Here is a 56,454-nt window from a genome sequence, read left to right as displayed (position 1 = left end):
GACGGTGGCGCTGCGAGCCGGCTGACCGGGTGTCGGTGCCGGCTCAACGTCAGGGGCCGCCGCCTGCTCGCTCGTTCGAGTGAACGTCGGCGCCCGTCCGGGACGCTCCGCTCGATCGGCGTCGCCGTCTTGCAGGCTGGGCACCGAGTCCCGACCTCCTGAGGTGGTGTCCGGTGCCCCGTCCGCTGCTCCTGCTGGCGCTCGTCCCCGTCGTGCTGCTTGCCTGCTGGCTGGCCCACGGTGCGCTGAGCCGCTGGCGCGGCGAGCGGGCCGCCCGCACCTATGAGCTGACCACCGACCCGCGGCCGATGGTGCTGCGGCTGGTCGGCGCCGCCTGCTGCGGGATGTGCGCCACCGGGCTCGCGGTGGCCGCCGTGCTGGGTGGGCACCCGGGGGCCCGCGGCGGCGCGCGGCAGGTCGGCGTCGAGGCGGCGGCCGATGCGCGGGCGGTGCGGGCGGCTCCGCCGGCCGAGCGGCCCGCGCCGTCGGCGGTGCTGCTGCCGTCGCCGGCGCCGCCACCGGCCGTGCCGTCGCCGAGCGCGGTGCGGTTCGAGAGTGTCGCCCACCCCGCCGAGGGCGAGCTGCTGCAGGCCGCCCTGCCCGGTGCCGACGGGCGGCCGCGGGCGGTGCGGGTCTGGCTGCCGCCGCACTACGCCGACGATCCGTCAGCCCGGCTGCCGGTGCTGGTGCTGCACGCCGCCGGGCCGGGCAGGACGGCGGACGCCGAGTTGCCGGACGTCTTCGACGGTCTGGCCTCCGCGATCAAGCTGGGGCGTGCGCACCCGTTCATCGCCGTGGCGCCCGCCGCGCCGACCGGCACCGAGCACCCCTGCGACCTGGTCGCCGCCGCCCCGCAGGCGGTGGCCGACGACACCGCGATCCGCACCGCCGTCGCGACGGCCTTCCGCACCCTGCCGCCCGGTCCGCAGGGCTGGGTCACCCTCGGGGTGGACGGCGGCGCGCCCTGCGCCGTCGCGGCCGGCCTCACCCGCCCGGACCTGTACGGGGCGGCGGCCGCCGTCTCGGGCCGGTACGACGCGGCCGCGCTGGCCCAGGCGGCCGCTGACGCCCCGTCGGGCCCCGCGCCCCGGCTGCTGCTGGCCGCCGCCAAGACGGACGCGGACGGCCTGGCCTCGGCGCACAAGCTCGGGGACGCGCTGCGCGGGGGCAAGGGGCAGGCGGCGCGGGCGGTGGTGAAGGTCTCCGACGTGGTCCAGGACTACACGCCGGAACGGGCGCGGTTGCGGCTGGTCCGGGCCGCCGCGCAGTTCCTGATGGACACGCTGGTCCATCCGGCGGGTTGACCCCCGCCGGTGGGCCGGGCCGTGCGCCCTTCTCCGGTTACGCTCAGCAGCAGCCGCCCGCCCGGTCGCCCTGGACCGGGCCGGCCATCGAGGGGAGAACTCCGTATGAGCCCTGGTCAGCCAGCCGCCCGGCCCGCCGCCGCGCTCCACAGAGCCCTCGCACTGGCCGCCGCGGGGCTGCTGCTGGCGGGGTGCACCGGTGGCCACCGGCCCGGGGCGGCAGGGGCCCCCTCGTCAGCCTCGGACGGCCGTGCGTCCACCGCCACCGGCCCGGCCGGGGCGCCCGCCGCAGTGACCCCGCTGCAGCCGCTGCCCGCCGCGATCCCCGCCGAGCTGGCCTCGTACTACGCCCAGCAGCTCAGCTGGCAACCCTGCGACCAGACCTTCGAGTGCACCAGCTTCAAGGTGCCGCTGGACTACGACCACCCGGCGGGCGGCGACCTGACGCTGACCGCCGTGCGCCGTCCGGCCGACGGCGCGGGCGGCGCGCGGCGGCTCGGCTCGCTGCTGCTCAACCCGGGCGGCCCCGGCGGCTCGGCGGTGGAGTACGTCGAGTCGGTGGCCGCCGGCTACCAGCCGGCCGTACGCGCCGCCTACGACCTGGTCGGCCTGGACCCGCGCGGGGTCGGCCGGAGCAGTCCGATCAGCTGTCTGAGCGGTGATCGGATGGACGCCTACACCGCCGTCGACAGCACCCCCGGGAACCAGGCCGGGATCGACCAGCTGGTCGCCGCCGACCAGGAGTTCGCGGCCGGCTGCCGGCAGCACGCGGGCGCCCTGCTCGGCCACGTCAGCACCGTCGAGGCGGCCCGCGACATGGACGTGCTGCGCGCGCTGGTCGGGGACCCCGAGCTCAACTACGTCGGCAAGTCCTACGGCACCATGCTCGGCGCGACCTACGCCGGGCTCTTCCCGTCCCGGGTCGGGCGACTGGTGCTGGACGGCGCGATGGACCCCTCACTGGACTCGCTGGCCGGCAACCGCACCCAGGCAGGCGGCTTCGAGACGGCCTGGAACTCCTTCGTCAAGGACTGCGACACCCGCCCGGACTGCCCCGTCGGCCAGACCGCGCAGCAGGCCGGGCAGCAGCTCGACGCGCTCCTCACCGGGCTGGACGCCAAGCCGCTGGCGGGCGACGGCACTCGGAAGCTGACCGAAGCCCAGGCGGTGACCGGGGTGATCGAGGCGATGTACGCCGACTTCCTCTGGCCCGAGCTGCGCGATGCGCTGGCGGCCGCCAAGAACGGTGACGGCGGTCCGCTGCTGCGGCTCTCCGACTCGTACTACGAACGCACCGCGGACGGCGGCTACCCCAACCTGATGTTCGCCAACATGGCGGTCAACTGCCTGGACCTGCCACCCGCCTTCACCTCTCCGGCGGACGTCCAGCGCGCGGTGCCGGACTTCGAACAGGCCTCGCCGCACTTCGGGCGGGACATGGCCTGGATGGCGCTGGCCTGCGCCTACTGGCCGGTCAAGGCGACCGGCGCGCCGCACACCGTCCGGGCGGCCGGCGCCGCGCCGATCGTGGTGGTCGGCACCACCCGTGACCCGGCCACACCGTACGGGTGGGCGCAGTCGCTGGCCGGCCAGTTGGAGTCGGGGCGGCTGGTGACCTACGACGGCGACGGGCACACCGCGTACGGGCGGGGCAGCGACTGCGTGGACTCGGCCGTCAACCACTACCTGCTGGAGGGGAAGCCGCCGGCCCAGGGGCTGCGCTGCGCGAAGTGAGGTGTGGGTCGCGCCCGGTGCGGCCGGTACGATGACCAGCTCGCATCTACCCGGTTGCCGGAAGGACCCGCAGTGCTGGGAGTCACCGACCTTGCCACCTACACGCTCGGGGCGCTGATCATCGTCCTGCTGCCCGGCCCCAACTCGCTCTACGTCCTGTCGGTGGCCGCCCGCAAGGGCATCCGCACCGGCTACCGGGCCGCCGCCGGCGTCTTCCTCGGCGACTTCACCCTGATCACCCTCACCTCACTGGGCGCTGCCTCGCTGCTCAAGGCTAACCCCGACGCCTTCGCGGTGGTGAAGTTCGGCGGCGCGGCCTACCTGCTCTGGATCGGCCTCGGCATGCTCCGCGCCGCCCGCGCCCTCTGGCTCGAACGCCGGGCCGCCGACACAGCGGAGCCGGCACCGCAGGCCGCCGCCGCCGCAGGCGAGCGCCCGTTCCGCCGTGCGCTGGTGATAAGCCTGCTCAACCCCAAGGCGATCCTCTTCCTGCTCTCCTTCTTCACCCAGTTCGTCGACCCCCACTACGGCACGCCGGCCCTCTCCTTCATCCTGCTCGGCGGCATCCTGCAGGCGATGAGCTTCGTCTACCTCTCCACCCTGATCTTCACCGGCACCCGCCTGGCCGCCGGCTTCCGCCGCCGCCGACGCCTCTCCGCCGGCCTCACCAGCGCCGTCGCCCTCCTCTTCGCGGGCTTCGCCGCCAAGCTCGCCGCTTCCTCCGCCTGACCCCGCGCTCGAACCAGGTTCGGATCACCCCTCGGACCTGTGTAGACTGGCCCGCGTTGCTGATGCGGACCTGCTTCTCGCGGGTGCTGGACGGCAGCGGTGCCGCCTTAGCTCAGTTGGCCAGAGCAACGCACTCGTAATGCGTAGGTCATGGGTTCGAATCCCATAGGCGGCTCACCTGAAGGCCAGGTCACATACCCTGTGACCTGGCCTTTTGCATGAACTCTGTCAAGTTGGCGGGGTGGGCGACGGGGCTCTCGCGGCCAAATCCCGCGATGTGTGCCCAGTGTGTGCCCGAGGCCCCCGGAAGTGGTCCGCGGAGGCTCCAGGGACCGGACTACTGTCGGTTACTCCTGGGCCTCTGAGTCAGTCTCCGGGCGGCAGGGTCGCTGTTCACCCCTGCAACGGCGTGGGACTACCAGTAGCCGTTCGCGCTCCCTGCCCCCTCAGGAGAGGCCCGCGACCTCCCGTCGATTCGGGCCATCGTCACCGACCTGGCCTCCCGGGACCCGCCGTCGCTGGGGTCCGCCACCCCGCTGCCGCTACGGAAGTCACGATGTCTGGCGGTCAGAGACACATAGGGGGCGTCTGAGGGCGTCCCGTCTGCAAACGCTGACGGGCACAGTGCCCGACAGCGGCCCGCTGCGGGGTCAACCCCCACGGCTGATGTCCGTCTTTGGCGTTCGGCCTTCAGCGGGCGCGCGCCGGACCTAAGTTGGTGGGAATGGACGTGCAGAGCTTGTGGTGGCGGGCGGGACGACTGGCGTACGAGATGCCGCAGGCCGGATGGCTAGAGATGAGGTGGCACGACGCGGTGCGCCGGGCGGCCACCGTGCTGGAGCCGGCCGCCACCCCGGAGGGGTACAGCGCCGGGCCGTGGAACTTCGCGCTGCCGACCGTGGCGCTGGTCATCTACACCGCTCAGTGGCCGGACACCGTAGCCAGTGCCAAAGACGTGCCAATCGAGTGGATCGTGGAGCGGGTCCGGGACCGGGAGAACTTGGAGAGCACCGTGCGGGCGGGGCTGGCGCGGTGGGACCACCAGGGCGACGGCGACCGGATCGGCAGCCTGTTCGTCTGGCTGACCCAGGATCAGGAGCCGACCTCGAAGTATGCGGACCTGCCTGCCCTGGAGAACCTGGCCGGCGGGACGCTGCTGCACGCGGGCGCGGAGTGGGCGGACCGCATGCTGACCCCTCTGCAGCGCGGCACCGCTGCGGCCTGAGAGCCCCTTCCGTCACAACGAGAGGACCAGTGTTGACGACCGCGGATGACCGCCCGGATCCGGTTCGAGATCGAGAAGCGGGCCCACCGCTCTGGCATGCAGGCGACCGAGAGGGAGGACCGGATCAAGGGGATCGGCTTCCCCAGCTCGTCGAACGGCCTGTCCCCGTTCAACGTCCACCACGCCGTTCACGCGCAGGCGCTCGACGCCTTGTGGGGCCGCACCAAGCAGTACGTCACCACGGGCTCCGAGTATCCGCTCATCCTCGGTGCGGACCGGCTGCCGGACGACCCGAACCCCGAAAGCGCGCTCCAGGCTCTGGTGGACCACGTGAGCCCGCCAGAGCTCACCGGCGAGGGCACGACGGTCGGCCCGATGGCCGCCATGTTCGCCAAGATCGAGACGGACGCCTACGAGACCTGGAATCGCCAGTGCCGGGAGATCCTGGAGCCCCGCAACGGCTGACTCAGGCCACAAGGTCGAGGTCGAGCGTGACCACCGCCGCGGCGTGGTCGCTCGACCCGTCCTCGACCGGCTCGAGGAAGTCCTGCGTGCCGGACACCCCTGACCAGCCCAGCACGGCGGCGGGCCGTGCCGACGCTGTGGCGCCACCCCGGGTTCCGGGCGTACGCGTCGTCGCAGTCGATCGCCCGTTGCCTGATCACTCAGGATCATGCCAGCGACCAAGGGTGCCGACTTGCCAGCCCCTTCGAGTGGACGGGCTAGCCGCCACGCTGGGGCGACTCAGCGATTGTGAAAGGGGCTCCGGGCCTGGAGATCACTCAACCAGCGCCGGGCCGCTTGGACCCCGTGTTTGTTGCCAGTCTCCCGGAAGGCCGTGGCGGCCTGCTCGAAGCAGGTGACGGCCTGCCCGATCTGCCGCAACTCCCCGTACGTCACGGCAAGGTTCATCAACGTCTCGCCCTCTCCATGGCGGTCTCCGCTAAAGCGTTGAACTTGCAGTGCCTGCTGATACAAGCCAAGCGATTGCGAGAGCCGACCCGCGCTCGCATGGGCATTGGCGAGGTTCTTCAATACGTTGCCTTCTTGGCGCACGTCTCGGAATTCTCGGCAAATATTCAGGCTCTGCTGAAAGTGCGATGCTGCAGCCTCATATTTTTGGAGGTCAAAGTAGGCGCGCCCGAGAGAATTATGGGTCACGCCTTCTCCGGTGCGATCCCCAAGCTTCTTGCAGATTCGCAGATCTTCGCGCAGGAGATCAATTCCTCTCCCGAGGTCTCCTAGATCGACGAGCATGGTCCCCATGTTGTGGAGAACGCGCCCCTGGCCGCTGATATCTCCTGACTTCCGGTGTAGGGCAAGCGATTTCTCAAAGTATTGCGCTGCCTCGTCGAAGCGTCCGGCCTCCACGAGTGAGGATCCTGCTGAACTAAGGATCGCTGCTTCGCTTGGGTGACCCCCGGCCTCAATCACCAGTCGAAGAGCTTCCTGATGAAAGGAAAAAGCCCGTGCCGGCTGGCGGGCGGCGTCATAGAACCTGCCGAGGCCAGATCGCACCTCGGCCTCTAGTTGCGGTTCTCCGAGCCTGCGGGAAGCCTTGAGGGCGATCTCGAGAACATAGATCCAATCCCCAAGGTGGCAATTTTGTGCGAAATGCCTCTCGAGTCGCAACGCAATGGCAATTGCGATGAGATCCAATTTCGTGTAGTGGGCGTAATGTACCGCCGACAGCAGGGTGGAGTATTCGTCATCTAGCCAGTCGCGGGCCTCGCCTGGCGATAGGAAGCGCTCACTGACTGCCTCGTCTGCTGTCCGATTCAGTTGGCCATCGGCTTCCTCGGTGACCTCGAGAAGGTGGAGCAGGACTCTGTAAAGAGCGTCTGACGATTCCACATTGTTGGCATCCTCGTCCGCCTTCTCCTCCGCGTACAGTCGAATGAGGTCGTGCATCATCCACCGCTCTTGGGTGCTGCTTAGCAGCAGGTGCGCGCTCATGAGCGTGCGGATGAGTGATCGCGTTACTGATGGGGAAGCCTCAAGGAGCACGCCGGCGGTTTCCATGGAGAAATCCGGCCCGGGGGCCAATGCAAGGAGCCTGTAGGCGCGGGCCTCTTCCGTCGAGAGTCGCCGATATGAGAGCATGAAAGCGGCCCTTACAGCCAGCGGATTTCCCAGTACGTCGATGTCATTATGCTGCAAGCCGCCGAGGCGGCTTCTTGTGTCTTTCAGCTCGTCAACCAGGCTGGCAAGCGGGCGCTTGGGTTCGATTTTCAGCAAGGCTGCAACAATCTGCAGGGCAAGCGGCAACCCGCCGCACAGGGCCGCAAGCTGATTGGCATCTTCCGGGGAATCGGTGACCCGTTGGTCATCGGGTCGAGCGACGCGCAGGGCTTGATCGAGCAGTTCCGCCGCGTTGGGCTCCGACAGCTCATCGAGCTCGATCTGGCGGCCAGGTAGCGATGCGAGAACATGCCGAGTGGTGACAATGATTCGGTGTCGAGAGGAAGAAGGAATGAGGGGAAGGACCTGGCTGGCAGCTGAGACGCTGTCCAGGATTAGGAGAAACTGGCGCTCCTGGCGTCCCAAGTAAGCTGCGTGGGTCCGCCAAAGATCCAATACATCGGTGCCTGCGAGCGGAATATCCGTCTCCGGCACACCGAGATAACGCAGCAATTGCTTTGCTGCGTTCTCGGCTTTCAAGTCGCTGTCGTTGCTGCTGTAGCCACGCATATCAAGGAACAGTACGCCGCCGGAGAACAAGCCGAGGTCTCGCGCTCGATAAGCTGCCTCGATGGCCAGGGTAGTCTTTCCGGCTCCTCCCATGCCGGAGACCGCCGTCACTATTGCAGGCTGCGGCTTCTCTTGCTCAGGATCTAGCTCGCTCAGCAGATCAGCCAAGCAGTCATCCCGCCCAACGAGCCCGACAGGCCGCGGGGGCAAGGTTTCCACGGTGCGCAGCTCTCGGTGGCTGACCTCAGGACTCACGCGGTCCTTGGACGGTCGGCCGCCCCGCTGCGCGCTCCGCTCGTCCCGTGCCGCATGGAGAAGTTGCAGCCACGCTCCCTCCGGCACGTGCTGGTGTCCGCGAGCCGCCGCTTGCTTACCCAGATAGGTGACGAGCAGAGCGAAGTACTTCTCTTTGGGGCCAGGGGCAGGAACGTGCCCGGCGTTGAGCCAGGTGCTGATGGTGGAGTCAGAGATCTTGATCGGCGGGGCCTGCGTGGCGGCAAGCCGCACGAGCTGACCCAACGTGGGCTCGCCAGCGTTCTTGTACAGGCGCTTCAGCTCGGTACTGAAACGTTCGACAGCCCCACCCACGGCCACGCCCTCCCGCCCTGCTTCCAGTCCGACGGTCCCCTGGAAGACGTCCAATCGCTCTGCTGACCAGCGTACTTGTACCTCCACAGACAGACCTGTGATCGCTGGAAACCCCCTGGGCGGCGGACAACTGGGCCAACGCCCGCTGGACCTATCCGCTGGGCACACGATCCAGGAGGCACCCGTGAATCGCCCAGTTCAGAAGCGCCCTACTCACCCCAAGCGGCCGAGGGAGATGCGCACCTTCGCCGACCCCCGACTCGAGGGGCCGGGCGATCGCCGTCAGCAGCTCATCGATGTCGCGCTCAAGGGTGTCTGTGCCGGCCTGGCGCGCGCCGCGCTTGAAGAGACTTGGCGGTGGATTTCCCAGTAGCAGTCCGAAGCCGGCCCACCGAGAGGTGACGGTGTGCCACGTATCAGGAAATGGGCTACTGGCCAACGAAGTTGACCGTGCTCCATGGCCACGAGTGCAACTCGTGGCCATGGAGCACGGCAACCGGGACTCCCAAGCCGAAGCCGATATCCGCCGGCCCCTGACAAGGGGCCAGCGGGGGCGAGGATCGTCGCGCCGAGACCAGCCTCAGTCGGTTCGAGGCCGATCACGAGGCTGGTCTCGACACAGGCGAGACTGCTCAGAGGCCGATCCAGGGTGCGAGCGAGTCCCAGGCCATACCGCACAGCCGCTGGGAGCGCTCGCGTACGAACTCCACGCTCCAGTCCTCCTCGTGCTGTGCGAGGGCTGCAACCAGAGGAAGGTAGCGTGCTCGGCGGATGATGGCCTCGGCCCCTTCGCCGATTTCGATGCCTTCGTGGGCGGCCTGCGCGAGCGTCTTCTCCGCCTCCTCGACGGTCGTCGCGGAGAGAGCCTGGAACATCAGCCGCTTGATCGGCCACGAGCGCTGGTGCGCGGAGGAGTTCTCGACCCTGGGAAGCAGCGTCAGGTTCCCGAGCACGTGGACGGTGCTCTGCTCCTCATAGAGCTTTCCCTCCCACCCGCTCGCGCCGGAGCCCTTCGGGGCCACATGCTCGATCGTGGAGAACGCCTCGTCATGCCAGCGCTCGAGGTTCAGGGTGCTCAGGACACCCTGCCTGCCGAGCGTGACCAGACCGGGCCGCTCCTTGTCGGGTGTCGAGTCGTTGGAGGCCGCGAGGAGCAGGAGTTTGGTGAGCTGGCGAGAGCTCGTGTAGACGGGGATCTCGGCCGCGCGCGCCACCCAGCGGTCCTTCTCGCCGAGCCCCTCCTCCTGGAGCTGCTGGCGGAGGTAGCTCAGCATCTCCTCAATAGGGGGAACCTCGGTGAGCTGCCGGCCGAACCGCATGAACCTCAGCCCACCTTCGTCGATGGCCGGGGCGCCCATGAGCTTTCGATAAACGTTGTCGATCCCGTTGGTGCTGCCGAAAGCTCCTCGCCAGAGGCCGTAGAACGCGCCGCAGGCTCGGACAGCTGTGAGGAACTGACAGGCCCGCTCATCAATGTTGTCCTGAGCCAGCCGGTGCGAAGCGTAGTACCGGGCGAGCGGCGCTACCACGATGTCGTGCTTGGCCTCGCGAAGCACCTGGGCGCACAACGCAGCCTGCTTTCGCAGCGCGTCGTCTGTGCACTCCGGAAGCTTTTCAGGTTGAGCCCACGGGCCGGAGACGAACTTGGTGACCTGGGCCAGCGCTTGCAGGAAGACGCGCCGCTCTGCCTGGCCGGCCTCCTTGTCGAACGCGGTGCGCAGGTAATGACGCTGCTCACTGAGGCGCTTGCTCAGCCGGGTTCCGTCGTTGAGCAGCGCGAACGGGATAAGGATGTTGTCTGTTGCCGTCTGGCGCTTGTCCGCGGATGACGCGCCCTGCGCGTCGAGGTACTTCTCGATGGTGTCAAAGTGGTTGTACGACTCTGACCCGTGCCATTCCTTGAGAGGCTCGTTCTTGATGGCCTTGGGCTTGAACGTCTCGATCGCCGTGAGCGGCTGCCCGGTGGTGTTCAGGGCCTCAAACATGTCGAAGCCGTAGTCTTCGTGCTTGGACGTTACGACCGCCACGGTCACCCGGTTGAGCAGGTAGTTGGCGAAGACGATCAGTCGGAGAAGCGCCCCGATGCGGTCTTCTTCTCGGGCCGCGTCGATCACGAAGTCGGGGAAGGGGCTGTTGAACAGCGCCTCCTGGAGGACTTTGGACTCCACCATGGCCTGCGCGGAGGGAAGATCGGCCTCATCCTCCCGAGCCTGCCGCGACAGCGAGACGGCCTGGCGCAGCGTCCGGCGGATGAAGGCGCGCGTGAGCTCGAGGTGCTTGTGCGCCTGGGCGTTGGCGTCCTCGGCCTCGCCCTCGACGAAGGGGATGTGCTTGTAGTCCTGCGAGCCGATTTCGTCGCGTCGATACTTCCCGTACTGGTGCAGGTAGTACCCGATCGGGGACTCGTACTGCGCTTCGCCCTTATTGCGGGACCACACGTCGTGGAACGAGCGGATCATGCGGGGATAGAAGCGGAAGTCGCCCTCCCCATATCGCATGTCCTCCTCGAAGGTGTCGGTGAGACGGACTGTCACATCGACTGCCTGATTGAAGCACCAGTCTCGGGCTTCGCCCCCGTTCTTGGGGAGTCGGTTCGCTCGAACGCTGATCTCTTCGTGCAGGACAGTAGTCAGCAGGAGGAGGGTGGTCATTCGCTGCTGGCCGTCGATGATGCTCATGACCTTTGCGGGCACCATCGGTCGGTGGATCGGATCCACCGTGCTGTACTGGAGGTCGCGCAGTGCGATTACGGAGCCGATGAAGCAGATCGACTCCGGGAACTTGGTGATCTGCTCCACACCGTGGGCGACGTCCGCGATGAGGCGCTTGACCTTGTTTGACTCCCAGCTGTACGCGCGCTGGTACGGCGGGATATAAAGTCCCTGGCCGGTTTCGCTGAGGTACTGTGCCACTGTGTAAGGGGCAGCGTCGAAGATCTCGCGGGTTTCCAAATGAAGCTCCCGTGCGTTTACGCGGTTCCGTTTGCCGTTTCAGGCTCTCTCCGCGCGGTAGTCGCGGCTCTTGGGTTCCTTGGGCGAGCGCGGGCAGCCTGCGGCCCGGCGACGCTGGAACACTTCACAATCGCTGCGGTTCTTGCCAGCCCCCTCGCCCTGCGCCTCCGTGTAGAGGCACCCCTCCGCGCAACGCTCCCCCTGCGCACGCCCGACCCTGACCGTCGCGACCCGCTGCAACATGAGGACCACGACTAGCGATCAAGCCTAGACCGAGCCACTGACACGCGGGGGCCCGTCGCGGAAATCCGCGTTCGAAGCCGGGCGTATCGGGCCTCGGCCCGGGTGTGACTCAGCCGCTCGGTGACCGATCCCGATGGTGTCTGGTGGGTGCATGGCGCGGGGCGGGGTCGGCACGGGTTTGGTGAGCCTGCTCCGACTGTCTCCGCAGTTGGATAGGATCTCAGTGCACTCCTGGTGGAACTGATCAGTCCGTCGAGGAGAGCCGCCAGGAGTGAGAGTCGGAGCGAATCAGATCAAGAGGGGGCAAAACATGGCAGAGGCCCGTGCTGCGGAGGTCGACATCGTCTACCTCGACTACAACGCCACGGCACCACTGCGCCCCGAGGCCCTCGACGCAACACTGGCTGCTCTCAACAGCGTTGGCAATGCTTCAAGCATGCACCACTTGGGACGTGACGCTGCCGCCAGAGTCGACGCTGCCCGCCGTCAGCTCGCCGGCCTGCTCAACTGCTCAACCGGGGAGATCATCTTTACCTCCGGGGCAACCGAGGCGAACAACCTTGCCCTGCGTGCGGCGTACGCGCGCAGCGGTGCGCTGGTGACCACCGCCGTGGAACACCCCGCGATCCTCGAAACAGCCCGCGCTGTCACCGAGGGGGAGCCAGACTCGCTCGTCCTGTTGCCGGTCGACGGCGACGGAGCTGTGGACCTGGAGCCGCTCGACGGGATCTTTCGCGAGCGGCAGGTGGCCCTGGTGTCGGTCATGCTCGCCAATAACGAGACCGGGGTGCTGACCGATCTGACGCCCATCGTCAAGGCTGCTCACGAGGCCGGTGCCCTGGTCCACACCGACGCCACACAGTACGTCGGGCGGCTGCCCGTGGACCTGGACGTGCTGGATGTGGATCTACTGTCCCTGTCGGCCCACAAGTTTGGTGGCCCGCAGGGCGTCGGAGCACTATTCCTCCGGCGCGGCACCAGCCTGCCGCACCGGCCTCTGCTGGTCGGAGGCGGGCACGAACGCGGGTGGCGAGCGGGCACGCTCAACGTGGCCGGCATCGCCGGGCTCGGCGCGGCAGCGGAGGCCGCCGGCCTCAAACTGCAGTCAGAATCCGCCCGGGTATCCGATCTTCGAAATGCGCTGGAGGTCGGCCTAACCGCTCGGGTGCCGGGCTGTCGCATCAACGGCGCTGGCGCACCCCGCCTGCCGGGAGTGACCAGCATCACCTTCCCGGGCATGCCAGCTGACGCGGTTCTCGCCGCCATGCCGTATGTGGCCGCCTCCGACGGCAGCGCATGCTCGTCGGGAGCCCCGACCCCGAGCCATGTGCTCCTCGCGATGGGCCGCACCCGTGACGACGCGGACTCCACTGTGCGGTTCTCCCTGGGCTACGACACCACAAGGCGGGACATCGAGCGCGGCGTCGATGCCGCTGCAGAGGCGGTCGCGCAGGTCCGATCCGTGCTGGCCGCTACTGCGGAGCCGTGACCGGCGTTACTCCCGGATAGCCCTGCTTTCCTCTGAACTACTTGACCACTGAGAGGCACCCCCCGAATGTCAGACAGCCGGCTCGCTGAAGCCGTCGAGCTCCACTTCAACCGCCACGAGACCTTCGCTCCGCGGTTCGGCTGGATGCATAAGGCATACATGCAGGTCAAGGAATATCCGGACATCTTCTACCGCGAGGATGCGCCGGTCCTGCTCGGTGTTGGTAAGAACATGGTCAACGCCATGCGCTACTGGTCGAAGGCGTTCAAGCTGACTCAGGAGCACGCCCACAGCGACCCCTCGCGGAAAGCCCGCCTGGCCGCGCCCACTTGGCGGGCACGGTGGTTGCTCGACGAGAACGGGGCCGACCCCTACCTCGAGGACACCGGCAGCCTGTGGCTCCTCCACTGGTGGCTGCTCTCAGCCGAACCGAACTCCAAGTGCCAGGCGCCGAGCTGGTACGTAATGTTCAACCTGGCGCCGCGCTCCCGCGTCACCGACGCGGAGATGCAGAGCGTCATCACGCGCTACGTCCACGAGAACTTCGAGGAGAAGCACTGGCGGGCCGCAGAGTCCGTCAACCGCGATGTGGACTGCCTCGTCAAGATGTACGCCTCGGACCAGGAGTTCAACCCGCTGTCCCCGGGCAGTTTCGAGGACCTGCTCATGTCTCCGTTCCGCGAGCTCGGCCTGCTGGAGGGGCAGGGAAAGGGCAAGCAGAAGACCTGGCGCTTCACCAGCGGCGCCCGCTCGAACCTGCCGGCGGCAGTCCTGGCCTACGCCTGCCTTGACTACGCCTCACGGCTGTCCCCGAACGCCGGCTCGATCTCTCTCGCCCGGCTCGCGGCCGAGGAAGGATCCCCGGGCAGTGCGTTCCGCATGCGGGAACCAGAACTGACCAAGGCCATCGAGTCCCTCGTCGGCAACCATCCCGACCTGCAGATCGTCGAGGCACTCGGCCAGCGCAGCCTCGCCTACACCAAGCCGCCGAGCTCACTGGCCTGGGACGTGCTCGATGAGTATTACGGGCGCGTTCGGGAGCGCAAGGACTTCCCCACTCCTGATCAGTGGATCGAGATGTACCCGGGACTTGCCAGCACTCCGGCGAACAGCCCGGACAAGAAGTCCTCCCAGCAGGCTGAGGAGCTGGTATTCGGCGAGGAGAACGCCTAATCATGACGACGAAGAACAAGCAGGGTTCCCGCCAGACCGCCACGGGCGTCCAGCTCCCCGAAGGCATCGCCCTGGTCGGCTCGGAACTGCGGTCCACCAACCTTGAGCGCGACGTTCGCGAACGCCACCTGAACTCGCCCTATGTTGGAGCCCGCGCCCAGGACGTCCTCGAACGTGTCACCCACGCCGTGGGCGACCTCGGACGCACGCGCGCCTGGTCATTCACCGGCCCCTACGGCTCCGGCAAGTCCACCCTTTCCAACCTCTTCGACGCCTTCCTCGGGCACGACAAGGCGCGCCGCGCCGAGGCCGAAGCGGCAGTCGCGGCGACCAGCCCGGGCTACGCCACACGGCTGGCCCGCGTACGGGACCAGCTCACCGAGACAGGTTTCCTTGGCGCGGTCGCCACCGCACGCCGTGAGCCCCTCGCGGCAACCGTCCACCGCGCCCTGCAGACCGCCGTCGAGCGGAGGTGGAAGAAGCGGCCTCCGAAAGCCGTCGCCCAGGCCCTCGCCGTGTGCGCCGAGCGCGAGGTGCCGACCGCGCAGAGCCTGCTGGACGCCTTCACCGTGCTGTGCGAAGCAGCCCCCGTCTTGCTGATCCTCGACGAGTTCGGCAAGACGCTCGAGTACCTCGCTGCGGCTGGCGATAACGGCGACGCCGACAGCGACGTCTTCCTTCTTCAGATGCTGGCCGAGAAGGGCGCCGGCCGCTCGGGCCTGCCCCTGTTCATCTTCACCCTGCAGCACCTGGCCTTCACCGACTACGCGGCGCGCTCCAGCAGTGTCCAGACCCAGGAATGGGCCAAGATCCAGGGCCGCTTCGAGGACATCACCTTCGCGCCGAACCTCGGCGACGCTGTCCACCTGATGCAACGCCGCCTCGACCTGACCGCCGTCGCGGAGCCCGGCCGTGTGCTCATCGAGGCGCAGGCCAAGGCCGCCGCAAAGGCGTGGAAGGAGGGCCACGCGCTCAACGCCGTCGTCGACATCTCCGCCGAGATGTTCGCTGGCCTCTACCCACTCCACCCGCTCACTGCCGTCGCAGCCCCGCTCCTCGCCTCACAGATCGGACAGCACGACCGCAGCCTCACCGGCTTCCTCGCCAGTGACGAACCGAACACCGTCCGCCGGACCCTGGAGGCGTTCTCCTCCGACGCACCTGAGCGCGCCTCCACAGTGCGCTTGCCGCAGCTGTACGACTACTTCTTCGCCTCCGGTCGCACCACCATCCTCGCCTCGTCCAACGCCAGCCGCTGGCTCGAGGTCGACATGCGGCTCAGCGAGGCCCACGGGCTGCCCACCGAGGACCAGGAACTCCTCAAGATCATCGGCATCCTGAACCTCATCGACGCCGACGGCCTCCTGCGCGCCACGCCAGCCATGATCCAGTTCGCGCTGCATGACCCGCTCGACGCCGAAGACGCTGAGCGCTTCGCCGCCCTTGAGGAGCGACTGAACAACCTCGTCGAGGGCGGCTTCGTCGTCCACCGTGCTTACAGCAACGAGTACCGCGTCTGGCAGGGAACCGACGTTGACATCGACGCTCGGGTTCGCGAAGTCGCTACCCGGATCCGGCCTGCCGACGTCGTCGACTACTTCAGCAAACACCTCGGCACCGTCCTGCCCGCCGCGGTGGTGGCCGGCAAGCACAGCCAGCAGACGGGCATGCTGCGCTACCTCGTCACCGCGGTCAGCCACGAAGGCGAGAAGATCGACGGCCCTGAGATCGTCAAGGACGCCGCGGACGGTCTCATCGTCTACCACCTCGGCACCCACGACACCCGACCCGTCGTCAACTCCCCTCTGCCTGTGCTGATTGGCACCACCGAGCAGCCCGACAAGATCCTGCAGGCCGGCATCGACCTCGTGGCTCTCGAAGAACTCCTCGACGACGACACCATCGACCACGTCGCCACCCGCGAGATCGCCGAACGGGCGGCCGAGATCGCTCAGAAGATCGGCGCACAGCTGGACGAAGCCTTCAGCCCCCGCAGCCCGCAGTCGACTTGGCGCCTATGGCATGAGGCCACCGAGACCAGCAGCGAGCCCAACGCGGTTATCGAAGCCCGCAGCTATGCCAGTCTCGCCTCCCAGGCATGCGAGCGTGTCTACCCGCACACCCCGCACATTCGCAACGAGATGGCCGGCCGCCACCAGCTCACCAGCAACGGCGCGCGCGCTCGCCGCGAGGTGCTCACCGCGATGATCCAGAAGTCGGGTGTTTACCTTCTTGGATTCGATCCGGACCTCTACTCCGCCGAGCGCGCGATGTACCACGGGGTCGTCGAGTTCCTCGGTCTCCACCGCGTCGCAGGGGAGAGCGGCAGCGGTGCCGACGCCGACAGCATCCTCACCCACGGCATCTCCCGGCCCAGCGCCGATGTGAACGCCGAGGTCATGGCCGTCTGGGAGGCCCTCGAGGAAGCGCTGACCAAGGCCACCGCGCCCACCCCGATCGTGGACATCTACGGGCAGCTCATGGCGCCGCCGTACGGCGTCAAGGCGGGCGTTGTCCCGATCCTGGTGGTCACCGCGCTGATCCTGCGTGGCGAGGACATCGCTCTGTTCGAGGAAGGCAGCTACTGCCAGCGGCTGACACCGGAGATCATCGAGCGGCTCAACGTCAACCCGGACCGCTTCATGGTCAAGGCTGCACCCGTCGGCCGCGGCCAGCGCCGTCTTGTGGTGGAGGGCCTCGCTAAAGCCCTGAACGTTGCCACGCCGCGCTCGCGCTCGGCACGCAACCCCGTGCTCCTGGCCGTGACACGGATGCTCCTGGGCCGCGTCATGGACCTGGATGAATACGCGAAGAAGACAAAGCGTCTCAGCAAGCCGACGCTGAAGCTTCGCGACGTCCTGGAGAACGCGACCGACCCCGACAGGCTGATCTTCGACTCCCTGCCCGAGGCCATCGGTATCCTGCCTATCCTGCCGGACACGTCCAAGGACGAGCAGGCAGGCAAGGCGTACGTAGCGAGCCTGATCGCCAGCCTGGATGAACTCTCCGGTGCCAGCGCAGCTCTGCGCCAGGAGGTCGTGGCCACGATCGCCAAGGAGTTCCGACTGCCCGTTGAGCTCAACGAGCTGCGATCGGGCCTGGCCGAACGACTTCGAGGGTTCGCCACTGCACCGCTCGAGCTCAGCCTGCAGGGGTTTGTCTCCCGGGTCTTGAACGAGAGTCTGCCGGACGAGGACTGGCTCGACCCGATCACCATTTGCCTCGTGAACAAGAACCTCAAGGACTGGACGGACAAGGACGCCGAGACCTTCCCGGCCAAGGTCAAGGAGGTAGCCCGCGCTCTCGAGCGGGTCAGCCACCTCTACGAGGCGCACGACGTGCCGGCCACCGATCAGCAGCCGGCCGCGCCGCGCCGAATCGAGACCCGCCTGCTGACGCTCACCACCCCCCAAGGCACAGAGGAACGAACCCTCATCCACGTGCCGAAGCAATCCCGCAAGGCCGCCGACGACCTTGTTGTCAGTGTCATCAGGCAGGCTGAAGAGGCGCTCGGCCCCGACGGCGCCCGCATCCTGCTCGCCGCCCTCGCCGAGCGTCTGGCCGCGGCTGGCACCGACACGGCCCCCGAGACGAAGGAGAAGCTGTGAGCGACACCACCGGCTCCGGAACCAAGACACGCCATGTTCTCGGCCTGTCCGGAGGCAAAGACTCCTCCGCCCTCGCCATCCACATGCGTGACCGGGTACCGGACATGGAGTACTTCTTCTGCGACACCGGTGCCGAGCTGCCGGAGACATATGAGTATCTCAACCGCCTCGAAGCCGCAGTCGGCAAGCCCATCGTCCGACTGAATGCCACCCGCGACTTCGACCACTGGCTCGAGGTCTACCAGGGCACCCTCCCCAGCCCCCAGATGCGCTGGTGCACCAAAAACCTAAAGATCAAGCCGCTGGAGGAGTGGGTCGGCGATGACGAAGTCATCTCGTACGTCGCCATCCGGGCAGACGAGAACCGCCTCGGCTACGTCAGCACCAAGCCCAACATCACCGCGGTGTTCCCCTTCCGTGAGGACGGCATCGACCGCCCCGGGGTCGACCGCATCCTCGACGAAGCTGGTATCGGCCTGCCGGCCTACTACGAGTGGCGCACCCGGTCCGGCTGCTACTTCTGCTTCTTCCAGCGCAAGCACGAGTGGGTCGGCCTCAAAGACCGCCACCCCGAGCTGTTCGAGAAGGCCATAGCGTACGAGGAAAAGGTCAACTTCCGGCACACCGCTATGCAGGGCCGGGAGTACACCTGGTCGCAGGGCGAGTCCCTGCACGAGCTGATCGAGCGTCGGGACGAGATCGAAGCCAAGCACCAGGGCGCGCTCGAGCGGGCCGCCAAGCGCATCAAGCCGAACCGGCCGCTCTTGGAGATCCTCGCGGACGCGCACGACGAGGACGACGACGAGGCAGGTTGCGCCGTGTGCCACCTCTGAACTGGCGGCTTGGATCCCCGTGCTGACGGCTACGAGCCGTCAGCACGGGGCTCTTCCGTACGCACTGACGCCGTACTCGTGGGTTTAGTCTCTGGGCGCTACGTCGGCGAGGCCCAGCACGACGGGACGGTGAACGCTATCGTTTAGGAACCCTGCCACTGATCAGGGCTCGTTCTACCGTCGATCCGTGGAGAAGCGCAGGTCATGGCCAGGAAGATGCCGTACCTGGTCGGTCATACCGAGATCGCGAGCCTCTTTGGTGTCGAGCGGCAGACGTCGCAGAAGTGGCGAACCGACGGGGTCCTTGGCGAGCCCGACCTCATCGCGTCCGGCAACCCGTACTGGCTCCTTGACACGGTGCTTCGGCTGGACGGGTACAACGGGCGGGAAATCACCGCGGAACGGCTCGCGCTTTACAAGGAGGCCACCCCCGGGGGCTACTGCCTGGAAGACCCGGCGGACCTGCCAGCCATCGTAGGCAGCAAGGAAGCAGCTCTGATCCTGGGCACCAACGAGGCTGCCATCGCGCGGTGGCGCCATCGGAAGAGGATTGCGGACGCTGATCTGAGGTTGTCAGGATCACCACTGTGGCTCATCGAGACCCTCGTGGCCGACGCGGAGGCCCGGAACCGGCCAGTGATCACAGAGGAGGTCGAAAGGCTTCGCACTGGCCAACGAGCAACTCAAAAGCCGCGAGGACGTAAGGCATCGGCCCCCGATCCCGCCACCTCATCAAATAGCTGACCAACGTGGCCGTACGAAGTACGCGTCATGTCATACACCAGCCGGAGTCGCACAGCCCGTCAGCATCATCTGTCGAAGCTGGCGCATCGGGCAGAGTTATCGCCTCGGCGAGTGGGCGACCATAGCGGGTGAGGTAGACAGGATCGCGGCCGAGGTCAGACCGCCGGCGGTTGACCATTGCCTCGATCGCGACGGACTGGGCGAACAGCTCGGGCTCCGCAACACGCTGGTGTCTCCACGCCGCGACCGTTCGGAACGGACAGAAGAAGCAGGAGCTCTTGGGCGGCACCGGCAGCCCCGCCTCCTCGATCAACCGGACGCAGTCCGTGCGGCGCAGTCCGAGATCTAGCAGCGGATAGTCGATCAACTCATGCGGCTCACTTCGCCGCCGGTTCGCCCGGTGGATCTCGTCGACGGAGATCCCAATGCCGACTGTCGCCGGCGCGCTCGCGGTGGCACCGTGCTGGCGGAGCCACCGCCCGACCACCTTGATCTTGAAATCCGCAGTGCAGGACCTTCGGCCAGGCGCCCCGTTTGCCATCCGAACCGGGATCGGGATCGACCGGATTCCCGGCCGGGCGAGTTGCTGTACGAGGGTCTCTGTCTCACCGTCTCGCCGACGGCGCTGAAGTTGCTCGAGCCGGATCCCCGATCGGGAAGCAAATGGGACGGCGACGTCCTGCACGTAGGCGAGCGTCGCAGGGTGCTCGCTGTCGTCACCGACGTTCGCGAACAGAAACGTCGGGTAGTCGATGGCGCCGCGGGCGGCAAGAACGAGCAGCGCGGTTGACTGCACGCCCCCTCCATAGGAGACCACTCGCAGGCTGTCAACTCCCTTGCTGTCAGCCGGATCGCATGAGCGGGTATGCGTGCTGCGGGTGCAGCACAAGGCGGAAGTCGTCACGTGAACACCTCTGGGTCAGACAGGCCTGAGGTGAAATACTCTATTGATGTCGATCGAATAGATCAAGTGTTTATTTCATCGCGATGGGCGTCGTCCAACCCGTGAATGGTCCGTGGCGGGTGTTCACCTAACGGGTAGGTGGGCGATCGCATCCGTGGCGCTGCTCAACTCGTCGGCCAACAGCACCGGTCACTTGTGGACGACGGCATGCTCCGCCACCGGGTCGCCGGCCAGTAGGGTTTCGGCGAGGCTGCTGCCGCCGCGCGGGTCGGCGCCCCCTGCGCGCAACTGAGGGCCGGTCGCTTTGGGCGGCCCGGTTCTGTCGAGCGTCCGCCGTTCGATCGGCACGAAACGGCCGTGGAGGTCCGGCCGGTGACGCTACGGTGACGGGCATGACGACCATCACGTCGAACGACCGCTTGCGAGCCGAGGTAGCGGCGATCGAGCAGTCCCTGGTGACCGGAGCGTGGGTTCCCGGTAGGTGTGAGTTGAGGCTCGGCACCAGGTTCCTGACCCTCTCCACGCAGCTAGACAAGGACCGGCCCTCCCATCTCCCGCGCGCACGGCACGAGTTCGACGGTGGCCGGACGCATTCCCTCAGGTTTCAGGGCCGCCTCACCGAGGCTTCCGAGAAGTTGCTGTCCGCGCTGTGGGTCCGTCTATTGCTGCGTCGCTCCCCGATGCGCCGACTTGTCTCGGTATACGTGGAGGCCGGGCAGGACCTACTGCCCCACGCGAGGAGGCTGATTGCCGCTTGGCGCGTCGACCCGCCCGTCCTGGACAGAGAGCACCTCGACCATTTTATCGAGCGGACCGGTCTCACTGATGCTGAGGCGGAAGAGCGAGTCTGGCGCTCTACGGTGGAAGCGTGGGAGGAGGAGCAGCTGCCAAGGGCCGAAGCCGAGAAGCTGGTCCCGGCCTCGCAGGTGATGAGCTTGGCAGCCACCGTGGTGGTCGCCGCGGTAACCGGCGACATTGAGTACTGAAGTCCCCAACCGAGCCGGTGCGGACCGCGGCCGGCGATAACGTGAGCCAGCCAGCACCTGATGAGAACATCGGGCGACGCGGGAGAGGGGCAGCCAACGTGGAGTGGCAGCAGGCGGTGGAGCGTGCGGATCGGATCGCCGCTCACGACGATCACCCGGCGGACACATGGGATGGGCGGGCTGTCCGCGGTGTGGTGGCGGTCACCCTCGCGGGCCTGGCCAGCCGTCAGGGCTGTGCGGTGGAGGATATCGAGATGGGCAGTGTGCTGTGGCACCTGGACCAGGGGCCGGCAGTCGTGTACGAGTTCGGTACAGCCCTTGGCTTGGCGGCCGAGGAGGCGCAGCCTGCGGAAGCCGGCGCGGAGTGGGCCTGGCTGATCCGTCGCTGGCCGGCCGAGCCGCCGCTGGCCAACAGCGATGGCATGCCGCGTGGTATCGGCCGCGGTTCCCAGCTCCCAGCGGTCGACGTGTGTACGTTGTGGGCGACCGCGGCGGCCCGGAAGGCACTGATTGCTGAGCGGCCCCCAGGGCTCGTGCCCCACACCCTGGTACGAGTGGTCGGCGGGGAGCACGAAGGACGGTCCGGCCAGGTAGTTGGTCCGGCCTGGCTGATGGACGATACGCGTCGCACGGTGGAGCCAGGGCCTCCGCCCGGTTACGAGGTAGTCCTGACCGTCCCAGGGCAGGACACCGGGCCCCGGTGGGCAGTACTGCCCACCGTTGAAGGTGAGATCTGGATGGAGGCGCCCGGACCCCATGGCGATCCAGTGATCGTGCGCGCCAGTGATCTCATCCCTGAAGAGCAGTAACACCAACGGGCCGCTGCACGGCAGCCCTTCGCGTTCGACGGACAGACCGCCACCGTTGAGGGCTGCGAATCACTACGGTCGTTAGCGCTTGCCTCGGGCGCTTCTGCCTGGGTTGGCTGCGGACGACGCCGCTGCGACCTCGCCCCACGAGCAGCTAAGGCGCCAGGCCGGGTCCGGGCGCCAAAAGCCTTCGACGCTCGCCGGAGTTGATCCACCTGGCTCACGGACGCCAAGTCGTGCACCGCATCACGCCGCAGCCCCGTCTCCTATCGCGTAGAGAAATGCCCGTACCATGCCGAGGGCTTCCTCGGCATCGGTCAGCGCGGACGGTTGGCCGACTGCGGCTCTGGGCTGGCCGCCGTCTACGACGAACTGCATCGCTGGGGCGAGGACCTGTCCGCACTCATACAGCCACTTCCCGAAATCGTTGGTGGAGCCCCGGTGTTCGTAGAGGGCGACAACCGCGCCCTGGAGCCAGTCCACGCGCAGCGGGAGCGTGACGAGTCCGACTTCGCTGGGCCAGTTCAGCTGATCGAGCAGTGTCTCGACATGGGAGAGGATGTCGGGGCTGAGGATCCACAGGCCGCTGGCGATGCAGGCTCGCGCCTCATCCAGGACGGGGTGGATCAGCTCCGTGAGCCTGGGCTGCGGCGGCTTCCAGATGGTTGTGGGTGGGGTGCTGTTGCCTCCGGTGATGGATGCAGCAATGGCCCTCTGCAGAAGGCGGATGGAGTCGCTCTCCGACATAGGCGCGTTGAAAGCGTGTCCGCAGCGGTGGCACTGGATCCTGGCCGGCTGTCCCCACTCGCCGAGGATCGTCAGCTCCGCGGTGTAGTCGCACTGCGGGCAGGCCATGACCGTCGTTTCCACGGCGGGGTGGTCGTCGGGGGTGCAGGTGCTGTCGTCGCAGAACAGGTCGGTCGGCGAGGCGTGCACCATCTGGATGGTGAGCCTATCGGTGCTGACGTTCCAGTAGGCCCCCAACGACCCTCTCCTCTCATCAACTGCTCATCGTGGTCCCGGGCGTGCCGATAGTGGCGCACCCTTCGCGTCTGACGGATGGCCCGCTGGGTGGTCAGCGCTTGCCCTTCGGCTGCTTCCGCTTGGGTTGCTGGCGGACGGCGCCGCTGCGGGTCGCGGGCGGCGGGGTGCGACGAGGAGTGCCGGCTGCCGCGCTCAGGATGGCGATCACGCGTTCGTGAAGTGCCTTCTTCTGCTCTGGCGTGGTGGCATCCGCCGGTGTCTCCAACAGGTGCTGGCGGACGATGGCGACGATGTCCATCTCCCACGCGCCGCGCTCGGCGGGGTCGCGGGGCAAGGGGTAGTGCTCGCCGTAGAGCTGGTGGAGGAACGCGAGCGCGTCCTTGTCGCTGACGTCGCGGATGGTCTCGCGCTCAGGGACCTTCAATGCCCTGGACTCGCTCTCCCTGATCTCCTTGATCAGGTTGAGGCGTACGGTCTCCCGGGAGCGGATGAGCCTGGGGTTGGTCCCGAGCCACGCCGCGGTCGCGGCGAACGCCAGGAGCCCTGCTTCGGTTGTCGCGGCGACCGGGTCGAAGACAGCGCCGTTGCGGCTGTCCCCCTTCATCGCGGAAAGCAGGGCCAGAGCGGCTTCCCGGTGCTCGGTGGGCGCGTCTCGATTGATCAGTTCCGCTGCCCCGGTGGCCGCTTGTGCGTCGGAGATGCGGATCCCCTGCTGCTCGCCCAGGCGGAAGAGGTCGTTGGCCAGGGCGAGTGCCTGGTTGGCGGGGAACTCGAAGCGCGGCCTCGGGTAGGTCGCACGGCCTGGGTCGTCGTCCCACGTGGCGATCCGGTCGACGACAGCGGCGAGGGTCTCGCGGTCTGCATCGATGAAGGCCAGGACGGCGCGGCGGGAGAGGGCGTGCATCCGCCCGGTCCGCTCCACGATGGCCGACGGCATCTCGTCCATCACGGCGCGGGCCGCGTCGCTGAACGCCTCGTGGTCCGCGTCCCGTTCGCCGCGGGCCGCTCGTCGCGCTGCCCGGCGGGAGGGAAGCTGGCGGCAGGTGGCAATCAGCGTGGCCAGCTCGAAGGCGAGCAGAAGCTGGTCCTCCCGACCCGCAGCGGCGAACTCGGCTTGCGACTGCTTGACCAGCTTCCTGCTGGCGCTGTGAACGGCCTCGACGGCGCGCAGCGGCAGCCCGACGGGATAGCCAGGCATGTCCTTTTGGGGAAGCGGCTCGATCTCCCGCAGATACGTGGTGGACATCATGGAGGCCGCCACCTCCGGCCAGGTCCGCCAGAGATCCGCGCCCCGTCCGTCCTTGACGATCAGGTCGCCGATCCGGTTGTACGCGTCGACGGTTCCCGTTTCGGTGAGCCGGCAGACCACCCAGGCAGCCGCGTTCACCCAGGCGGCATCCTCGCCTCCAGCACACGACCGGTGCAGGGCGACCTGCTCCAGCAGCTCGTCCAGCCCGCCTGCCCACTCGATCACATCCGGGATCAGCTCCCTTCCCCAAGATCCGACGAGCTGGGCTCGGCCGACCGGGTCCAACTCCTCGGCGCACCGGCCGGCGGCAGCCTCGACCTCGGACTGGTCGCCCCGGCAGGCCGCATCCGCCAGCACCAGGCCGAGGCGGACCCAGTCGGCCTCCAGATCGACACCGACAAACATCGCAGCCGCATCTTTGGTTGCCATCGCGCCGATCTCCGCCCAAGCCGCCAGCAGCCCGGCAGTCCTCTCGGCGTCCAGCACGACGTCCTGCAGGTGCGCGGTCAGCTCATCCCCACTGCGGAGCGACGGATCCGATACCAGAGACGCCGTCAGCTGCCGTGCGTCGGTGTAGCGAGAATTCTCAATAAGCATGCGAGCGCCGCGCCCCCTTGAACGGATCACGGACCCGCGCTTCCACTCGGGAGGTCGTGATTGAGCAATGTTGGTTGTCTACCAAGCCAGCGTGTCAGCCCGCGACCTTCCGCCGCAAGGCGCTACAGGCGACGTCACCCATCCCAGCGGGCGCCCGGGTTGGCGGCAGAAAGACCTGACAGCACGTAGGCGAGGAGGGCAGCCGGCAGCGCCTGAACCGGGCGATCTCCGCGGACTTCGGCGGCGCTCATCCGGCCCGGCTGCTGTTGGCCGGCACGGTCGATGGACCGGGCGGCTATCGTCTTGCAGGGCGGCAGAGCGTGTTCATCCAAGGTGAGCGGAGAGTGGGCTATGACCGGGCGGCAGAAGCTGATGACAGAGCAGGAGACCCGTGCGCTCGTCAACACCGCGCTCGAAGACCCCGACCTCAACCTCGCCATCCCTCTCGCGATCTCGCTCGGGCTTCGCGAAGGGCTGCGCACCGCGGTTCTCGCCTCGCTATCCCGTGGGGACTACCACCCGGCCGTAGGCGACGTTCCGGGGAGCCTGACCTACCGCGACGGCGACCAGATCCGCGTAGCCACGCTCTCCCCGGAGTCCGAACTCCTGCTGTCCGCCTACTTGGAACGGTGAGGCCCACCGTGGCGAGGGACCTGTAGGCCGCTGCCTGAGCTTTGACCGGGGCAGTCGCGCCGCTGAGCAGCAGCAGCCAGCAACCGGGCCGGGGGGACGTGGTCGGTGGGATCCTGGCTCAGGTCGCGGCACAGCGGCCGAAGCCGAAACGACGGTTCCCACCTCCCTGCTGTCTGCCGCTGGGCTACTGTCGGGTATACCGTCGAGGGCTGGAGGCACATGTGACGACCACCGTCGCTCTGGAGATCGAGTGCGAGTTCACCGGCACCTGCTCCAATCCGGCGCTACCGGGGTGGCATCACGCCCACTACCTTCACGGCATCACCGTCCGCGCCGTGCTCGAACTGCACCCCTCGCCCGATCACACTGAACACGACCTGGACCTGAAGCGCGCCGAGTTCGGAACCGCCCTGCAGACCTGGGCTGACCGCTTTCTGAACCGCCAGGACCTCAACGGCGTGATGAGGATCGAGAACATGTCGCTCGAGCGGATGGCCGCCTGGATCTTCAAGAGGTGGGCGCAGCACTACCTCGACCTGGCTGCGGTGCGCGTTCAGGACAGCCGGGACCGGTCGGTCTGGGTGACCTACCGCCCCGCTGAAGCGTAGGCGGAACTCCGCCAGTCCCTACCAGCTCTGATCGCCGCTACGACACCGGAGACAGGCCGTTGTCCGGCAGCGTGAGGCCGAGCAGCTAGTGACGGCGGGCCAGGACTCCGGTTCGGCGTTGGAACCCCATCGACGCGATTGCACACCGGGCGAGGGCACCTCGACGTAGTTTGTGAGGATGGACGACGCCGAACTCCTCGAAGCCCTTCGTACCGCCCGCTTCCCGAACCGTTGGGTCGAGGCGTGCACCTGGACGAAGGGCCTGGTGTCCTGGCACGTTCACACCCATCCGGACAGCTGGGCCGGCATCGCGGGGACCTTCCAGGAGGAGGCCGTCACCTGGGTGGAGGCCATCATCGCGTGCGCACTCCACCACGCCGGCGTCAAGGACGTTCCGCTGCCGCCGGACGGACCACTTGAGCCCGACGCGCCGCTGCTGGCCACCGTGCTGGCCGACGCCGCGGCGCTCCTGACGGACGCCCGGACCGCCGTCGACACGATCAACAAGGTCCAGGTCCGCGCTATGCGCACCGCGCGCCCGCTACCGGCCGACCTCGTGGAGGCCCTGGCACCGATCCTGGCCTCGGTCCCCTACCAGTTGGAGCACGGCAACACGGCGATCAAGGTCCGGGTACTGCACTTCATCGGGGTCGCGCGACAGGTACTGCAGGACCACGCGGACGCTGGCCGGACCCTTGAGGACCGGCTCCCCGCCATGGTCAGGTCCTCCGCGATGGACGTCGCCTTCGACGCCGAGCCGCCCGCGCAGGGGCTGTACGCGGGGGCGCTCTCGTACAGCCAGCACCTCCTCGCGGTAGCCAACCTGGATGCGACACACGACCTGGCTCAGCTCCAGGGTGAACCGCCGGAGAAGGGCTGGCAACGCAATCGGCTGCTCCAGCGGGCGGCCCTGGCGGACCGCTGGCTCCTCCTCTGGGGCTCCCAGGACCGACCGCAGCAGCGCGTCGACCAGGCCCACGTGTTCGCTACCGCGCTCTTGAACTGGGACACCGAGCACGAGACGGGCACCCGGGGCAGCAGAGACTTCGGTCCCGAAGACGACCTCGCGCCCTACGTCCGTGAGCAGTACGCCGCCTGGATCGAGCACATCAACCAGCCGCTGTTCTCGTAGGCGCCGACCTATCCTGCGGGCGAGCACCTGTCGCAGCGACCCGGACACCGCGCTCAGGGAACGCCGATCGCCCGGCCCGCCAGTTGGTGGGCGTGTTGGGCAGCCCCGGACGGCCGGCGCAGGGGTACCGTCCTGAGCGGACGGTGAGGAAGGGACGGGTGCCGCGATGGGTACGAGCGAGCTGGACAGGCCGCGCGGGCGGGTTAGCCCCGCGTTGCCTGCGGTGGCCGCGTGCGTGCCGATCGCGCTCGGCGGGGTCTTCGAGGTGCTCGCGGTGCGCATCACACTGGCCGGGCAGCTCTCCTCGGCCGGGCGGCTGATCGTGCTGGTCGTCGGACAGATCATGCTCATCCCGTTCGCGATCCTGGCGATCACGGCGGTGCGGCGCCTTCTTCGTGCGGCTCCGAGCGGCGGTGGGGCACCGCTGCTGCGGGTGCCGGAGGAGTGGACCGGCTCGGACGGCTCGCCCGGACCGGTGAGCCCGCACCAGCCCGAGTAAGGAGATCGGCGTCGATCCTGGAGAAGACCAGATCGCACTGCCCGGTCAGCTCGGCTGTCGGTTGGCGCCAGCGTATCGGCGGGGCCAGCTGGCTGCGGCCGGCGGCCGGATAGCTCTGCGCCCAGACCTCGCCCTCGGCACCCTCAACGTCCACTTTGTAGGCCAGGCGCGGCAGCCCGTCGGCGCGATGTGCCCAGTCGAGCGCGAGCAGCGAGCCGGCATCGCGGCCGGGCCAGCCGAGTTCTTCGGCGGTCTCGCGGGTGCTGCCCGGCGGGGCGTCCCGCTGGCGGGCTCGACCTTGCCGCCGGGCAACATCCAGTGGCCCGGGTCCGGTCCGGCCGACCTGGCGAGCAGGACCTGGCCCTGCGAGTCGGTGAATAGCTGACGGGCGCGTTGCGCCGGGCTACCCAGCGACGCGGCCACCTGGGCCGCGGGCAGCGTCGTGGAGCGGTCTCATTCAGGAAGTTGCCAAACTCTATGAGTTCGGGCATAGGAGGTACTTTGCCCTCCCTCGCAGTGTAAATTAATACATGTCGTGGCCGTGATGGCCCGATGCCCAGCACGATGCCTTTTCCATGGTGGACTTTTTCGTGTCAGACCGGGTGGCTCCCGGTAGTGAGCGCCACCCGGCCCTCCGCTGCCACGCGGATGATCGATGCCTACCAGTGGTGGAGTTGGACCGCGATGGTCGTCAGCGCAGCTGCGAACTGCGCTACGTAGACCAGGCCCTTCCGCCGCTGGTGGCTTCGGTTGTACTGCGGTAACAGCCGCATCCTCTTGATCTTGGAGATCAAGGACTTGATCATGCTCTCACCTCCTCTCGCCGCGACTCGTGGTGGAGGCGGAGAGGTGAGGTGACATGTTGTCACCGCGCCTACCACAGTAGGCTTCTATGCGGTGGCAGGTACCCCGTTTCCTGAAACCTGTGGATAAAGCAGCTCGTGCGGATTTCCGGCGCACTCCAGGCGTGCAGCTCAGCCCGTAGCGCCCCGCATCGGCGGCGCCCAGTGAATCGGCCGACCGCCACCTTGTCGCCAGAGGCGGTCACCCGCCCTGTTCGTTCACTCCTGCTCCTTGGCCGTGGCGGCGTCCATGGCCGCGTGGAGGTCCAGCTCAACGACGGCAGGGCAGTGGTCGGAGGCCGCGAGCGCCTGCTCGGTGCGCACGATCCGGTGCCCGCGAAGGGCCGGAACGAGGCGCCGGGTGACGCGGGTGTGGTCGATTCGGCGATCCCCCCAGATGTCCGGGTCGCCGTTCTCGTCGATCCAGTGCCCGCACGAGGGCTGCCGCGGCGCGTTCAGGACGGCGGCGGCGTCCAGCAGGCCGCCGCGGCGCAGGACTTCGCCGGCGCGGCGGTCGGCGACGGGCGGGTCGTCGGGGTTGTCCCGCCACAGGATCTGGTACTCCAGCCACTCGTGGTCCTGATCCGTGTACGGGTCGCTGTCGTAGTAGGCACCGCCCGCAATGCGGTCTGCGGAGGGCGAGTTGGAGTCCGACCCGACCGCGCCCAGGACACCGTCGCGGAAGGCCGAGTGGACGCGCTTGGCCTCGTTGTACCGGAAGTCACCGCGGAAAGGGTCCGCGTGGTAGGAGGCGAATTTGGCCGGCTCAGGGGCGCCGACGTCGAGCACGATGGTGGCCATCGAGTGCCAGAAGTCCACCCCGCCGTTGTAGCCACGCCAGCCGCCGCGCACCGGTTCGATGCCCGGCCGCCACAGGACCGCGGTGTGGAAGTCGTGGGTGCTGGAAGCCAGCGCGACCGTGGGGGCGCTGTCGTCATGGGGCCGGATCGCCTGGCAGTCCAGGCCGGTGTCGTCCGCGAGCCGGCGGAGCACCATTGCGGCACTGGCGGGATCCTTGCCGATGATCTCCTGCACGGCGAGAACATCGGCGTCCAGGTCGCGGATCACCTGGACCAGCTGGGCGTACCGGTCCTTCTCCTGGCGGCTCTTCACCAGGCCAAGGTTGAAGAGGTTGTAGGTGGCGAAGCGCATGTCGGTCCTCAACGGTCGGGCCGGCGCGTGGTGCGGACGGCCGGCGGGATGGTCGCCGATGGCGGTTCGGCTGCCGGTCAGGTTCGCGGTTGCCGCCCGCGGCGGCGAGCACGTCGAGCCGCGGCCCGCGAAGTCAAAGCGCCTCGTCCTTGAGCAGCCGGTCGGCGAGGAGGATCCCCGCGACGCTGCCGGCCTCGCGGATCGCCCCGGTGGCGACCAGGTCCACCGCGCCCGACAGCTGCTCCCAGTGCACGGTCATCCCGGCCTCGGTCGCGTCCCGGTGCAGCTGGCCGCGCTCCAGGGCGGTCGCCAGCAGCAGGTGGGTGGTGGCGCGGGTGGAGCTGGGCAACGGATCGATCGCACCGATCCTGCGCAGCTGGCCGGCGCGCCAGCCCGCCTCTTCCTCCAGTTCGCGCCGCGCAGCCGCTTCGATGTCCTCGCCGGCGTCGATGCCGCCACCGGGCAAGTGGACCACACGCCGTTTCTGGAGGTAGAAGTCGTCTTCCACCAAGGCGACTTCGCCCAGCGCGTTGAGGGCGACGATCCGCACCGCGTCCCGCACGTCGATGTACTCGTAGATCCCCGGCTTGCCGTCAGGCTCCAGGACCTGGTCGCGGTGCAGCGTCAGACGCGGCCCTCGGTGCAGAACTTCGCTGCCGAGCGTCCTCCAGCCGGCGCTGGCCTCGGTGCGGGCGGCCTCCTCCAGCGCCTCGTAGGCGCGGTGCAGCAGCGGGAACGCGGCGTCGAACGCCTGCACCAGGCCGGGGTAGAGCGGCCAGGAGAAGTCCGAGCCGCCCACCGCGTGCGTCGCCGGCTGTCCGGCCTGCCACTGCTCGAACCGCTCCGCCAAGGCCAGGACCGGGGTGAGCTGTTCGAGAGCCGAGGTGACGGTGTGGGCCAGCAGTGCGGGTGGTCCGGCTGCGGCCACCGCCATCAGCTGCTCGGCGAGCGTCAGCGCGTCGTGGCAGATCTGCTCCGGAGGGTCGGCCGCCTCGGTTCGGGGGGCGATCGGTGGGCGGGACGCCATCTCGACGCACGCCGACCACGCCGCCTGCCGCAGCGCATCACTGGTCCAACTCATCTGCATCCCCTACTCGGTGACGTCGGAGTCCCTGAGCCCGAGGCTAGCCGCCGTTCCACGACCGCACAGGGCGGCAACCGGCCTCGCAACCACGCGCCGGCCCGGCACGTCCCGCGGGCAGAACCGGGCCGGCGCGATCACGCACCCTGGGGATCCCCGGTGCTGGTGGGACCGGGCAGTGCGATGGTCGCCACCGGCTGCCAGGACAGCTCCCAGGCGCTGGCGCCGTGCGTCCGGGGACGCTGCTGGAACTGCACGTCGAGCAGGTGCAGGCTGGTGAACCGCACGACGGCGTGGCTGGGGGAGATCCGCCGCAGGGCTGTCTGCAGCGCGTCGGAAGAGCCCTCGGCCCAGGCGTAGCCGAGCGAGACGTGGGGCCGGCCGCCGTCGTGGAGCAGCGCGCCGGGACCGCGCACCGATCGGATCGCGTCGCGGACACGCTCCCGCAGGTCGACGAGGCCCCCGTCCGGATAGACGTCCAGGAGCGCGCCGGCCCGGTTGGCGATCGGCGATCCGACGGTGACCTCGACCGGGCCGGTGGAGGCCAGGTGCTCGCGAAGAGCGGCGACGAGCTCGTCGCGCTCCTCGGCCGTGATCTTGTCGGCCGTGGTGTCGGCGACCATCTCGATCGTGCAGTGCAGCGTGTCGTCGCCCATCGCGGTGATCGGGAACGGGCTCATCGCCTCGCGGCAGTCGCCAATCAGGCGGGCCAGCGCGGGGTCGGACTTCACCTGAGGGCATGCGTAGACGTGCAGGACCCGGGCGCCGTCGATCCACGGCGCGCCCTGGAACTTGGGCGTGAACTTTTCCATGATCAACCTCTTCCTCGTACGGGTGCTGGTGCGGGGCTCGCGCCGCCCGGGCGGCGCGGCATCCCAGGGCTGTCAGGGTCGGCCGAGATGCAGCTCGTGGATGCGGTCGAAGGTGTAGCGGACCGGGGCGGCGTGTTGGCGCTCCCACACCAGCCACACGCTCGCGACGGTGGCGCTGGTGCGGATGCCCGGTCGGATGCGGCGGCCGAGGTCGGAGGCGAGCCGGTCGGAGCGGGCGGCCAACTCGGGGGTGTCGGTGTCCTGGACGCCGTAGCCGCAGGACATGTGGCACCAGAAGTCGGCTTCGGCGGGCGGTAGTTGGAGGCCGCCCGCCGTGAGTCCGGCGCGCACCCTCCGGTACAGCTCGGCCGGTTGCTGTTCGGGCCAGATCTCCACGATCCCCGCGGAGCCGGAGGCCCTGGCCGGGCCGATCTCGATGGTGAACGGCTCCAGATCGGTCAGCTCCCGCTGAACCGCGACGGCCGCCGCCTTGAGCATGGCGCTGTCCACGCGCCGGCCGTCGGCGCCGTGCGGGTCGATCTTCTGGATCGTCATGTGCAGGTCGTCCTCGTGGATCGTGGAGATCACGTCCGGGTACGGCGTGGTGATCTCCCGCAACCGGGCGAAGTAGGCGAGGACCTGCGGCTGGTCCTGCGGCAGCCACAGGACGTGCGGGCGCACCCAGTCCCCATCCGGTCCGCCCTCGCGGCCCCAGTGGCGGCCGGGCGTCATGAACTGCCTCACCGGTTGGCCTCCTTGGCGCTCGGGCCCTCGGCCGCGGCCAGGCCCAAGGCGGTGGGCGCTGGCAGCGGCCAGAAAACGGCGGCCTTGTCGTCGGATTGCTTGTAGCGGGGCCAGACCCGCCCGTCGGGGTCCTGCGTCTCGGCGCGGACGATGGCCCCCAGCACCGCGGCGGGGCCGGCACTGGCGCACTCGGCGATCAACTCGCTCCAGGAGTAGAGGCCGTAGTCCTCGACCGCGCACGAGACACCGTCCGTCATGGCGAGCACCGCCGCAACCTCGCGCAGCGGGAAGCGGGCGGTGACGGCGTGCCGGGCGGCCTGCGGGACGGCTTCGGCGACCCAGTAGCCGCCCGGCCTGTTGGTCTTCTTCAGTTGGAACGTCCGCAGGTCCCTCAATAGCCTGTGGTGGTACTCGCCGAAGCCGTGCCCGGCGAGCAGCGACTGCTGCACCTCGGCGATTTCGGGTCGGCCGGTCACCAGGTTAGCGAGCCGGTCGTCACGCACCTGCTGGATGGCGCCGCTGCGGTCGGCCACGATGACGGGGCTGTCGCCGAGGACCAGCACGTCCAGCGTCCCGGCCGCTGCGCGGGCTATCGCCACGGTCGCGGCGGGTGAGGCGCCCGGCTGCAGGCCGTGCTCGGTGGTGGCCGCATCGATCGCGGCCTCCAGCACCAGGCGCAGGTCTGCGCCCGGCTCCTCGGTCAGCCGCCGGGCGATGAGTTCGCCGAGCGTCTGCGCGTACCAGGCGCCACGCGGCTGCTCGTCGCCGACGGTCGAGACGCCGTCCAGGACGATGACCGCGGTGGACGTGGTGAGGATGCGGTCCTCGCTGGGCCGCGCGGCGCTGCCGGCCCGCCCGGCCAGCACCACCTCCTCGGTGAGCGCGGGTGATGGGACGTCGACGGTGAGCTGTTCTGGTGTGGTCACGGTTGGTTGCTCCAAGGGGCGTTCGGGCGGACAGGGACAGTTCCGGGGCAGCACCCGGGCCGTCGGGCCAGGGCCTGCCACGGTTATGCGGAGAGCAGCGACGCACGCCTGAGATGCTTCGCGCCGCGCTGTCAACGGGCCGTTGCTGTCCGGTCGGCGCCGGGGACCTGATGGGGCACAGGTGTGGTCTGGTACTGCTCCGCCTGCAGCAGATACGCCTCCCGATACCGTGTCGGGCGGGCCATGAGGTCGCCGTGGGAGCCCTGTTCGGTCAGCCGGCCATGGTCGAGGACGTAGATGTGATCGGCCTTGGCGGTCGCGGCCAGCCGATGGGTGATCAGCACGACGGTCACGCCCAGGGCCGTCAGCTCCCGGATCCGCTCGAACGCCGCCACCTCAGACCGGGCATCCAAGGCGGACGTCGGCTCATCCACGATGACCAGGTGCGGCAGCCGGCCGCCGGGACCCCGCGTGGTGACCCGCAGGTGCGTGCGGGCCAGCGCCACCTTCTGCCACTGCCCGCCCGACAGGTTGACCCCGCCCTCGAAGCCCTTGTAGACGAGGGTGCGCCAGCCGCGCCGCAGGTCGCCGATCACCTCGGTCAGGTCGGCGTAGGCGGCGGAGGCATCCAGCTGCTCCTGCTCGATGTGCTGCTCGGGGCGGCCGAGGAGCAGGTTGGCCAGCGCGGTGAACTGCCAGCGCTGGAAGTTCTGCGCGAACAAGACGATCGAGCTGAACAGCTGGTCGCGGTCGGCGCCGGCGGTATCGACGTTGTCCCACAGGATCCGTCCCTCGTGCGGCTGGTAGACGCCCGAGAGGAGGTTGACCAGGGTGCTCTTGCCGGAGCCGTTGTCACCCACCAACGCGATCACCTTGCCCCGCGGGATCTCCAGCGAGACCTTGTCCAGGGCCGGGGTGTCGCGGCCGGTGTAGGTGAAGGAGACACCCTCCACGCGGATCACCGCCGGGCGCTGGGGCAGCTCGGTGCCGCCTGTGGGGATGGCCCGCTTGGCGCCCTCCTGGTGCAGCGTGTCCAGGTCCCGCACGAACAGCGCGTCCTCGTAGAGCGAGTTGACCTGGGACACCAGCGTGCCGATGCTGCCCGATCCGCTGCGGATCGCCAGGACCGCGGTGCCGGCCACCGCCAGCGGCATCGAGCCGCCCGCCACCAGGAAGCCGAGCAGCCCGTACGCCCCCACCAGGGCCAGACCCGCCAGCGCGGCGGTGAGGACGTCGGTGCGGGCCTTCGCCCCGGCCAGGCGGCCCTGTTCACGCGCGGCCTCGTGCGCCATCGCCTCGTAATGCCGCAGCACGAACGGCCCCGACGCGTGGACCCGCAGTTCGGCCGCCGACCACGGGTGGACCAGCATGTCCGCCAGCAGGGCGCCGGCGCGCGAGTGCTGCAGCCAGGCGCGGCGTGAGGCGTAGCGGCGGCGGGCGGTGCGCACGGCTCCCCAGCCGCGCGGGGCGCAGATCAGCAGCAGCATCGGCAGGAGCGCCGGGTGCAGGACGGACAGCACGCTGGCGACCGAGACGAGGCTGAAGCTGGAGGTCAGCACGGTGGTGGCCTGGCCGACCAGGCGCTGGACGGAGGTCGCGCCGAAGCGGGCGGAGTCGACGGCGGACAGGAACTCGGGGTCTTCGATGGCTTCCAGTTCGGTGCGGCTGACGATCCGCAGGAAGTCGGCGGTGGCCTGCTCGAAGACGGCCGGCTCCAGGCGGCCGGTCGCCCAGGTGGAGGCGGCCAGCAGCACCGCGGACAGGCCGGCGACCGTCCCGGCCGCGATGATCGCGGGCAGCGCGGTGTGCAGCGCGTGGTGGACGGTCCCGGCGGACAGCAGCGCGCGCAGCGCCCTGTTGGTGGCCAGCAGGCCCACGGCGGTGGCCAGGCCCCGCAGCACCTCGGCACTCAGGAGGGTGATCAGCGCGGTGCGGTCCGCCCGCCAGGACATCCGTCCGGCCAGGCGCAGCATGCCGGGCAGCTGGCGGGCGATGGCCCAGAACGTCATCTCGCCGCTGGCCAGTTCGTGCTTGGCCCAGCCGTAGTCGTAGCGCATCGGGCCGCCGAACAGCAGCTGCTCGCTCTCCGAGCCGGGGTTGTCGGGCTCGGTGTTGTCGAGGGTGGCGGTGGTCACGCGGTCGCTCCTCATCGTCGTGGTGGCAACGGGGTGGGCGGGCAGGGCCTGACGGGGCTGGAGGCCGGAGCGCTACCCGACACTGAGCGAGGGCCAGTTCAGGGCGACGAACTGCGGCCCCCGCTCGATGTAGCCGGTGAGCGCGGCCGCCGTGCCGGAGAACATCGGCTCGGGCAGGGCGTCGAGGGGGGACCAGCGGACCTGAAGGTGCTTGTGCGGCTCCCGGTTGACCGGCTCGCCGTGCCAGCGGTCGGCGGCGAACAGGAAGTGGACGTACGGGCCGTGGCCGTCCCCGCCCTGGGCCACATGCAGGACCCGGTCAAGGCGCAGGTCCACCGGGTCCACGACCAGGCCGGTCTCCTCGTGGAGCTCGCGCAGAGCGGCCCGGTCCACGCTCTCGCCGAGGTCGACCTTGCCGCCGGGCAGCGTCCAGAGCGGGTCCGGGTTCCAACTGCGCCTCCCGTAGTGGACGGTGACGATCTGGTCGAGTTCGCGGTCGTGGACGACGACGCTGACCGTCAGCCGACTGGTCATGGTGGTCATGCGCTGCTCCTGGATGTCGGGGAGGGCTGTACCTCGGCGCGCAGCAGGTCGAGTGCACGGCGGGCGTAGCCGTGGATCTCGGCGTCGCGGTGGTCGGCGGCCCACTTCAGTGCGGACGGGCAGTCGAGCGCCGCGTACGCCCGGCACGCCGCCTGCTCGGCCTGGGTGAGGTGGCGGCCGTAGCCGTCGAAGAACGCCTCCGCCAGCGCGGGCCGCCCGGCGGTGACCTGGTAGATGATCCGCATCAGGTCGTGGCGCGCCGGCTCCTCCACCGTCGTGCGCTCGAAGTCGATGAGCTGAAGGCGCAGTTCGCCGCCCTGCTGGATGATCCAGTTGCGGGGGCTGTAGTCCCCGTGGCACACCCCGGCGGGAAGCTGCGGCGGGGCCTCGGCGCACGCGGCGGCCAGCACCCCCAGGTCCTCGGCGGACAGGCCCAGGTCCATCGCCATGTCCAGGGCCTTCGTCCGCTGCTGCGGCCACGACAGCACATCACCCACCGGCTCGGGTGCCCGCGTGGGCTTGAGGGCGTGCAGGCGGGCCGCCAGCGCGCCGGCCTGCCGGAACACCTCCTGCTCCTGCACGCCGTTCAGCTGGATCTTGTTCAGCGGCTCTCCCTTGAGGCCGCGGGTGACGATCAGCCGGGTGGCCGGGTCGCGGTCGGCGATCCAGGACGCCCGTCGCTGCCCGAGTGCGGGCACGAACTCGTCGTACGCCCTCGTCTCGCGCTCGTACAGAATCTCGCTCCAGTGGCGCTTGGCGAACCATCGGTGTCCGGCTGTGTCCTCGACCTCCCAGACCGACGGGGCGCCGGTGCGGTCGGGCGAGCGCACGCCGAGCAGCAGCCACCGGCCGATCGCCCGGTCCAGCAGCATCTCGACGTCCACCGGCACCAACGCCGGTCCGTCCCAGCTCATGCCGAGAACCCCCGCACCGACAGCGGCTCCCCGGCAGCGATCGCGGCCAGCGCCTGGACCGTGTAGCCGACGACCGGCTCCGGCAAGGCATCGAGCGTCCACCACTGGAGCCGGTGGCACTTGTCCGGCTCGGCGTTGGTGACCTCGCCGGTGTACCGGGCGGGCCGGAAGAAGAGCTGGAGCCGGCCCGCTCCGTCGTCGGCGTCCAGGTCATGCAGGGTGTGCACCAGCTCCAGGTCCGCCGGGTCGATGACGATCCCCAGCTCCTCTTTGGCCTCGCGGGCGGCGCCCGCCGCCACGCTCTCCCCGTGCTCCAGGTGGCCCGCCGGGGTGTGCCAGGTCTTGTCGGCGTAGGCGGCACTGCGGCGCAGCCCCAGCAGCACGCGGCCCTCTTCGATCAGGACCAGGTGCACGCCGATCACCGTTCTGTAGGTCACAAGACCTCCTGATAGCAAGGATGTTGATGGGGCAAGCTCTTCGGTGCTGGCCTGGAGCGACGATCCTGGCAGGAGCGACGGACAGCGGGCGGCGTGTCGCCGCGCGCTTCACTCGATCGGGGCGACATCAGTTCGAGCCCGGCGCGGTGGCGTGCACCCGCCGTCCTGCGCATCGGCGGCGGATGCTGTGCGGGCCTACGCCGGTGCGCTGCGCCGGTAGTCGAAGGTCGGGTGGCGCTCCAGCCCGGCAAGCAGCTCGTCCGTGTCCCATACGGAGCAGGTCAGCGCATGGTCGGAGAACGGCAGCGGCACGACCGTGAAGGACCGCAGCGCGGGCAGCAGGGAGCGGGAGACACGCTGCTGGTCGATGCGCTGGCGCGGGCCCTGGCGCCGGTTGGTCTCGGGGTAGAGGCTGGCGGTGGGGGCGAGCGCGTCCGTCTGCCCGAGGTGGCGTGCGGCGTGCACGGCGACGTCGTCCAGACCCACGGCGGTGAGGATGCGGTCCGGCTCGGTATCGGTCTCCACGCCGCCGCGGGTGCGGTGTTCCTGGTGGCCGCGGTCGATCAGGTCCGGCCAGTTGGGGAACGCCTGCTGTTCGATGCCCGACTGGCTGTAGGAGTTGAAGTCGCCGCCCATGATCACCGCCAGGTTGCGGCGGTTCCAGGTCGTGATGCTGCGAGCTTCGATCTGCCGGCGCTCGGGGGCACGGGAGCCCAGGTGTACGGAGGCGAGGTGGATCGGCGTGGCGTGTTCAGCGAGTTTCACCTGGAGCGCGCAGGGAGCGTGCCACCAGTCGTTGTCCTGCGGCCACTCGCCGAGGACGCGGAAGGTGTCCGGGCGGATGAAGACCCCCGGCGGGTTGGGGGACTCCTTCGTCTCGGTGGGAGCGAGGAAGCCGCGCATGGCGAGCATGCGTTCGGCCTCGAACATCAGACGCTTCCCGTTTTCCCTGGAGTGGGTCATCTCCTGACGGAACAGGATGTCGAAGGGGATCTTGCTGAGTTCCTCGTGCGCGGCGTACCACTTGTCGAGGTGGCCGCCGCCCCTGCCGTCCGGGGTCCACCCGTCGTGCTCCAGGTTGTAGGAGCCGATGGTGATGACGCTCATGAGCTGGCCCTCCGCAAGTGGGGTGGTGGCTGGTGCTGTCGGTCCGTTGAGTTCAGGCGTGTTCGAGAGCGGCGGTGATGGCCTGGCGGGCGTCGGGCGCGCCGTGGGCACTGTCACGCAGCAGGTCGAAGGCGCGTTGGAAGACGGCGACGCGGTCCGGGTCGGTGATCGTGTGCGGGCCGGCGTACCCCTCGACCTCGACGCGGATCCCGTCGTAGATCGTGAAGGAGCCGCCCGGGTAGACGCGCAGCCGGGCGCGGGCGGGGATGACGCTCACGCTCAGTCCGGGGGTCTCCAGTAGGTCGAGCAGGTGGAGGAGCTGGGCGCGCATCACCGCGGGCTCGCCGATGGTGGTCAGTAGCGCCTGCTCGCCAAGCAGGACGTGATGGGTGCGGCCGCCCGCGCCGAGGTAGCCGGCTCGGGCGGTACGGGCGGCGACGCCTGCTTCGACGTCGTCGGGCAGCTGGTGGAGGCTGATGACGCTGCGCAGGACCGCACGGGCGTAGTCAGGGGTCTGGAGGGCGCCGCTGATGAGTGCGGGGCAGTAGGCGGCCTGCACCCGGCTCTCGTGCGCGAGGCCGAGGAAGCCCTGCTGGGTGGGGCCGGTGCCCTGCTGCAGCAGGTGGTCCGTGCTGGCCGGGGCCCGGGGCGGTTCGGTGCTCATTGGTGGCTCCTGGCACTCGTGGGTACGGGGGCTTCGACTGTCGGGCAGGGCTGCCGGGTACTCGGGGCTGGGGCCGGGGCGGTCCCCGGGAGGGGCAGCAGGCCCGCTCGTACCGCGAGCACGACGGCACGGTGGCGGCGCTGGGCGCCGAGTCGCTGGAAGATCTCGCGGGTATGGGACTTCACGGTGTCGACGCTGATGCCCAGCCGCGAGGCGATGTCGGTGCCGGGCAGGTCGCAGGCCATGAGCAACAGGACGGAGATCTGGTGACCGGTCAGCTGCGGTGGCCCGACGACCGGGCCGGGCCGGACGGTGTCGATCCTGATGATTCCGCTGGCGATGGCCAGTAGGATCGCGCCGGTCCGGCTGGCCGCGCCCAGCAGCGCGTACGCCCGCGTCAGGTGGGTTTTGACGGTGTTGGGACTCAGGTAGAGCTGAGCGCCGATCTGCACGTCCGTGTGGCCGTCGGCCGCGAGCTTCAGCACCTCGAGCATGCGCGGGGCGAGGCCCGCCAGTCGCGCGGGCGGGACCTGGAGCGCGGCGAGGTGCTCGCGCGCCCAGTTGCTGACACAAGTCGCCGGTGAACCGCAGGCCGGCTCCAGCCCGTCCGCACCGGCCTGCTGCCCGGGGTCCTGTTCGTCGGGGCGGTGGGCGATGCTGCCTGGGCCCGCGGTCGGCCGATGGGGCGGCAGGATGAGGGTCAGGCGGGGTACCTGTTTGGGCTGTTCGTCCTCGACCTCGGTGACGACGAGGATGTGCCAGCCGTGGCGGGCGGTCGCGCGGGCCACCAGACCGGCCGCCTGGCGGTCCCATGCCGGCACCGTGCTGCCGTCGATGGACAGGTGGGAGTCCCAGATGTCCGGCTCGGCGGTGCCGGGCCCATCAGGCAGCGCACCGTGGAGGGTGGCCGTCGGGCCAGCCGGGTAGGCGGGGTGGCCGGGGGCGGTCACCTCGGTGCGTACGTCCGTTCCGCCCCAGCGCGCCACCAGGCTGCAGTAGCGCTGTTCTCCGTCTTCGGTGTGCAGGACGGTGGCGGTGATGATCGGCGTGCGGTCCCGGTCGTCAGCGAAGTGCACAAGGGCGATGGGAATGCCGGCCCGCTCGGCCCACTGCTGAGGGCTGAGGGCGATTCCGGGCCCGCTGCGGGCCGCCTGGAAGGTAGTCATGCGCACTCCGGCCCGGGCTGCACGGTGCCGGAGCGCGGCAGGTCGCGGTGGTGGCGGGGCGTGGATGCGGTCCGGGCGGCGAAGAAGTCGCAGCTTGTATCGAGCGGTACCGGGTCGGGCCGGTGGGTGCCGGGGGTTCGGACGGGCAGAGGCCGGATCGCGGACGGCTCCGAGATGGCGTCACCGATCGGCTGCCACTCGTAGGTCTGGTTGGTCATGTCCTTCTCTCATCTGAGCTGGACCCATGGGGTCAGTGCGGCAGCTGCGCTGAGCGCCGGGGGCCGGAGCGGTGAAGCCGGCGTGCAGGCAGGGGCGGCGACTCCCCTACCTGCTGCTGCCGGCGGTGGCCGGCTGCGGGCGCCCCTACAGGTCCTTGGGGATCGGGGCCGCGGGCGCGCCGAGGTGGAAGAGCAGGCGGCGGGCGAGGCGGGCGGCGCGGCCGGTGCCCATGATCAGGACGAGGTCGCCGGGAGTGGCGAGTGAGGCGATCAGCTGTTCCGTCTCCGTGTCGGCCTGCTCGTCGTCCAGGGCGTGGACGTGCTCGGCGGCGAGGCCGTTGGCGGTGACGGCGCGGGCGATGGCGGCGGTGCCGGCGCCGGCGCCGGCGTCGGGGTGCGGCCGGGAGTCGGGGGCGTGCACCGGCAGGAGCACCACCTCGTCGGCCGGGGACAGGCGGCTGCCGAGCTCCGCTCCCAGGGCGACGGTGCGGGCCCACCCGGAGGGTTCCAGGACGGCGATGACGCTGCCCTCAGTGAGCATCCGCGCAGCACGCAGGTCGTGTTCGACCTCGTCGGGGTGGGTGGCGAGGGAGTCGACCACGGTGATGCCGCCCTGCCGGTGGAGCGGCGTCAGGGAGCGCTCGACGCCGGTGAAGTTCTCGCTGATGCCCAGGGCCAGGTCCTCGCCGCGGGCGCCCAGCACGCGGCCGGCGGCGAAGACCAAGGCCGCCGCCTGTGCGTTGTGCCGGCCAGCGACCGCAACCTTCATGGTGTGCCAGGACCCGTCGGTGTCCTGCACGGTGACCTTGCTGTGTGTCCCGTCCCAGGTAATTCCCATGACCCGCACGTCCGCGTCCTGGCTCTCCCCGACGCGGATCACCCGCGGTCCCGAGTGCTCGGTCAGCCGGGTCGCGAGGGCGCAGGCGCCAGGGTCGAACGTGGGCAGCACGACGGTGGAGCTGCGCCGGGCGGCCTCCTCCAGCTCCTCCAACGCGGCTTCCCGGTCCCGGTGGCGGGGAGGGGCTGCGGCCACGTTGAGGATGATCGTGACGGTGGGCCGCAGGGAGGGGATGGCGTTGTCCTGGTCTTCGTCCTGCGAGGCGGCGATCAGCAGGCCGCCACCGGTGTGGTGTCCGTGATCGCGGCCGAGGGGCGCGTCGTTCAGCAGGTAGGACGGGTTGCGGTGGTCGAGTGCCGCAACCAGCATCGCGGCGGCGTTGGCGATGCTGTGGCTGCCCGTCACCACGACGGAGGACTCGGCCTCGTGGGTGAGCAGTGCCAGGGCCTGCGCGTGGTGGAGAATCGCGAGGCGCATTTCCTCGGCGCGGACGAGTTCCATCTCCTGGGCGACGCCGCCCTGGGACCAGAGCACGGCGGAGCGGTCGGCGCGGACGTTGGCGCGGTCGAAGCCGTAGGTGATGCGGGCGCCGGCCTTCGCCAGCCCGGTGGTGATCTCGCTCTCCGCCGCGGCGGAGCCCGTCACGCGGGCGCCGCGCTGCAGGAGCAGCTGTGCCAGGGCCGGCATGCCGCTCTCGTCGATACCGACGAGGTGCGGTGCGCTGAGTCTGCCTGGTCCGTCGTAGCGGTGGGGGTGGTCCATCGGTCAGCTCCGGGGTGTGAAGGGCTCGGTGGTGGTCGGGTCGGAGGAATGGGCCGGGGGCTGGGGGCTGGCGCGGGCGACGGCCAGCTCCAGGAGCGTCACCAGGACGCTCAGGGCGGCGGCGCGGTCGCGGGCGTCGAGCACCAGGTGCACCCGGTCCGGCCCGGCGCCCAGACACAGATCGTTGCGGATCTGCTGCTCGTTCACCGGCAGCCCGTGGAAGTCGGTGACCGCGATTAGGGACGGGATGCCGTGCTCCTCGAAGGCCCAGAGCGCGGCAAGCCCGTCACTGGGGCGGTGCACGTCGACCACGACGACTGCACCGATCGCGTCGTGAAGCAGTTCCTCCCACCGCCACCACAGCGAGGCGTCGGCCGGCGTCCCGAGCAGCAGGACCGCAGCACCCTCCAGGGTGATCCGGCCGACAGCAAGGGCCAGGGTCGCCTCCGGACCCGCGGGGTGGCCGGGCGCCGTGACACTCACGTACTCCTCTGCCAGTTGAGGAGGTTCATCGCTGAGCGCGGCCAGCAGGCTGGACTTGCCGACACCGTTGGCCCCCGCGACGAGGATCTTGACCAGCAGGGGCGGGTCGGTCGGTACGGGCTCCGCATCGGTGGCCGGGCCGGGCTCGCCCGGGCCGTCGGTCCGGGGCGGGTGGGGGTACCCCGCCGGCGCGGGCCTGCTGTGGGCGTGGGCGTCCATGGTCAGCCCCTCTGCTGCGGGAACGGGGCGCCACCGGTGGCGGTTTGGGCATGTTCGACGAGCGCGATCAGCGAGCGCACCGCGGCACCGCGCTCTCCTATATCGGCCGTAACGAGGGGGATACGCGGGTCGTTCAGGTGCAGGGCACGGCGGACGGTGGCTGCGGTGCCGGGCCGCTCCGTGCCGGGCTGGTCGATGACCACGGTGAGGGGGATGCCGCGCCGGTGGAGGTATTCGGTCGTGGCAAGGGAGCCCGGCGGGTCCTGGGGGTCGGCGATCACGAGCGCGGCATCAGCGGCACTGAGCAGCTCTTCCCAGCGGAACCAGTACCGCTCCTCGTCCGGGACAGCGAACAGGGTGACCGCGGCCCGCTCCAGGTCGATGCGGCCCAGGCCGAGGGTCACCGTTGCGTCGGGGTCCTCGCCCAGGCCACTGCCGGGGGCCGTGACGCTCAGCAGCTCGGTGACCGGTCGCAGCTCGGCATCGCTCAAGGATCGCGCCAGAACCTGCGCGGTGCCGGGCGGGCCGGCCACGAGGACCGCTAAGGACGGGCACCGGTCGAGCAGCAGGCAGTCCTCGGTGGAGGAGCGGAGGGATGGCACCGGGCGTCTTCCTGTGTCGTCGGTCGGGAACGGTGGCATGGCGCGGGTCATGCCTGGTCGAAGCCGCGCTGAACTTCCAGGTCGCTGACGTGCCGCTCGTGGAAGGCCAGTTCGGCATCGGCGGCCAGCGCGTAGTGGGCGACGACCTTCTCGCCGAACAGCTCGACGGCCAGCGCGCTGGTCTCGAAGGCGCCGACCGCATCGGAGAGCGACAGCGGCACCAGCGGGGCGTCGGCCTTCCGGTAGGCGTCACCGGTAACCGGCGGGGGCGGCGGCAGGGGCTGCTCGATCCCCCAGCGGGCTGCTGCCGCGGCGGCGGCCACCAGCAGGTAGGGGTTGGCGTCCGCGCCGGGCAGCCGCACCTCCAAGTGCAGGCCCGGGCCGTGCCCGACCACCCGCACGGCGCAGGAGCGGTTGTCGCGGCCCCAGGCGAACCGCGTCGGCGCGAAGCTGTGGTCGCGGTACCGCTTGTACGAGTTGACGTACGGGGCGACGAACGGCATCAGCTCCGGGAGCGCACCGAGCAGGCCGGCCACCACGTGCTCGCCCAGCGGCGACAGCTCGCCGGGGCGGTCCGGGTGGGCGAGCACCGGCTGGTCCTCCCTCCACAGCGACAGGTGCAGGTGCAGCCCCGACCCCGTCGAGTCGTCGGGCGCCGCCATGAACGTCGCGTCCATGTGGTGCCGTCCCGCGAATGCGCGCGTCGCCTCCTTGAACAGCACGTGCTGCTCGCAGGCCGCCGTCGCGTCGCCGTAGGGGAAGGTGATCTCCATCTGGCCCGGCGCGCCTTCGGTCTTGACCGCCTCCACCGGCAAACCGGCGTTCGACAGCGCGGAGGTCAGACGCGCGAGGTACTGCGCCACCTTCTCCGGCAGGTCGAAGGCGTAGTCCCGCCCCGGGCCGGTCACCGGCCGCCGAGTGCGCGCCCCCGCGCCCTGCTGCACCTGGTCCTCGTCCGGGGCGTGGTAGACCACGAACTCGCTCTCCAACCCGACCCGCAGCTCCAGGCCGAGGCCGGCCAGTGCGGCGAGCTGCTCGCGCAGCACCGTGCCCGGCGCGACCGGTAGGCGCTGCCCGGTGGTGTCCAGCGGGTCGGCGAGCACCAGCGCGGTGTGCGGCACCCACGGCACCACCCGCGCCGTCCGGGCGTCGGGGGCCAGGCGCATGTCCCCGTAGCCGTCGCGCCACCAGCTCTCGGCCGCCACCATGCCCAAGTCGGTGGCCAACAGGTACCCGCAGCCCTCCATGCGCATCGTCTCGTCCAGCAGCTGCTCCACGACGCCGGCCGCCGGGAAGGTCTTGCCACGCAGCCGGCCCTGGAGATCGATGGTCGCGATCCGCACCCGGCGCACCTCACCGATCCGCACCGCCTCGCGGAACTGAATTGGCGTCAGCGTGCCGAGGAACTGCGGCCCCCTGCTCGGCCCGGGCATCGGCGCTGTGGCCATCACACGACCTCGGCTTCGAGCTCGGCCATCGCCCGGTCCGCGACCGGAATGTTGTAGCGGGGGCCGGCGACCCGGTAGCTGACCTCCGCGCCGATCAGGACCGCCACAAGAACCACGCCGGCGTAGTTGAACGTGTCCCGGGTCACCGGGGAGACCTGGGGCAGGCAGAACAGCAGCGTCACGCAGCCGACCCACACCACGGAGACGATGCCGATCGGCGTGCTCCAGCGGCCCAGGTTCCACGGGCCGGGCGTGAAGCGCCGTCCGGCCCGCAGGCGCAGGAACACGGGGATGGCGATGGCCGGGGTGATGCCGACGACGTTGATCGAGGTGACCGCGGCGTAGGCGGCCGGCGAGTACAGCACCGGCAGGGTGAGTACGAGGGCCACACTCACCGAGAGCCAGACTGCGGCCACTGGAGTTGCGGTCGTCGGCGAGACCTTGCGCCACCAGGCGGAGCCCGGCAGTGCCCCGTCGCGGGAGAAGGCGAACGCCATCCTGCTGGCGGCGGCGACCTCGGCGGCGCCGCAGAACAGTTGGGCACCGATCACGATCAGCATCAGGAGCTTCGCGCCGGTAGAGCCGACCGCGTCCAGGAAGATCTGCGCGGGTGGCACCCCGGTCGCGGTGCCGAGGGTGCCGGCGTAGTCCTGGATGGCGAAGGTCAGGCCGGCCAGCAGGACGGCGCCGGCGATCCAGGACACCCAGATCGAGCGGACGATCCCACGCGGTGCCGCCACCGACGCCCCGGTGGTCTCCTCGGACAGGTGCGCGCTCGCGTCGTAGCCGGAGAACGTGTACTGGGCCAGCAGCAGACCGACGGCGCTCACGTAGATCGAGTTGTGCCAGCCGGTGCCGTTGGCGAAGTGGGTGAACACAAAGGCGGCGGACTGGTGATGGGCCGGCACCAGGGCGAGCACGGCCACGATCACGGCCACCCCGGCCAGGTGCCAGACGACCGAGACGGAGTTCAGGATGCTGACCAGGCGCACCCCGCGCAGGTTCACCAGCGCGTGCAACAGCAGGATCAGGACGAAGATCATGAACAGCTTCGCCGGCGTCGGGGTGAAGGAGAACTGCATCTGCAGCAGAGCACCCACGAACTGGCTGGCCCCGTAGTCGATGCCGGCTATCGCCCCGAGCAGCCCCAGGAGGTTCAGCCAGCCGGTGTACCAGCCCCACTTCGGGCCGCCGAGCTTGTGCGCCTGGTAGTAGAGCGCGCCCGACGTCGGGTAGGCCGAGGTGACCTCGGCGAACGCCAGGCCGAGCAGCAGCACCATGAAGCCCACCCCGACCCAGCCCCACAGCATCACCGCCGGGCCGCCGGTGGTCATGCCGAACCCGTAGAGCGTCATGCAGCCGGACAGGATCGAGATCACCGAGAAGGACACCGCGAAGTTCCCGAACGCGCCCATCCGGCGCACCAGCACCTGGGGATACCCCAAGGACAACAGATGGGATTCGTCATCTCCGGCACTGACCGGAGCGGCGCGGTGGGTGCGAGGCACGGTTCCTCCAACATGGGTTCAGGGAAATCGGATTGGTGAGTGGCCGGGCGGCCGGGCAGTGCAGTCCTTCAGCGTTCGGGATCAGGTGCGGGCGACTGCCCTGGCGGCTTGGCGCCGGGCGTCCAGCAGCAGGTCGTGGCCTCCCCCGGGCCGGCTCGCCACGCTCTCCCAGGGCTGCTTGGAGCCCAGCGGTCCCAGGGCCTCGAACACCCGGGCCGCCTGCTCCTTCCTGTTGCCGGCCCACAGGGCGTGGGCGAGGTGGCTCAGGTCGACCACCGACCGTGCCTCACTCGCGTGTGCGAGGAACCAGCGCTCCCACGCCCGTTCGATGTCGCGGGTGCATGGCTCCTGCATCCACTGGTTGCGCAGCAGCGCCTCGCGCTTCGGGGAGTTGCGGTACCGCTCCACGTGCAGGTAGAGCGGCAGGAGCAGCAGGGGCGAACCCGTCGGGGTATGGCCCATCAGCCAGCTGACGAACTCCTGCCCGAACCCGGGACGGCCACGCTGTAGCCACCAGCGCAGCATCCGGTGGTGCCCTTCGCGGCTGTACGGGGCGCGCCGCTGGAGCTGATCCAGCAGCCACCAGGGGCCGGCGGGCAGCAGCGCATCCGGCGGGTTCCCGCCGTGCTCCTGGAGCACCTGGCCCGGGTCCAGGACGGCCAACTCCAGCATCGCCACCCATGGAACCGGATCGGCCGGCGCCACCCGCGCCGCGTGCCAGCACGCCTCCCGAGCCGTCCCGTGCATCGAGCCGGCCTCGGGACGGTCCCCTCGTGCTGCGGCCAGCGCCCGCAGCACCGCCACCCGCGCCCGCAGCACAGCGAGGTCGGTGCTGTCCGGGTCCTCGCGCGCCCAGTGCTCCAGCACGTCCGAGCGCACCGCCGTGCTGGCCAGAACCTGGCTGCGCGCGGTGCGCAGCGGCCAGGCGGCACCGGACCGGGCCAGCAGCTCGCGGGTGGACATCCACCGTCCCGCCTGAAGGTCCGTCACCGCACCGCGTAACTCGACGTCCAGACCGGCCGGGTGGAACACCACCTCGTCGTCCACTCTGACCGCCATCACCTCACCCCGACCGCGCTCGGCTGCCCGACCCGGCCGATCGCCCCGTATCGGGAGACCACTTCCGGACTCAGCACCGCCATCGCCTGGTCGTCCGGGTGCCACTGGTTGACCGGCACCAGGCCCGGCAGCAGCAGCCCGTCCAGGAGGGCCGCGACATCCTCCTCGCGCCGAGGGACGATCGGGATGCCGACAGACTCGTAGATCTCGACCAGCAGCGCCCACATGGCCGGTGCGAAGTCGGCGGTGGCATGGGAGACGACGACGAAGCTGCCGCTGGGCAGCGCCTCGACCAGCTCGGCGACCAGTCCGGCCGGATCCTCCTGGTCCGGGATGTGCTCGAGCACCGTCTCCAGGACGACCGCGACCGGCCGTCCCGCATCGAGCGCCTGCCGCATAGCGTCAGTGCCAAGGAGCACCGCCGGTTCGCGAAGATCGCCTTGTGCCACTGTTAGCCGGCCCGGCAACGGGCAGCTCAGCCGGGCCCGCAGGTGGCTGAGCACGAGCGGGTCCGCGTCGATGTGCAGCACCCTGGCGTCCGGCTGCTCCTCCTGGATCACGGCGTGCAGCGGCGGTTGGGTCGGCAGCCCTGCACCGAGGACCAGCCACTCCCGCACGTCCTCCTCCCGCGCGAGATGCCGTACTGCCCGTTCCACAAACCAGCGCCGGGCCTGCACCGCCTGCCCGATGGTCGGGACCGCAGCGATCAGCCGCTCGGCCGCCCTCCGATCCGTCGGCAGTGCGTCCTTCCCTCCGAGCAGGTGATCGGTGATCCGGGCCGGGCTTGGCCGCCCGGTCTCCAGCGCGGTCCGGGGTGCCTCGCAGTAGCTCACGCCGGCGCCGGAATCAACCGCGGGTGAGCGGTGAGCTCTGGGGGACTGGCGGGTCTGCGGGGCGGTCATGGCGTCCTCATCAGAGATTCGGGGCAACGGCGGGGTTGGTACACCCGCACGCCACGAAGGGGGTCACGCGGCGTGCGGGCGGTCGAGGGGGGGCCGCGCCGGTGGGACGACAAGCGCGGCCCGTTCTTCCCTGCTGCGGCGCCGAGTTGGCTGAACGCAACCGCAGAAGGAAAGCTTCAGAGCCCTCCATCGACGTCGGACTCATGCTGTCGGTGGAGGGATGGACAGGGCGACCACGGAGACGGACGGCTTCGGGACGTCCCGGGACGTTTTTCAGATTGGCGTGAGAGGAGATGGACGACCGGCCGTCCGGGCATCGGCTGAACGACCTGGTCTGTGGTCGATCGCTGTTCCTTTCGGCAGATCACAGAGAACCACTGCCAAGTCGGCGGAAACAGAGCAAACTTGCTGCATACATGTGGTGTCGGTGCAACAAAGTTGCTTCTGAGCTGCGGTGTTGCTGGAATCACGAAGTTCGGAGGTAGCCGATGGTCGTCAGCAGGAGGCTGGCCCTGGTTGCCCAGAGGGAGCTGGTCGGCCACACGCAGGAGACCCTCGCGGGTGCGCTCAATGTGGATCGGTCTACGGTTCACCGCTGGGAGAGCGGGAAGGGCGACCCTCGGCCGTGGCTTCGGCCTCGACTGGCGGCAGAACTTGGCATCTCCGTGACTCGACTGCAGGAACTGCTGACGACCGACCAAGATGGCAGTACCGCACCTGGCCCAGAGCGAGCCGCAGCGAACGCCGCGCCTTCCAGCGGGCTGCTTCCCTCCGTAGCGGGCGGAGTGCAGCTGACGGACAGCGAGGCTCAGGTAGCGGACTGGGCCTCCAGCTTCAAGTCTCCAGCAACCTTCCTGACGGATGATCATTCGTGGGTGACCTCCGACGACGTCGCGGTGGCGGACGACGTGCTCACGATGTTCCGCCAGCTCGACCACACCCACGGCGCGGGGCCCTTCGCCGCCCAGGTGAGCACCTACATCGACACCGAACTCGCGAGGCTGCTCGCCCGCCCCGCAGCGAGCGACGACACCGTGCGCGCCAGGGCTCGCGTAGCCACGGGCTTCCTCGAACTGGCCGGCTACCAGGCCGTCGACAGCGGAGACCCGACCCGTGCGCAGAGGTACTACCTGCGCGCTCTGGCGATGACGACCGCGAACCACGACCAGGCGTACGGGGCCTACCTCATCGCGGTGAACCTCGGCCACCTGGCTCTGCACGACAGCCAGCCGCGCTCCGCCCTGCGCTGGGCCGAGTCCGCCGCAGCGGCGGCGAGCACTATGGCAAGCCCGGCGACGCGGGCCGCCATCACCGCGGTACGTTCCCGGGCCCACGCCCGGATGGGCCAGGAGCAGGAGGCCACCGCGCTGATCTTGCAGGCAGAGCAACTCCTCAGTTCGTCCGTTACCGCAGACGAACCGTCATGGATCAGGTACTTCACGCCCGCCTACCTGGCGGACGAGATCGCGCACTGCCTGCACGACCTCGGCCGCTCCCCAGCCGCCCGGGGTCACCTCTCGGACGCCATTGAGGGCGTGGGACGGGACAAGGTTCGCCGCCTGGCGATCGACGCCGCGCTGCTCGCCTCGACATGGCTTCGCACAGGCGACATCGACCAGGCGTGTGCCGCTGGCCGCGACGCGGTGGACTACGCGGCCAGGACCTCGTCCGGGCGCTGCGTCCAGCGCGTCGCTAGCGTCCTGGAGGGACTCGATACCCATGCCGACTACGCGCCGGTAGCTGAGCTGCGCGAGTACGCGCGCCTCGTCCTGCCAGCTGCGGGCCGAGCCGCTAAGGCTGCGGCTCGCGGAGCATGAGCCTTTCGTAGAAGTCGAGTTCGGCCAGCAATGCGCGCTCCAGTGCGGCCGGTGCGGACAGGTAGTGGCCGACGCCCTCAAGGAACAGGGCCTCGTGGGGGCGGCCGAGTGCCGTGAGGTCGTTGGAGAGTCGGCGGGCGTCGTCTGCTGCGGCGATCTCGTCGTCGGTGCCGTGGATCAGCAGGACCGGGACGCGGACGGCCTCCGCGCGGACCTCCCCGGCCGGGCCGGCCAGTATGGCGGCGTGGGGCCGTTGGAAGCGCGGGACGGCTTTCTCCCAGCGCGCCGGGTCGGTGATCGCGGACGTGGCGGTCGCTGCGGTGAACGGGCCCCGGCGGCAGGCAGCCTGCAGCGCGGTGTATCCGCCAGCGCTGGCTCCGGTGATGAAGACGGCGTTCGGCAGCACCTGACCGCTCTCCAGCAGCTGGTGGGCGACGGTCGCGCAGTCCTCGACGTCGTACTCGCCCCAGTGGCCATGTAGGGCCTGCCGGAAGCCCCGGCCCTGGCCCGTGCTGCCGCGGTAAGCCACCTCCGCAACGGCGAAGCCCCGGCTGACGAAGAACTGCACGGCCCAGTCCAGGCGCAGCGGGACGTCGTCGGTGGGTCCCGGGTGGGCCCGGACGATCAGCGGAGCGGGGAGCCCACCACCGGGCTGGTGCAGCAGGTAGCGGATGGAGAGTTCACCGGTGTGGACCGTGCGGATGATCGGAATCGGAGTGGTGGGCTGGGCCGGGGCGATGTCGGGGTCGGGGATGATCGGCAGCGCCGACTGGTCACCAGGTCCGCCGAGGTCGACGGTGCGCACGGACGGTCGGCTGGTGGGGGTCGATCCGATGAAGAACGCTCGGTTGCCGTGCGTGGCGACGTAGGGCTTGATCGAGGTCAGGTTGGTGGCGTGCTGGGTCCGCCGGCCGTCACGGTGGACGGTCACCATCTGGGTGCGGATGCCGTCGTGGACGGTTAGCACGATCTGCCCTGAGTCGGTGAAGGCGTACGACCGGTACCCGCCTTCCCACGGCGCGGGCGCGCAGTCGGCCTCCATCGGCGCGACCGGCTCAATTGCCTCGCCTGTCCAGCGGTAGAGGTTCCACCATCCGGTGCGGTCGGACATGAAGTAGAGCAGCCCGTCGGGGCCCCAGAGCGGCTGGACGACAGCCTCCTGCTCGCTGCCGGCCAGCAGACGCCCTGGGCTCCTCCGGACGGGCAACGCGTCGGTCAGCAGGAGTCGTGTGGAGTCCCACGGCATCCGGTCGGCGTCCCACTCCAGATAGGCGAGCACCCCGCCGTGCAGCTGCGGGGAAGCGAGGAAGCCGGTCGAGCTGACCAGCACCCGGACACCGCCCTGCGGGGTGATCTCGACGATCTGGTCCCCTGCATCAGTGCCCCGAACCGCGAGCAAGATGTCCTCGGCATGGTGCAGCTCGCCGTACTGGTAGCCGTCAGACTCAGCGACGGCCAGCTCCGGCTCGGCGCCGGGCCGGAGCCGGTAGATCCTGCTGTCCCCGGCGACTACCCACTGGGCATCGGCTGTGACCGCGAAAGAACCGCCGCCATAGGCGTGAAGCCAGCCGCCCACCGACACTCCGGGCGGCGTCTGTGCCTGGGCCGGAGTGTCGGGGGCTGCGCGCATCAACCGGCGGGCCCCGCCCAGGTCGGGATCGGACTGGAGCCACCACAGGGCACCACCCGAGATCAGCAGCTCATCGTGCGACACCTGCTTGCGAGCCACCCACTGCGCCGCGAGCGGCCCACCGTCCTCGCCGGTCATCAGGTTCCCCTCGGCCGTCGATGTGCCCGGGCTCGAAGGCTACCTGTCCTGCCCGGTGCTGGCGAAGGGCAGGACTCAGACGTCGCTGCTCTCCTTCGGGGCGTAGCGCAGCAGCACAACGTCACCGACCGGTTGGGCCTCGATCAGCTTCATCCGCCGGGTACTACCGCCGGGGAACTGGGCGGGCTGGACAAAGCGCGGGGCTGCGGCGTCCCCGACGAGCAGGGGTGCGACGGCGATGTGAACCTCGTCCGCCAGCCCTTGGGAGAGGAACTGGGTGTGGATCGAGCTGCCGCCCTCCACCATCAGGCGCTTGACGCCTCGGGTGGCCAGGTCTTCGAGGAGGGCGCCGAAGTCCACGCTCGGGCCGGTGCTGACGACATCGGCGAGGCCGTCCAGGCTCTCGCGCAGCTTCGGCGCGGCCGCGTCGGTGGTGTAGACGACCTTCTTGTCACCGAAGTGCCAGAACTTGAGGTCGCGGTCGAGGTCGCCGCTGGCGGAGATGGTGACCTTGAGCGGGTACTCGGGCTTGCCCGCAGCGATGCGTTCCTCACGGCGCTTGTCGCTGTAGACCAGCAGCCTCGGGTTGTCGCTGCGCAGGGTGTTGCCGCCGATGAGGATGGCGTCCGCCTCGGATCGAACCTGGTCGACACGGTCGAAGTCCTCTGAGTTCGAGAGGAGCAGACGCTGCGGTGAGCTGTCGTCGATGTAGCCGTCGATGGAGGTGGCGACGCTCAGCAGGACGAAGGGGCGGTCGACCATCGTGCGATCCGTTCTCTCGGGGCGTGAAGTCCATCCTGATCAGACTTCATGGAACATCATGCTGTCGAGTGCCCGCTGAAACTCGATCACTTCTGGTACTGAACCCCATGGTTGAAGTAAGGCGTCGAGTGCTGCCAGCTCGCTGAAGATCCGGGCCGATCCGGTGACAGCGCCGATCGATAGGGCCTGGGCCGCAGTGGCAGCGGCCAGCTCGGGGCCGACCGCATGGAGCTGGGCGACGGCGGACCGGGCGAGGTACACACCTCGGTCACGGCGGTAGGACGCCGGCAGCGCTCGGATGGCCCGCTCGAAGCCGGTCACGGCCGCCTGGTGGCGGCCCAGGACGGACAGGGATCGGGCTCGCTGCGCCTCCACGTAGGCCGCATCCAGCCAACGTCCTCGGCCGACCACTGCCTCGCTCTCGCCACCGACCAGGACAAGGGCCTGGTCGTAGGTGCGCTGGGAGGCGAGTTCGTCCCCGAGCAGCGCGTGGCCGTGCGCGCCGTAGACCGCGCCCATCGCGCTGAGCCGGCTGCCCGGGCGGGCCAACCGCTGCGCCACCTCGGCAAGGTCAACAGCGTCGAGCGACTCACCCATGTCGCCGGCGAGCTGGGACTTGCGCGCCATGACGTAGGCGGTCAGGTCGGCGTCTCCGGAGCCACTGGACCAGTCGACTGCTCGGTCCGCCCAGTACTGGGCTGCGGGGTGATCGCCACTGTCCTGGTATAGCCAGCTGCAGAACTCCGCGTACTCGGCCTGGACTTGCAGCAGGTCTCGCCGGTCGCGGCCGGTCGCCTCACTGCGAAGGCGCTGAACGAGCCGAATGTGATCCTGAGCGGTGGAGACGACGTTGCGAGGGCCGAGGACGTTGTCGCACTCGGCGAGCGACCGCCGCAGGGTCCGCATGTTCTCCACCGGGTGCACGTCGGGCGAGAGAACGGGAGGCGCTGCCGCCAACGGCGAGACGGCAAGCCCAGGGAGCGCTGTCCCTCCGGCGGCCGCCGCGATTCCGCGGAGCAGTGCTCTGCGCGGCATGGTCACGAAGATGATCCTTCCGTCCGATGTCCGACAGCCGACTCGGACTTCTCCGCTCATGAGCGCCATGGAGGCACCACCGGACACAGCGCCAGGCTGTAACTCGCCCTGCCGAGCTAGGACTGCGGGGTTCTCGCTGACGGCCCCGCGGCCGGCGGAGTTCGGTGGAGAGACGGCGGCCAGCGGCTGATCCAACCGACTGGGACGTGCCAGTAACTCGTTCAGATCGTCCAGGCTCACGCCCAGGACAGCGGCCAACTTGGGCCGCTGCCAAGGCTGCGGTTCTCCGTCTCCCCGCTCCCACCGGCCCACGGTCGAGCGCTCGACGCCGGATGCCTCGGCCAAGGACTCCTGTGTGAAGCCCGCGCTCCTTCGGTGCCGGATGAAGCGCTCGCGCTTGTGGCCCACCGGCCACCACCCCCAAACTGCGCCAAGTCGTCCGTCGGCAGAACATGCCAGGCCATGCCCGGGTTTCCCCCAGCGATGCCACCTCGATGCATCAATTCTGCTCTGTTCCATCTCGGTTGGAGGCGCTTTGGTGGAGACCCACCGAAGTCCAAGGCCGCCATCGAGGCCGCCCGGGTTGAACGTCCCCGGACGTCTTCGAGGCGTCTCAGGACGCGGTCGCGCCGTCCACGTGGCGGCCGCCACCACCGACAGACCACCGGAGAGACCGGTGGGTGTCTGAGAGGAAATCTGATGGAGAACACCATGTCCGTTGTTCCGGAGCAGGACGGGGGCGGCCTCTTGGTCGCCGTCCGCAACATCCGCGCCGCGCGTTCCCGCGCCGACATGCCGTCCGACAACACGGGCGGCAAGTCGGACCAGAACGACACCTGAGCAGGACGCCCACGATGCATGATGCCGCTTCGTGGGCGGTGCGCCTGGGTGGGGACCAGTTCCTCACCCAGGCGTTCCACCGCTCCTACGCAGTCTTCCCGGCCGACGGGACCAACGGGACTCCGATTCTGTCCTGGGACGACCTGAACACCATCCTGTCCACGCACCGTATGGACCCGCCCAGGCTGCGCCTGTCGCAGGACGGGGTGACGGTCCCCCTTGACCGGTACTCGGCACCGACCACCAACCGGCGCGGCGTGACGTGGAACCGGATCCACCCCGCCGAGCTGCACGCTCGCCTCGCCGAGGGCGCCTCCCTGGTCGTGGACGCGATCGACGCGATCCATCCGCCGATCGGTGCCGCTGCCGAAGCCCTGGAACGCTTCTTCGGTACGCCGGTGCAGACGAACGCCTACGCTTCCTGGACCGAGACGGAGGGATTCGGCCGGCACTGGGACGATCACGATGTGGTCGTGGTCCAGCAGCACGGCGCGAAGCGTTGGCGTCTGTGGGAGCCGACCCGCACGGCGCCGACCTACCGTGACGTGGAGTCCCCGGAGGAGCCGGACGGTGACCCAGTCGCGGACATCGTCCTCAACCCCGGTGACGTCCTCTACCTGCCACGCGGATGGTGGCACACCGTTACCGCCGACCAGGGCACCGAGTCCCTTCACCTGACGTTCGGTCTCGTCACCCACACCGGAGCCGGCCTCATCAGCTGGCTGGCCGACCAGATGCACACCGACACCATCATGCGTCTGGACATCCCCCGCCACGCGGACCTGGCGGCGAAGTCCGCGTACCTGGACGCCCTGCGGGCGGCGATGACCAGCGCTCTGTCCGACCCCGCGCTGATCGACCGGTGGGCGGACTCCGTCGACACCACCCACCACGGACGGCCGGCCCCCTCCCTGCCGTACGTGGAAGCGATTCTCCCCAAGCCGGAGATCACCGTGCGGCTCACCGCGGCCCGCGCCAAGCTCACCACCAACCCCGACGCAGGCACCGTCACTCTGGCGGCGGCCGGCACCGAGTGGGAGTTCGCCGACCAGGCGGGACCCGTACTCCGGGCCCTGCTGACCGGAGAGGCCGCCACCCTCGCAGAGCTCGCTGACACCGCCGGCCTGGAGATCAAGGACGTGGCCGGTCTCCTGTCCGTCCTCATCAAGGGGCAGGCCGCCGCCGTCGTCAGGGCAGCCTCGTGAACGCCGTCCTCGGCCTGGGGACCTATCGGGTGCACGCCATCAACGAAGCGGCGCGCACCGCCCTTTCGGCCGGAGCAGCATGGATCGACACCGCACCCAACTACGCGCACGGCCACGCACATCGCGACCTCGCCACCGCGCTGGCCGAGCACCCGGCCGTCAGGGTGGCGACGAAGACCGGCTTCGACCCGCAGGGACACCACAGCCTCGCCCCCGCGTTCGTCCGCTCCCAGACCGAACAGTCCCTCGCTGAGCTCGGCCGAGCCGACCTGGTGTTCGTCCACAACCCCGAGCGGTCCAGCCACGACCGCCAGCAGCTACACCAGAACCTTCTCGCCGCGTTCGCCGTGCTGGAGGATTTCGCGCACGCCGGGCGCATCGGCGGCTACGGCGTCGCCACCTGGTCCGGCTTCACCTCGCAGGCGTTCACCGTCGCTGAGCTGATCGCCCTGGCCGGCGACGCCGCTGGCTCGCAGGAGCACCACCTCGCCGGGATGCAGATGCCGGTGAGCCTGATCATGGCCGAGCCCATCACCGAGGCCCTCGACGGCACCGGCCCGCTCAGCCACGCGCGCGATGCAGGGATCACAACCTTCGCCTCCGCGCCCCTGCACGGCGGCGAACTGCCTGCCCTGATGACCCCCGAACTGGTGAATCTCATCCAGCCGGGATCGACCCCGTACGCCGCCGCGTTCCACATCGTCGGCTCGTGCCCGGCGTTGGACGTCGTCCTCACCTCGACCAGCAGCCGC

Annotated in this window: 52 protein-coding genes, 1 tRNA gene and 2 pseudogenes (2 of these 55 cut by a window edge); 24 read left to right on the top strand and 31 right to left on the bottom strand. The window is 69.5% G+C overall.

What is annotated here, in order from left to right; all coding sequences use genetic code 11:
- The 7 genes from ABH937_RS27625 to ABH937_RS27595 all read left to right on the top strand — a co-directional run.
- Positions 1-25, top strand: the 3' portion of a protein-coding gene (locus ABH937_RS27625; RefSeq protein ID WP_280688675.1) for a DNA polymerase III subunit delta'. It extends 1,190 nt beyond the left edge of the window; 25 of the gene's 1,215 nt are visible here — the last part of the coding sequence; its start codon lies off the left edge, out of view; the stop codon is at positions 23-25.
- Between the two features lie 148 nt (positions 26-173).
- Positions 174-1,304: a hypothetical protein gene (locus tag ABH937_RS27620; protein ID WP_370219868.1), complete on the top strand. Its 1,131-nt coding sequence runs from the start codon at positions 174-176 to the stop codon at positions 1,302-1,304.
- Positions 1,305-1,409: 105 nt separating this feature from the next.
- Entirely contained in the window at positions 1,410-3,038 is a 1,629-nt protein-coding gene (locus tag ABH937_RS27615; RefSeq protein ID WP_370219867.1) for an alpha/beta hydrolase, read from the top strand.
- A 72-nt stretch (positions 3,039-3,110) separates the two neighbouring features.
- Positions 3,111-3,767 (top strand): leucine efflux protein LeuE, encoded by a 657-nt coding sequence (gene leuE, locus ABH937_RS27610; RefSeq protein ID WP_370219866.1) that lies wholly within the window; start codon positions 3,111-3,113, stop codon positions 3,765-3,767.
- A gap of 101 nt (positions 3,768-3,868) precedes the next feature.
- Positions 3,869-3,942: transfer RNA gene (locus tag ABH937_RS27605), tRNA-Thr, on the top strand.
- A gap of 549 nt (positions 3,943-4,491) precedes the next feature.
- Entirely contained in the window at positions 4,492-4,992 is a 501-nt protein-coding gene (locus ABH937_RS27600) for a hypothetical protein (protein ID WP_370219865.1), read from the top strand.
- Positions 4,993-5,037: 45 nt separating this feature from the next.
- Entirely contained in the window at positions 5,038-5,457 is a 420-nt protein-coding gene (locus ABH937_RS27595; RefSeq protein WP_370219864.1) for a hypothetical protein, read from the top strand.
- 279 nt (positions 5,458-5,736) lie between these two features.
- Here ABH937_RS27595 and ABH937_RS27590 read toward each other — a convergent pair whose 3' ends face one another.
- A complete protein-coding gene (locus ABH937_RS27590) occupies positions 5,737-8,325 on the bottom strand; it encodes a tetratricopeptide repeat protein (RefSeq protein WP_370219863.1) in 2,589 nt (862 codons plus the stop codon).
- A gap of 181 nt (positions 8,326-8,506) precedes the next feature.
- Here ABH937_RS27590 and ABH937_RS27585 point away from each other — a divergent pair, with 181 nt between their 5' ends.
- On the top strand, positions 8,507-8,644 hold the full coding sequence (locus ABH937_RS27585) for a hypothetical protein (protein ID WP_370219862.1): 138 nt from the start codon (positions 8,507-8,509) through the stop codon (positions 8,642-8,644).
- A 259-nt stretch (positions 8,645-8,903) separates the two neighbouring features.
- Here the strand turns inward: ABH937_RS27585 and ABH937_RS27580 are convergent, their stop codons facing one another.
- Entirely contained in the window at positions 8,904-11,222 is a 2,319-nt protein-coding gene (locus ABH937_RS27580; protein WP_370219861.1) for a DUF262 domain-containing protein, read from the bottom strand.
- Positions 11,223-11,775: 553 nt separating this feature from the next.
- On the opposite strand from ABH937_RS27580, the gene ABH937_RS27575 reads away from it, so the two are divergent.
- The 5 genes from ABH937_RS27575 to ABH937_RS27555 all read left to right on the top strand — a co-directional run bounded on the left by ABH937_RS27575 (position 11,776) and on the right by ABH937_RS27555 (position 19,312).
- Positions 11,776-12,954: a cysteine desulfurase family protein gene (locus ABH937_RS27575; RefSeq protein WP_370219860.1), complete on the top strand. Its 1,179-nt coding sequence runs from the start codon at positions 11,776-11,778 to the stop codon at positions 12,952-12,954.
- A gap of 66 nt (positions 12,955-13,020) precedes the next feature.
- The gene (locus tag ABH937_RS27570; protein ID WP_370219859.1) at positions 13,021-14,127 is read left to right on the top strand and encodes a DUF4007 family protein; all 1,107 of its coding nucleotides are present in this window, start codon (positions 13,021-13,023) and stop codon (positions 14,125-14,127) included.
- Between the two features lie 2 nt (positions 14,128-14,129).
- A complete protein-coding gene (locus ABH937_RS27565) occupies positions 14,130-17,735 on the top strand; it encodes an ATP-binding protein (RefSeq protein WP_370219858.1) in 3,606 nt (1,201 codons plus the stop codon).
- Entirely contained in the window at positions 17,732-18,568 is an 837-nt protein-coding gene (locus ABH937_RS27560) for a phosphoadenosine phosphosulfate reductase family protein (protein ID WP_370219857.1), read from the top strand. Before ABH937_RS27565 ends, ABH937_RS27560 begins: the two co-directional genes overlap by 4 nt.
- A gap of 204 nt (positions 18,569-18,772) precedes the next feature.
- Positions 18,773-19,312: a hypothetical protein gene (locus ABH937_RS27555; protein WP_370219856.1), complete on the top strand. Its 540-nt coding sequence runs from the start codon at positions 18,773-18,775 to the stop codon at positions 19,310-19,312.
- 25 nt (positions 19,313-19,337) lie between these two features.
- Here the strand turns inward: ABH937_RS27555 and ABH937_RS27550 are convergent, their stop codons facing one another.
- Complete coding sequence (locus ABH937_RS27550; protein WP_370219876.1) at positions 19,338-20,135, bottom strand: phosphoadenosine phosphosulfate reductase; 798 nt, start codon at positions 20,133-20,135, stop codon at positions 19,338-19,340.
- 473 nt (positions 20,136-20,608) lie between these two features.
- Here ABH937_RS27550 and ABH937_RS27545 point away from each other — a divergent pair, with 473 nt between their 5' ends.
- Both ABH937_RS27545 and ABH937_RS27540 read left to right on the top strand, forming a co-directional pair.
- Complete coding sequence (locus ABH937_RS27545; RefSeq protein WP_370219855.1) at positions 20,609-21,202, top strand: hypothetical protein; 594 nt, start codon at positions 20,609-20,611, stop codon at positions 21,200-21,202.
- A 98-nt stretch (positions 21,203-21,300) separates the two neighbouring features.
- Positions 21,301-22,011 carry a hypothetical protein gene (locus ABH937_RS27540; protein WP_370219854.1) on the top strand — a complete coding sequence of 237 codons (711 nt, stop codon included), beginning with the start codon at positions 21,301-21,303 and terminating at the stop codon, positions 22,009-22,011.
- 246 nt (positions 22,012-22,257) lie between these two features.
- On the opposite strand, the gene ABH937_RS27535 is transcribed toward ABH937_RS27540, so the two are convergent.
- Both ABH937_RS27535 and ABH937_RS27530 read right to left on the bottom strand, forming a co-directional pair.
- Complete coding sequence (locus tag ABH937_RS27535) at positions 22,258-22,995, bottom strand: hypothetical protein (protein ID WP_370219853.1); 738 nt, start codon at positions 22,993-22,995, stop codon at positions 22,258-22,260.
- A gap of 91 nt (positions 22,996-23,086) precedes the next feature.
- Positions 23,087-24,841: a hypothetical protein gene (locus tag ABH937_RS27530; RefSeq protein ID WP_370219852.1), complete on the bottom strand. Its 1,755-nt coding sequence runs from the start codon at positions 24,839-24,841 to the stop codon at positions 23,087-23,089.
- A gap of 351 nt (positions 24,842-25,192) precedes the next feature.
- On the opposite strand from ABH937_RS27530, the gene ABH937_RS27525 reads away from it, so the two are divergent.
- From ABH937_RS27525 to ABH937_RS27510, 4 genes are all read left to right on the top strand, one after another.
- Positions 25,193-25,474: a hypothetical protein gene (locus ABH937_RS27525; protein WP_370219851.1), complete on the top strand. Its 282-nt coding sequence runs from the start codon at positions 25,193-25,195 to the stop codon at positions 25,472-25,474.
- Positions 25,475-25,695: 221 nt separating this feature from the next.
- Positions 25,696-26,082: a 6-carboxytetrahydropterin synthase gene (locus tag ABH937_RS27520; protein ID WP_370219850.1), complete on the top strand. Its 387-nt coding sequence runs from the start codon at positions 25,696-25,698 to the stop codon at positions 26,080-26,082.
- Between the two features lie 178 nt (positions 26,083-26,260).
- On the top strand, positions 26,261-27,214 hold the full coding sequence (locus tag ABH937_RS27515) for a hypothetical protein (protein WP_370219849.1): 954 nt from the start codon (positions 26,261-26,263) through the stop codon (positions 27,212-27,214).
- A 166-nt stretch (positions 27,215-27,380) separates the two neighbouring features.
- Positions 27,381-27,713 (top strand): hypothetical protein, encoded by a 333-nt coding sequence (locus tag ABH937_RS27510; protein ID WP_370219848.1) that lies wholly within the window; start codon positions 27,381-27,383, stop codon positions 27,711-27,713.
- Between the two features lie 45 nt (positions 27,714-27,758).
- Here ABH937_RS27510 and ABH937_RS27505 read toward each other — a convergent pair whose 3' ends face one another.
- The 22 genes from ABH937_RS27505 to ABH937_RS27400 form a co-directional block, all read right to left on the bottom strand.
- A complete protein-coding gene (locus ABH937_RS27505; protein ID WP_370219847.1) occupies positions 27,759-28,136 on the bottom strand; it encodes an NUDIX hydrolase in 378 nt (125 codons plus the stop codon).
- A gap of 236 nt (positions 28,137-28,372) precedes the next feature.
- Positions 28,373-28,519: a hypothetical protein gene (locus ABH937_RS27500; protein ID WP_370219846.1), complete on the bottom strand. Its 147-nt coding sequence runs from the start codon at positions 28,517-28,519 to the stop codon at positions 28,373-28,375.
- A 255-nt stretch (positions 28,520-28,774) separates the two neighbouring features.
- On the bottom strand, positions 28,775-29,707 hold the full coding sequence (locus tag ABH937_RS27495) for an endonuclease/exonuclease/phosphatase family protein (RefSeq protein WP_370219845.1): 933 nt from the start codon (positions 29,705-29,707) through the stop codon (positions 28,775-28,777).
- 133 nt (positions 29,708-29,840) lie between these two features.
- Entirely contained in the window at positions 29,841-30,788 is a 948-nt protein-coding gene (locus ABH937_RS27490) for an NUDIX domain-containing protein (protein WP_370219844.1), read from the bottom strand.
- 137 nt (positions 30,789-30,925) lie between these two features.
- A complete protein-coding gene (locus tag ABH937_RS27485; protein WP_370219843.1) occupies positions 30,926-31,600 on the bottom strand; it encodes a 2'-5' RNA ligase family protein in 675 nt (224 codons plus the stop codon).
- A gap of 72 nt (positions 31,601-31,672) precedes the next feature.
- A complete protein-coding gene (locus ABH937_RS27480) occupies positions 31,673-32,344 on the bottom strand; it encodes a 2'-5' RNA ligase family protein (protein WP_370219842.1) in 672 nt (223 codons plus the stop codon).
- On the bottom strand, positions 32,341-33,270 hold the full coding sequence (locus ABH937_RS27475; protein WP_370219841.1) for a protein phosphatase 2C domain-containing protein: 930 nt from the start codon (positions 33,268-33,270) through the stop codon (positions 32,341-32,343). The genes ABH937_RS27480 and ABH937_RS27475 overlap by 4 nt, the downstream gene beginning before the upstream one ends.
- 131 nt (positions 33,271-33,401) lie before the next feature.
- Positions 33,402-35,405: an ATP-binding cassette domain-containing protein gene (locus ABH937_RS27470; protein WP_370219840.1), complete on the bottom strand. Its 2,004-nt coding sequence runs from the start codon at positions 35,403-35,405 to the stop codon at positions 33,402-33,404.
- Between the two features lie 72 nt (positions 35,406-35,477).
- A complete protein-coding gene (locus ABH937_RS27465; RefSeq protein ID WP_370219839.1) occupies positions 35,478-35,948 on the bottom strand; it encodes an NUDIX domain-containing protein in 471 nt (156 codons plus the stop codon).
- A complete protein-coding gene (locus ABH937_RS27460) occupies positions 35,945-36,862 on the bottom strand; it encodes an aminoglycoside phosphotransferase family protein (RefSeq protein WP_370219838.1) in 918 nt (305 codons plus the stop codon). Before ABH937_RS27460 ends, ABH937_RS27465 begins: the two co-directional genes overlap by 4 nt.
- The gene (locus ABH937_RS27455; protein ID WP_370219837.1) at positions 36,859-37,299 is read right to left on the bottom strand and encodes an NUDIX domain-containing protein; all 441 of its coding nucleotides are present in this window, start codon (positions 37,297-37,299) and stop codon (positions 36,859-36,861) included. The genes ABH937_RS27460 and ABH937_RS27455 overlap by 4 nt, the downstream gene beginning before the upstream one ends.
- 195 nt (positions 37,300-37,494) lie before the next feature.
- Entirely contained in the window at positions 37,495-38,406 is a 912-nt protein-coding gene (locus tag ABH937_RS27450) for a hypothetical protein (RefSeq protein WP_370219836.1), read from the bottom strand.
- A 52-nt stretch (positions 38,407-38,458) separates the two neighbouring features.
- Positions 38,459-39,070, bottom strand: coding sequence for a DUF5753 domain-containing protein (locus ABH937_RS27445; protein WP_370219835.1), 612 nt, complete (start codon positions 39,068-39,070; stop codon positions 38,459-38,461).
- Positions 39,067-40,236: a LuxR C-terminal-related transcriptional regulator gene (locus ABH937_RS27440; protein ID WP_370219834.1), complete on the bottom strand. Its 1,170-nt coding sequence runs from the start codon at positions 40,234-40,236 to the stop codon at positions 39,067-39,069. The genes ABH937_RS27445 and ABH937_RS27440 overlap by 4 nt, the downstream gene beginning before the upstream one ends.
- A complete protein-coding gene (locus tag ABH937_RS27435; protein ID WP_370219833.1) occupies positions 40,233-40,454 on the bottom strand; it encodes a hypothetical protein in 222 nt (73 codons plus the stop codon). Before ABH937_RS27435 ends, ABH937_RS27440 begins: the two co-directional genes overlap by 4 nt.
- 145 nt (positions 40,455-40,599) lie before the next feature.
- Positions 40,600-42,054: a Mur ligase domain-containing protein gene (locus ABH937_RS27430; RefSeq protein WP_370219832.1), complete on the bottom strand. Its 1,455-nt coding sequence runs from the start codon at positions 42,052-42,054 to the stop codon at positions 40,600-40,602.
- 3 nt (positions 42,055-42,057) lie between these two features.
- Entirely contained in the window at positions 42,058-42,756 is a 699-nt protein-coding gene (locus ABH937_RS27425) for an ATP-binding protein (protein WP_370219831.1), read from the bottom strand.
- A gap of 2 nt (positions 42,757-42,758) precedes the next feature.
- A complete protein-coding gene (locus ABH937_RS27420; protein WP_370219830.1) occupies positions 42,759-43,358 on the bottom strand; it encodes a hypothetical protein in 600 nt (199 codons plus the stop codon).
- Between the two features lie 47 nt (positions 43,359-43,405).
- A complete protein-coding gene (locus ABH937_RS27415; protein WP_370219829.1) occupies positions 43,406-44,806 on the bottom strand; it encodes a glutamine synthetase family protein in 1,401 nt (466 codons plus the stop codon).
- Positions 44,806-46,221: an amino acid permease gene (locus ABH937_RS27410; RefSeq protein ID WP_370219875.1), complete on the bottom strand. Its 1,416-nt coding sequence runs from the start codon at positions 46,219-46,221 to the stop codon at positions 44,806-44,808. The genes ABH937_RS27415 and ABH937_RS27410 overlap by 1 nt, the downstream gene beginning before the upstream one ends.
- Before the next feature lie 174 nt (positions 46,222-46,395).
- A complete protein-coding gene (locus ABH937_RS27405; protein ID WP_370219828.1) occupies positions 46,396-47,373 on the bottom strand; it encodes a hypothetical protein in 978 nt (325 codons plus the stop codon).
- Positions 47,373-48,275, bottom strand: coding sequence for an SAM-dependent methyltransferase (locus ABH937_RS27400; protein WP_370219827.1), 903 nt, complete (start codon positions 48,273-48,275; stop codon positions 47,373-47,375). The genes ABH937_RS27405 and ABH937_RS27400 overlap by 1 nt, the downstream gene beginning before the upstream one ends.
- Before the next feature lie 488 nt (positions 48,276-48,763).
- Between ABH937_RS27400 and ABH937_RS27395 the strand changes: the two are divergent.
- Together ABH937_RS27395 and ABH937_RS27390 are read left to right on the top strand one after the other, a co-directional pair.
- A pseudogene (locus ABH937_RS27395) lies at positions 48,764-48,949 on the top strand (helix-turn-helix transcriptional regulator); the annotation flags it as partial.
- A gap of 201 nt (positions 48,950-49,150) precedes the next feature.
- Positions 49,151-50,092: a hypothetical protein gene (locus tag ABH937_RS27390; RefSeq protein WP_370219878.1), complete on the top strand. Its 942-nt coding sequence runs from the start codon at positions 49,151-49,153 to the stop codon at positions 50,090-50,092.
- Here the strand turns inward: ABH937_RS27390 and ABH937_RS27385 are convergent.
- From ABH937_RS27385 to ABH937_RS27370, 4 genes and pseudogenes are all read right to left on the bottom strand, one after another.
- Positions 50,067-51,860: a prolyl oligopeptidase family serine peptidase gene (locus tag ABH937_RS27385; RefSeq protein ID WP_370219826.1), complete on the bottom strand. Its 1,794-nt coding sequence runs from the start codon at positions 51,858-51,860 to the stop codon at positions 50,067-50,069. The genes ABH937_RS27390 and ABH937_RS27385 overlap by 26 nt on opposite strands.
- A 75-nt stretch (positions 51,861-51,935) precedes the next feature.
- Complete coding sequence (locus ABH937_RS27380) at positions 51,936-52,622, bottom strand: RibD family protein (RefSeq protein ID WP_370219825.1); 687 nt, start codon at positions 52,620-52,622, stop codon at positions 51,936-51,938.
- Positions 52,623-52,661: 39 nt separating this feature from the next.
- The gene (locus ABH937_RS27375; RefSeq protein WP_370219874.1) at positions 52,662-53,579 is read right to left on the bottom strand and encodes a DNA-binding protein; all 918 of its coding nucleotides are present in this window, start codon (positions 53,577-53,579) and stop codon (positions 52,662-52,664) included.
- A gap of 303 nt (positions 53,580-53,882) precedes the next feature.
- Positions 53,883-54,176, bottom strand: a pseudogene (locus ABH937_RS27370) (helix-turn-helix transcriptional regulator); the annotation flags it as partial.
- Between the two features lie 180 nt (positions 54,177-54,356).
- Here ABH937_RS27370 and ABH937_RS27365 point away from each other — a divergent pair.
- The 3 genes in view from ABH937_RS27365 to ABH937_RS27355 are tightly spaced (at most 14 nt apart) and all read left to right on the top strand, a layout consistent with a single transcriptional unit that may run on beyond the window.
- Complete coding sequence (locus ABH937_RS27365) at positions 54,357-54,497, top strand: hypothetical protein (protein ID WP_370219824.1); 141 nt, start codon at positions 54,357-54,359, stop codon at positions 54,495-54,497.
- 14 nt (positions 54,498-54,511) lie between these two features.
- On the top strand, positions 54,512-55,702 hold the full coding sequence (locus ABH937_RS27360) for a cupin domain-containing protein (protein WP_370219823.1): 1,191 nt from the start codon (positions 54,512-54,514) through the stop codon (positions 55,700-55,702).
- Positions 55,699-56,454, top strand: partial view of an aldo/keto reductase gene (locus tag ABH937_RS27355; RefSeq protein ID WP_370219822.1) — the 5' portion only. The gene runs 90 nt beyond the window's last position; 756 of the gene's 846 nt are visible here — the first part of the coding sequence; its start codon is at positions 55,699-55,701; its stop codon lies beyond the right edge, outside the window. The genes ABH937_RS27360 and ABH937_RS27355 overlap by 4 nt, the downstream gene beginning before the upstream one ends.

This window comes from Kitasatospora sp. GAS1066B (genome assembly GCF_041262605.1).
In the GTDB taxonomy this organism is placed as follows: Bacteria; Actinomycetota; Actinomycetes; order Streptomycetales; family Streptomycetaceae; genus Kitasatospora.
This window is presented reverse-complemented; position numbering and strand designations above follow the sequence as displayed.

Excerpts from the sequence above, each read along its gene's own strand:
- ABH937_RS27615 (WP_370219867.1), top strand. The coding sequence starts at position 1,410 with ATGAGCCCTGGTCAGCCAGCCGCCCGGCCCGCCGCCGCGCTCCACAGA.
- ABH937_RS27600 (WP_370219865.1), top strand. The coding sequence starts at position 4,492 with ATGGACGTGCAGAGCTTGTGGTGGCGGGCGGGACGACTGGCGTACGAG.
- ABH937_RS27595 (WP_370219864.1), top strand. The coding sequence starts at position 5,038 with ATGACCGCCCGGATCCGGTTCGAGATCGAGAAGCGGGCCCACCGCTCT.
- ABH937_RS27585 (WP_370219862.1), top strand. The coding sequence starts at position 8,507 with ATGCGCACCTTCGCCGACCCCCGACTCGAGGGGCCGGGCGATCGCCGT.
- ABH937_RS27575 (WP_370219860.1), top strand. The coding sequence starts at position 11,776 with ATGGCAGAGGCCCGTGCTGCGGAGGTCGACATCGTCTACCTCGACTAC.
- ABH937_RS27570 (WP_370219859.1), top strand. The coding sequence starts at position 13,021 with ATGTCAGACAGCCGGCTCGCTGAAGCCGTCGAGCTCCACTTCAACCGC.
- ABH937_RS27565 (WP_370219858.1), top strand. The coding sequence starts at position 14,130 with ATGACGACGAAGAACAAGCAGGGTTCCCGCCAGACCGCCACGGGCGTC.
- ABH937_RS27555 (WP_370219856.1), top strand. The coding sequence starts at position 18,773 with ATGGCCAGGAAGATGCCGTACCTGGTCGGTCATACCGAGATCGCGAGC.
- ABH937_RS27545 (WP_370219855.1), top strand. The coding sequence starts at position 20,609 with ATGACGACCATCACGTCGAACGACCGCTTGCGAGCCGAGGTAGCGGCG.
- ABH937_RS27530 (WP_370219852.1), bottom strand. The coding sequence starts at position 24,841 with ATGCTTATTGAGAATTCTCGCTACACCGACGCACGGCAGCTGACGGCG.
- ABH937_RS27525 (WP_370219851.1), top strand. The coding sequence starts at position 25,193 with ATGACCGGGCGGCAGAAGCTGATGACAGAGCAGGAGACCCGTGCGCTC.
- ABH937_RS27515 (WP_370219849.1), top strand. The coding sequence starts at position 26,261 with ATGGACGACGCCGAACTCCTCGAAGCCCTTCGTACCGCCCGCTTCCCG.
- ABH937_RS27510 (WP_370219848.1), top strand. The coding sequence starts at position 27,381 with ATGGGTACGAGCGAGCTGGACAGGCCGCGCGGGCGGGTTAGCCCCGCG.
- ABH937_RS27500 (WP_370219846.1), bottom strand. The coding sequence starts at position 28,519 with ATGATCAAGTCCTTGATCTCCAAGATCAAGAGGATGCGGCTGTTACCG.
- ABH937_RS27495 (WP_370219845.1), bottom strand. The coding sequence starts at position 29,707 with ATGCGCTTCGCCACCTACAACCTCTTCAACCTTGGCCTGGTGAAGAGC.
- ABH937_RS27490 (WP_370219844.1), bottom strand. The coding sequence starts at position 30,788 with ATGAGTTGGACCAGTGATGCGCTGCGGCAGGCGGCGTGGTCGGCGTGC.
- ABH937_RS27485 (WP_370219843.1), bottom strand. The coding sequence starts at position 31,600 with ATGGAAAAGTTCACGCCCAAGTTCCAGGGCGCGCCGTGGATCGACGGC.
- ABH937_RS27465 (WP_370219839.1), bottom strand. The coding sequence starts at position 35,948 with ATGACCACCATGACCAGTCGGCTGACGGTCAGCGTCGTCGTCCACGAC.
- ABH937_RS27460 (WP_370219838.1), bottom strand. The coding sequence starts at position 36,862 with ATGAGCTGGGACGGACCGGCGTTGGTGCCGGTGGACGTCGAGATGCTG.
- ABH937_RS27450 (WP_370219836.1), bottom strand. The coding sequence starts at position 38,406 with ATGAGCGTCATCACCATCGGCTCCTACAACCTGGAGCACGACGGGTGG.
- ABH937_RS27445 (WP_370219835.1), bottom strand. The coding sequence starts at position 39,070 with ATGAGCACCGAACCGCCCCGGGCCCCGGCCAGCACGGACCACCTGCTG.
- ABH937_RS27440 (WP_370219834.1), bottom strand. The coding sequence starts at position 40,236 with ATGACTACCTTCCAGGCGGCCCGCAGCGGGCCCGGAATCGCCCTCAGC.
- ABH937_RS27435 (WP_370219833.1), bottom strand. The coding sequence starts at position 40,454 with ATGACCAACCAGACCTACGAGTGGCAGCCGATCGGTGACGCCATCTCG.
- ABH937_RS27430 (WP_370219832.1), bottom strand. The coding sequence starts at position 42,054 with ATGGACCACCCCCACCGCTACGACGGACCAGGCAGACTCAGCGCACCG.
- ABH937_RS27425 (WP_370219831.1), bottom strand. The coding sequence starts at position 42,756 with ATGGACGCCCACGCCCACAGCAGGCCCGCGCCGGCGGGGTACCCCCAC.
- ABH937_RS27415 (WP_370219829.1), bottom strand. The coding sequence starts at position 44,806 with ATGGCCACAGCGCCGATGCCCGGGCCGAGCAGGGGGCCGCAGTTCCTC.
- ABH937_RS27410 (WP_370219875.1), bottom strand. The coding sequence starts at position 46,221 with ATGGGCGCGTTCGGGAACTTCGCGGTGTCCTTCTCGGTGATCTCGATC.
- ABH937_RS27405 (WP_370219828.1), bottom strand. The coding sequence starts at position 47,373 with ATGGCGGTCAGAGTGGACGACGAGGTGGTGTTCCACCCGGCCGGTCTG.
- ABH937_RS27400 (WP_370219827.1), bottom strand. The coding sequence starts at position 48,275 with ATGACCGCCCCGCAGACCCGCCAGTCCCCCAGAGCTCACCGCTCACCC.
- ABH937_RS27385 (WP_370219826.1), bottom strand. The coding sequence starts at position 51,860 with ATGACCGGCGAGGACGGTGGGCCGCTCGCGGCGCAGTGGGTGGCTCGC.
- ABH937_RS27380 (WP_370219825.1), bottom strand. The coding sequence starts at position 52,622 with ATGGTCGACCGCCCCTTCGTCCTGCTGAGCGTCGCCACCTCCATCGAC.
- ABH937_RS27365 (WP_370219824.1), top strand. The coding sequence starts at position 54,357 with ATGGAGAACACCATGTCCGTTGTTCCGGAGCAGGACGGGGGCGGCCTC.
- ABH937_RS27360 (WP_370219823.1), top strand. The coding sequence starts at position 54,512 with ATGCATGATGCCGCTTCGTGGGCGGTGCGCCTGGGTGGGGACCAGTTC.